The 55,623-nt window shown below is 72.3% G+C and carries 53 protein-coding genes and 4 pseudogenes (2 of these 57 cut by a window edge); 23 read left to right on the top strand and 34 right to left on the bottom strand.

Annotation, left to right across the window (positions count from 1 at the left end; all coding sequences use genetic code 11):
* On the bottom strand, positions 1–1,431 hold the 5' portion of the coding sequence (locus ACZ4Z5_RS08460) for a SpoIIE family protein phosphatase (RefSeq protein ID WP_468258764.1). The gene continues 1,269 nt to the left of window position 1, outside the view; only the first 1,431 of its 2,700 coding nucleotides appear in the window; it begins with the start codon at positions 1,429–1,431; the stop codon falls past the left edge of the window.
* Between the two features lie 277 nt (positions 1,432–1,708).
* Positions 1,709–3,094: a M6 family metalloprotease domain-containing protein gene (locus ACZ4Z5_RS08455; RefSeq protein WP_468258498.1), complete on the bottom strand. Its 1,386-nt coding sequence runs from the start codon at positions 3,092–3,094 to the stop codon at positions 1,709–1,711.
* A 219-nt stretch (positions 3,095–3,313) separates the two neighbouring features.
* Here ACZ4Z5_RS08455 and ACZ4Z5_RS08450 point away from each other — a divergent pair, with 219 nt between their 5' ends.
* A complete protein-coding gene (locus ACZ4Z5_RS08450) occupies positions 3,314–4,027 on the top strand; it encodes a TetR/AcrR family transcriptional regulator (protein WP_468258495.1) in 714 nt (237 codons plus the stop codon).
* Between the two features lie 226 nt (positions 4,028–4,253).
* Here the strand turns inward: ACZ4Z5_RS08450 and ACZ4Z5_RS08445 are convergent, their stop codons facing one another.
* Positions 4,254–5,093, bottom strand: a complete 840-nt coding sequence (locus tag ACZ4Z5_RS08445) for an SDR family oxidoreductase (RefSeq protein ID WP_468258492.1) — start codon at positions 5,091–5,093, stop codon at positions 4,254–4,256.
* A 94-nt stretch (positions 5,094–5,187) separates the two neighbouring features.
* Between ACZ4Z5_RS08445 and ACZ4Z5_RS08440 the strand changes: the two genes are divergently transcribed.
* A complete protein-coding gene (locus ACZ4Z5_RS08440) occupies positions 5,188–5,658 on the top strand; it encodes a MarR family winged helix-turn-helix transcriptional regulator (protein ID WP_468258490.1) in 471 nt (156 codons plus the stop codon).
* 172 nt (positions 5,659–5,830) lie between these two features.
* Here ACZ4Z5_RS08440 and ACZ4Z5_RS08435 read toward each other — a convergent pair.
* Both ACZ4Z5_RS08435 and ACZ4Z5_RS08430 read right to left on the bottom strand, forming a co-directional pair.
* Positions 5,831–7,096: pseudogene (locus ACZ4Z5_RS08435) on the bottom strand (ATP-binding cassette domain-containing protein); the annotation flags it as partial.
* Positions 7,097–7,149: 53 nt separating this feature from the next.
* Positions 7,150–8,517 (bottom strand): FAD-binding oxidoreductase, encoded by a 1,368-nt coding sequence (locus ACZ4Z5_RS08430; RefSeq protein WP_468258487.1) that lies wholly within the window; start codon positions 8,515–8,517, stop codon positions 7,150–7,152.
* Between the two features lie 157 nt (positions 8,518–8,674).
* Here ACZ4Z5_RS08430 and ACZ4Z5_RS08425 point away from each other — a divergent pair, with 157 nt between their 5' ends.
* Positions 8,675–9,358 (top strand): winged helix-turn-helix transcriptional regulator, encoded by a 684-nt coding sequence (locus tag ACZ4Z5_RS08425; RefSeq protein ID WP_468258484.1) that lies wholly within the window; start codon positions 8,675–8,677, stop codon positions 9,356–9,358.
* A gap of 55 nt (positions 9,359–9,413) precedes the next feature.
* Here the strand turns inward: ACZ4Z5_RS08425 and ACZ4Z5_RS08420 are convergent, their stop codons facing one another.
* The 4 genes from ACZ4Z5_RS08420 to ACZ4Z5_RS08405 form a co-directional block, all read right to left on the bottom strand.
* Positions 9,414–10,046, bottom strand: a complete 633-nt coding sequence (locus tag ACZ4Z5_RS08420; RefSeq protein WP_468258482.1) for a hypothetical protein — start codon at positions 10,044–10,046, stop codon at positions 9,414–9,416.
* Positions 10,047–10,247: 201 nt separating this feature from the next.
* The gene (locus ACZ4Z5_RS08415) at positions 10,248–10,664 is read right to left on the bottom strand and encodes a hypothetical protein (protein WP_468258479.1); all 417 of its coding nucleotides are present in this window, start codon (positions 10,662–10,664) and stop codon (positions 10,248–10,250) included.
* Positions 10,665–10,886: 222 nt separating this feature from the next.
* Entirely contained in the window at positions 10,887–11,891 is a 1,005-nt protein-coding gene (locus ACZ4Z5_RS08410) for an MASE1 domain-containing protein (protein ID WP_468258476.1), read from the bottom strand.
* A gap of 61 nt (positions 11,892–11,952) precedes the next feature.
* Complete coding sequence (locus tag ACZ4Z5_RS08405) at positions 11,953–12,786, bottom strand: PP2C family protein-serine/threonine phosphatase (RefSeq protein WP_468258473.1); 834 nt, start codon at positions 12,784–12,786, stop codon at positions 11,953–11,955.
* A gap of 200 nt (positions 12,787–12,986) precedes the next feature.
* On the opposite strand from ACZ4Z5_RS08405, the gene ACZ4Z5_RS08400 reads away from it, so the two are divergent.
* The gene (locus ACZ4Z5_RS08400; RefSeq protein WP_468258470.1) at positions 12,987–13,277 is read left to right on the top strand and encodes a hypothetical protein; all 291 of its coding nucleotides are present in this window, start codon (positions 12,987–12,989) and stop codon (positions 13,275–13,277) included.
* Between the two features lie 180 nt (positions 13,278–13,457).
* Positions 13,458–13,619 (top strand): annotated as a pseudogene (locus ACZ4Z5_RS08395) (diaminopimelate decarboxylase); the annotation flags it as partial.
* A gap of 184 nt (positions 13,620–13,803) precedes the next feature.
* Here the strand turns inward: ACZ4Z5_RS08395 and ACZ4Z5_RS08390 are convergent.
* The 5 genes from ACZ4Z5_RS08390 to ACZ4Z5_RS08370 all read right to left on the bottom strand — a co-directional run bounded on the left by ACZ4Z5_RS08390 (position 13,804) and on the right by ACZ4Z5_RS08370 (position 17,784).
* The gene (locus ACZ4Z5_RS08390; RefSeq protein WP_468258467.1) at positions 13,804–13,941 is read right to left on the bottom strand and encodes a hypothetical protein; all 138 of its coding nucleotides are present in this window, start codon (positions 13,939–13,941) and stop codon (positions 13,804–13,806) included.
* A gap of 219 nt (positions 13,942–14,160) precedes the next feature.
* A complete protein-coding gene (locus ACZ4Z5_RS08385; protein ID WP_468258464.1) occupies positions 14,161–14,625 on the bottom strand; it encodes a cyclic nucleotide-binding domain-containing protein in 465 nt (154 codons plus the stop codon).
* Positions 14,626–14,888: 263 nt separating this feature from the next.
* Positions 14,889–15,746 carry a TIGR03943 family putative permease subunit gene (locus ACZ4Z5_RS08380; RefSeq protein WP_468258461.1) on the bottom strand — a complete coding sequence of 286 codons (858 nt, stop codon included), beginning with the start codon at positions 15,744–15,746 and terminating at the stop codon, positions 14,889–14,891.
* On the bottom strand, positions 15,743–16,765 hold the full coding sequence (locus ACZ4Z5_RS08375) for a permease (RefSeq protein ID WP_468258762.1): 1,023 nt from the start codon (positions 16,763–16,765) through the stop codon (positions 15,743–15,745). Before ACZ4Z5_RS08375 ends, ACZ4Z5_RS08380 begins: the two co-directional genes overlap by 4 nt.
* A 284-nt stretch (positions 16,766–17,049) precedes the next feature.
* Entirely contained in the window at positions 17,050–17,784 is a 735-nt protein-coding gene (locus tag ACZ4Z5_RS08370) for a Clp protease N-terminal domain-containing protein (protein WP_468258457.1), read from the bottom strand.
* Positions 17,785–17,941: 157 nt separating this feature from the next.
* Here ACZ4Z5_RS08370 and ACZ4Z5_RS08365 point away from each other — a divergent pair, with 157 nt between their 5' ends.
* On the top strand, positions 17,942–18,457 hold the full coding sequence (locus ACZ4Z5_RS08365) for a hypothetical protein (protein WP_468258455.1): 516 nt from the start codon (positions 17,942–17,944) through the stop codon (positions 18,455–18,457).
* A gap of 25 nt (positions 18,458–18,482) precedes the next feature.
* Here the strand turns inward: ACZ4Z5_RS08365 and tgmB are convergent, their stop codons facing one another.
* The 4 genes from tgmB to uriH all read right to left on the bottom strand — a co-directional run bounded on the left by tgmB (position 18,483) and on the right by uriH (position 21,217).
* The gene (tgmB, locus tag ACZ4Z5_RS08360; protein WP_468258452.1) at positions 18,483–19,415 is read right to left on the bottom strand and encodes an ATP-grasp ribosomal peptide maturase; all 933 of its coding nucleotides are present in this window, start codon (positions 19,413–19,415) and stop codon (positions 18,483–18,485) included.
* A gap of 18 nt (positions 19,416–19,433) precedes the next feature.
* A complete protein-coding gene (gene tgmA, locus ACZ4Z5_RS08355; protein ID WP_468258450.1) occupies positions 19,434–19,625 on the bottom strand; it encodes a putative ATP-grasp-modified RiPP in 192 nt (63 codons plus the stop codon).
* A gap of 422 nt (positions 19,626–20,047) precedes the next feature.
* Positions 20,048–20,221: a hypothetical protein gene (locus ACZ4Z5_RS08350; RefSeq protein ID WP_468258448.1), complete on the bottom strand. Its 174-nt coding sequence runs from the start codon at positions 20,219–20,221 to the stop codon at positions 20,048–20,050.
* Positions 20,222–20,272: 51 nt separating this feature from the next.
* Positions 20,273–21,217 (bottom strand): uridine-preferring nucleoside hydrolase UriH, encoded by a 945-nt coding sequence (uriH, locus tag ACZ4Z5_RS08345; RefSeq protein WP_468258445.1) that lies wholly within the window; start codon positions 21,215–21,217, stop codon positions 20,273–20,275.
* 422 nt (positions 21,218–21,639) lie between these two features.
* On the opposite strand from uriH, the gene ACZ4Z5_RS08340 reads away from it, so the two are divergent.
* Together ACZ4Z5_RS08340 and ligA are read left to right on the top strand one after the other, a co-directional pair.
* Positions 21,640–23,286, top strand: coding sequence for a phospholipase D-like domain-containing protein (locus tag ACZ4Z5_RS08340; RefSeq protein ID WP_468258442.1), 1,647 nt, complete (start codon positions 21,640–21,642; stop codon positions 23,284–23,286).
* Between the two features lie 279 nt (positions 23,287–23,565).
* Entirely contained in the window at positions 23,566–25,671 is a 2,106-nt protein-coding gene (gene ligA / locus ACZ4Z5_RS08335; protein WP_468258439.1) for an NAD-dependent DNA ligase LigA, read from the top strand.
* Positions 25,672–25,741: 70 nt separating this feature from the next.
* Here the strand turns inward: ligA and ACZ4Z5_RS08330 are convergent, their stop codons facing one another.
* Positions 25,742–27,277: a CoA transferase gene (locus ACZ4Z5_RS08330; RefSeq protein WP_468258436.1), complete on the bottom strand. Its 1,536-nt coding sequence runs from the start codon at positions 27,275–27,277 to the stop codon at positions 25,742–25,744.
* 44 nt (positions 27,278–27,321) lie between these two features.
* Positions 27,322–27,609, bottom strand: a complete 288-nt coding sequence (locus ACZ4Z5_RS08325; protein WP_468258433.1) for a hypothetical protein — start codon at positions 27,607–27,609, stop codon at positions 27,322–27,324.
* 304 nt (positions 27,610–27,913) lie between these two features.
* Here ACZ4Z5_RS08325 and ACZ4Z5_RS08320 point away from each other — a divergent pair, with 304 nt between their 5' ends.
* Complete coding sequence (locus tag ACZ4Z5_RS08320; RefSeq protein WP_468258759.1) at positions 27,914–28,684, top strand: alpha/beta hydrolase; 771 nt, start codon at positions 27,914–27,916, stop codon at positions 28,682–28,684.
* A gap of 438 nt (positions 28,685–29,122) precedes the next feature.
* Positions 29,123–30,172, top strand: coding sequence for an NAD-dependent epimerase/dehydratase family protein (locus ACZ4Z5_RS08315; RefSeq protein WP_468258430.1), 1,050 nt, complete (start codon positions 29,123–29,125; stop codon positions 30,170–30,172).
* Here the strand turns inward: ACZ4Z5_RS08315 and ACZ4Z5_RS08310 are convergent.
* A complete protein-coding gene (locus ACZ4Z5_RS08310; RefSeq protein ID WP_468258427.1) occupies positions 30,123–31,259 on the bottom strand; it encodes a sensor histidine kinase in 1,137 nt (378 codons plus the stop codon). The genes ACZ4Z5_RS08315 and ACZ4Z5_RS08310 overlap by 50 nt on opposite strands.
* 2 nt (positions 31,260–31,261) lie before the next feature.
* Complete coding sequence (locus ACZ4Z5_RS08305) at positions 31,262–31,972, bottom strand: response regulator transcription factor (protein WP_468258424.1); 711 nt, start codon at positions 31,970–31,972, stop codon at positions 31,262–31,264.
* Positions 31,973–32,064: 92 nt separating this feature from the next.
* On the opposite strand from ACZ4Z5_RS08305, the gene ACZ4Z5_RS08300 reads away from it, so the two are divergent.
* From ACZ4Z5_RS08300 to ACZ4Z5_RS08285, 4 genes are all read left to right on the top strand, one after another.
* Complete coding sequence (locus ACZ4Z5_RS08300; RefSeq protein WP_468258421.1) at positions 32,065–32,772, top strand: glycosyltransferase family 2 protein; 708 nt, start codon at positions 32,065–32,067, stop codon at positions 32,770–32,772.
* Positions 32,773–33,097: 325 nt separating this feature from the next.
* Complete coding sequence (locus tag ACZ4Z5_RS08295) at positions 33,098–33,721, top strand: TIGR04282 family arsenosugar biosynthesis glycosyltransferase (RefSeq protein ID WP_468258418.1); 624 nt, start codon at positions 33,098–33,100, stop codon at positions 33,719–33,721.
* Positions 33,718–34,431, top strand: a complete 714-nt coding sequence (locus ACZ4Z5_RS08290) for a class I SAM-dependent methyltransferase (protein ID WP_468258415.1) — start codon at positions 33,718–33,720, stop codon at positions 34,429–34,431. Before ACZ4Z5_RS08295 ends, ACZ4Z5_RS08290 begins: the two co-directional genes overlap by 4 nt.
* A gap of 189 nt (positions 34,432–34,620) precedes the next feature.
* Positions 34,621–34,791 carry a hypothetical protein gene (locus tag ACZ4Z5_RS08285; protein ID WP_468258412.1) on the top strand — a complete coding sequence of 57 codons (171 nt, stop codon included), beginning with the start codon at positions 34,621–34,623 and terminating at the stop codon, positions 34,789–34,791.
* Between the two features lie 30 nt (positions 34,792–34,821).
* Here ACZ4Z5_RS08285 and ACZ4Z5_RS08280 read toward each other — a convergent pair whose 3' ends face one another.
* Entirely contained in the window at positions 34,822–35,253 is a 432-nt protein-coding gene (locus ACZ4Z5_RS08280; RefSeq protein ID WP_468258409.1) for a hypothetical protein, read from the bottom strand.
* On the bottom strand, positions 35,253–36,419 hold the full coding sequence (locus ACZ4Z5_RS08275; protein ID WP_468258406.1) for a molybdopterin-dependent oxidoreductase: 1,167 nt from the start codon (positions 36,417–36,419) through the stop codon (positions 35,253–35,255). The genes ACZ4Z5_RS08280 and ACZ4Z5_RS08275 overlap by 1 nt, the downstream gene beginning before the upstream one ends.
* A gap of 115 nt (positions 36,420–36,534) precedes the next feature.
* Here ACZ4Z5_RS08275 and ACZ4Z5_RS08270 point away from each other — a divergent pair, with 115 nt between their 5' ends.
* Genes ACZ4Z5_RS08270 through ACZ4Z5_RS08260 form a run of 3 tightly spaced genes read left to right on the top strand, consistent with a single transcriptional unit; the run spans position 36,535 to position 40,407 of the window.
* Positions 36,535–37,968, top strand: coding sequence for a glycosyltransferase 87 family protein (locus tag ACZ4Z5_RS08270; RefSeq protein WP_468258404.1), 1,434 nt, complete (start codon positions 36,535–36,537; stop codon positions 37,966–37,968).
* 58 nt (positions 37,969–38,026) lie between these two features.
* Positions 38,027–39,703, top strand: a complete 1,677-nt coding sequence (locus ACZ4Z5_RS08265) for a serine/threonine-protein kinase (protein ID WP_468258401.1) — start codon at positions 38,027–38,029, stop codon at positions 39,701–39,703.
* A complete protein-coding gene (locus ACZ4Z5_RS08260; RefSeq protein ID WP_468258399.1) occupies positions 39,700–40,407 on the top strand; it encodes a hypothetical protein in 708 nt (235 codons plus the stop codon). Before ACZ4Z5_RS08265 ends, ACZ4Z5_RS08260 begins: the two co-directional genes overlap by 4 nt.
* Before the next feature lie 408 nt (positions 40,408–40,815).
* Here ACZ4Z5_RS08260 and ACZ4Z5_RS08255 read toward each other — a convergent pair whose 3' ends face one another.
* From ACZ4Z5_RS08255 to ACZ4Z5_RS08235, 5 genes are all read right to left on the bottom strand, one after another.
* Complete coding sequence (locus ACZ4Z5_RS08255; protein WP_468258396.1) at positions 40,816–41,547, bottom strand: DUF7873 family protein; 732 nt, start codon at positions 41,545–41,547, stop codon at positions 40,816–40,818.
* A 79-nt stretch (positions 41,548–41,626) separates the two neighbouring features.
* Positions 41,627–42,025 carry a hypothetical protein gene (locus tag ACZ4Z5_RS08250; protein ID WP_468258394.1) on the bottom strand — a complete coding sequence of 133 codons (399 nt, stop codon included), beginning with the start codon at positions 42,023–42,025 and terminating at the stop codon, positions 41,627–41,629.
* A 160-nt stretch (positions 42,026–42,185) separates the two neighbouring features.
* Positions 42,186–42,668, bottom strand: coding sequence for an ATP-binding protein (locus ACZ4Z5_RS08245; protein WP_468258392.1), 483 nt, complete (start codon positions 42,666–42,668; stop codon positions 42,186–42,188).
* 171 nt (positions 42,669–42,839) lie between these two features.
* The gene (locus ACZ4Z5_RS08240; RefSeq protein WP_468258390.1) at positions 42,840–43,763 is read right to left on the bottom strand and encodes a MurR/RpiR family transcriptional regulator; all 924 of its coding nucleotides are present in this window, start codon (positions 43,761–43,763) and stop codon (positions 42,840–42,842) included.
* Between the two features lie 126 nt (positions 43,764–43,889).
* Positions 43,890–46,673, bottom strand: coding sequence for a SpoIIE family protein phosphatase (locus ACZ4Z5_RS08235; protein WP_468258387.1), 2,784 nt, complete (start codon positions 46,671–46,673; stop codon positions 43,890–43,892).
* A gap of 185 nt (positions 46,674–46,858) precedes the next feature.
* Here ACZ4Z5_RS08235 and ACZ4Z5_RS08230 point away from each other — a divergent pair, with 185 nt between their 5' ends.
* On the top strand, positions 46,859–47,224 hold the full coding sequence (locus tag ACZ4Z5_RS08230) for a hypothetical protein (RefSeq protein ID WP_468258385.1): 366 nt from the start codon (positions 46,859–46,861) through the stop codon (positions 47,222–47,224).
* Between the two features lie 62 nt (positions 47,225–47,286).
* A complete protein-coding gene (locus ACZ4Z5_RS08225) occupies positions 47,287–47,481 on the top strand; it encodes a hypothetical protein (protein ID WP_468258382.1) in 195 nt (64 codons plus the stop codon).
* Positions 47,482–47,569: 88 nt separating this feature from the next.
* Here the strand turns inward: ACZ4Z5_RS08225 and ACZ4Z5_RS08220 are convergent, their stop codons facing one another.
* Complete coding sequence (locus ACZ4Z5_RS08220) at positions 47,570–47,962, bottom strand: VOC family protein (protein WP_468258380.1); 393 nt, start codon at positions 47,960–47,962, stop codon at positions 47,570–47,572.
* Positions 47,963–48,441: 479 nt separating this feature from the next.
* Here ACZ4Z5_RS08220 and ACZ4Z5_RS08215 point away from each other — a divergent pair, with 479 nt between their 5' ends.
* Positions 48,442–50,076 (top strand): PP2C family protein-serine/threonine phosphatase, encoded by a 1,635-nt coding sequence (locus tag ACZ4Z5_RS08215; protein ID WP_468258378.1) that lies wholly within the window; start codon positions 48,442–48,444, stop codon positions 50,074–50,076.
* Positions 50,077–50,178: 102 nt separating this feature from the next.
* Positions 50,179–50,922, top strand: coding sequence for a 4'-phosphopantetheinyl transferase family protein (locus tag ACZ4Z5_RS08210; protein ID WP_468258375.1), 744 nt, complete (start codon positions 50,179–50,181; stop codon positions 50,920–50,922).
* A 91-nt stretch (positions 50,923–51,013) separates the two neighbouring features.
* Here the strand turns inward: ACZ4Z5_RS08210 and ACZ4Z5_RS08205 are convergent.
* A pseudogene (locus ACZ4Z5_RS08205) lies at positions 51,014–51,283 on the bottom strand (TetR-like C-terminal domain-containing protein); the annotation flags it as partial.
* A 323-nt stretch (positions 51,284–51,606) separates the two neighbouring features.
* On the bottom strand, positions 51,607–52,128 hold the full coding sequence (locus ACZ4Z5_RS08200) for a hypothetical protein (protein ID WP_468258373.1): 522 nt from the start codon (positions 52,126–52,128) through the stop codon (positions 51,607–51,609).
* 140 nt (positions 52,129–52,268) lie between these two features.
* Between ACZ4Z5_RS08200 and ACZ4Z5_RS08195 the strand changes: the two genes are divergently transcribed.
* A complete protein-coding gene (locus tag ACZ4Z5_RS08195) occupies positions 52,269–52,637 on the top strand; it encodes a hypothetical protein (protein WP_468258774.1) in 369 nt (122 codons plus the stop codon).
* 180 nt (positions 52,638–52,817) lie between these two features.
* On the opposite strand, the pseudogene ACZ4Z5_RS08190 reads toward ACZ4Z5_RS08195, so the two are convergent.
* Positions 52,818–53,033: pseudogene (locus ACZ4Z5_RS08190) on the bottom strand (transposase); the annotation flags it as partial.
* A 125-nt stretch (positions 53,034–53,158) separates the two neighbouring features.
* Positions 53,159–55,312, bottom strand: coding sequence for an amylo-alpha-1,6-glucosidase (locus ACZ4Z5_RS08185; protein ID WP_468258370.1), 2,154 nt, complete (start codon positions 55,310–55,312; stop codon positions 53,159–53,161).
* Positions 55,313–55,455: 143 nt separating this feature from the next.
* On the opposite strand from ACZ4Z5_RS08185, the gene ACZ4Z5_RS08180 reads away from it, so the two are divergent.
* Positions 55,456–55,623: the 5' end (the start) of a LacI family DNA-binding transcriptional regulator gene (locus tag ACZ4Z5_RS08180; RefSeq protein ID WP_468258756.1), read on the top strand. The gene runs 897 nt beyond the window's last position; the window shows 168 of its 1,065 coding nt (coding positions 1–168); the start codon lies at positions 55,456–55,458; the stop codon falls past the right edge of the window.

Below are 55,623 nucleotides of genomic sequence, written 5' to 3'. Positions count from 1 at the left end.
CCAGAAGTTGGCCACGCCCAGGACGACGCCGCGCGCCTGGAGCGGCACCGTGATCAGCGAGTGGATGCCGTACTCGACGATCTCCTGGGCCCGCTCCGGGTCCTGGGCGTGCCAGCCCGGCGCATCGGACAGATCGGCCACCACCACCGCCCGGCCGCTGCCGAGCCCACGGGCCATCGGTGTGGACGGCAGGAACTGGATCAGCCGGTCCCGCGGATAGAGCGGATGGTCGTCGCGGATGCCGCTGACCGCGGTCCGGCGCATCCCGGAGCTGCCGCCGTTGGGCTCCTCCCCGTTCAGGACGGGGTCGGCGAGGTCCACGGTGACGAAGTCGGCGAACCCCGGGACCGCGACCTCGGCCAGTTCCTGCGCGGTGCGCCGTACGTCGAGGGTGGTGCCGATGCCCACACCGGCGTCGTACAGCAGCTTGAGGCGTTTGCGGGCCACCTCCGCCCGTCCGGTCAGCGCCTGGAGCTCCGTGGAGTCGCGGATGGTCGCCACGGCGCCCTTGGGGCCGCCGTCCGTGTCGGTGGGCCGCTGGTTGACCACGAGCAGCCGGTCGCCGGCCAGGTGCACCTCGTCGCTGGCCGTGCGGCCGGAGGACAGCAGGTCGGCCGTGCCCGGGTCGAGTCCGGGCAGGTCCGCGATGAGCTGCCCCTCCGCGCCCGCCTTGAGGTTCAGCAGCCGTCTGGCCTCGTCGTTCGCCAGCATGAGCCGACCGTCTCCACTGACGATGACCACGCCCTCGCGGACGGCGTGCAGGACCGCGTCGTGATGCTCGTACATGCTGGTCATCTCGGCGGGATCGAGCCCGTGCGTCTGCCGCTTCAGCCGTCTGGTCGTCAGCGCGGTGCCGGCGGTGGCGAGGGCGAGGGCGGCCGCGCCGGTGCCCAGGATGACCGGCAGCTGCTGGTTCACGGGGCTGGTGGCGCTCTTGACGGTGAGGCCCGCCGAGACCAGGGCGACGACCTGGCCCTTGCGGTCGTTGACCGGCACCACCGCCTGGACCTCGTCACCGAGAGGTCCCTTGACGCTCTCGGTGAGGACCTTGCCCTGGAGCGAGGGCTCGATGGTGCCCACGAACCGCTTCCCGATCCGTTCCGGCAGCGGATGGGTGTACCGGATGCCGTTGGTGTCCATCACCACGATGAAGTCCATCCCGGCGGCCTTCCGTGCCTCCTCGGTCAGGGGCTGGAGGACACGGGAGGGATCCGGGAGTTTCAGCGTGGCCAGCAGGCCGGGGGAGTGGGCGAACGTTTCGGCGACCGACACCGAGCGGGCACGGGCCGCACGGTCGACGTCGTGCCGCGTCTGCAGCACCAGCGCCAGGATCGCTCCGAAGACGAGCAGAATGATGACCGCCACCTGGAGGACGAAGACCTGCCCGGCGACGCTCCTGGGGCGCCTTTCGATCAGTGGCCGAACCGACACGCCCCGCAATCGGTCGAAGCGCCTGATCACGCTGTCCTTTCTAGCACCAGGGGGACTATTGCGGCCATAAGCGATGCGCCGGACATCCGAGTCTTCCGCCCTCGGTCCCGTCCGGGCCGGACTTTGGTCCCCGCCCGCTCCGGACCTTGGGCCTCGTTCTCTCCGGACCTCCGGCCTGGCAGTCGGGGCTCGGCACCGGGCCGTGGCACCCCGTCCCGGCCCGGTTCCGTCCCCTTTTCCCGGCCTGCTTCCTTCATTCCCACCTGGTTCCGCTCTGTCACTCCATACGGACGTGTATCGCCATCTCGTCGTCACCCGGGCTGCCCTCCACCTCGAGGGTGACGCCGGTCCAGGCGCCGTTCGGCAGGTTGAGCGCGGGCGTCGTCGTCTCGCCGATGATCTTGTTGCCGAGGGAGGGGTAGAGATCGTTGGAGTCTCCCCGGTTCCCGCGGCCGAAGATGCCGGCGAGATCGCGGCGGCCGTCGGCCTGGAGCAGTTCGATCGCGAGGCGCTTCTCGATGTTCACATCGGGTATCGCCTCGTCGACGACGTACACGGCCACGCCTTCGTCGGGCAGGAACGCGTCCTGTCCGCGCCGGCGACGGTACTCGGCGAGGATGTACTGCGTCTCCGACATGGTGTCCGGGTTCTGGATGAAGGCCATGTTCCCGCCTTCCGCGGCCGGGCGCAGGACGAAGTCCTTCGTCGTCTCCGTGATGCTCTCCGGGCTCGCCCAGCCGTGGAACATGCGCAGCATGCCGTTGGGGAACACCGGCCGCAGGCCCGAGTTGCCCCAGGAGCCCGACGCCATCAGGCAGTAGTTGCCGAGGCCGTTCGACTGCGTCGCCTCCAGCGGGCCGGTGTCGTAGTAGTCGGCCCAGCGCGCCGCCAGATGGCCCCATTCGTGTGCGCACACACCCATGGCGCAGTCCTCCGGGACCGTGAGGAAGGTGTGGACCTCCAGGCCGGGCGCGACCTCGACGCCTCCGGGGACGCCCCATTTGACGCTCCAGATGTCCTCGCGGCTCAGGGTCTGCTCGGCTCCGCTCCCGGCGTGCACGATGAACAGCGCTGTGACGATCTTCTCGTCGAGGACGTCGAAGGGCCTGAAGTCGACTCCCTCGGCCAGTGCGATCCTCACGGCGTCGCGGGCCATTCCCTGGGAATTGCGGGGGAATCCCTCCTCGTTCATCCCGGAGTTCCCGTCGGCGTAGAAGGAGAGGGGCTGGGGGAGCCGGAACCAGCCGTGGACCTCGCCCTGGATGTCGATGCCGGAGTCCGCGGCCGCGGCGAATCCGCTCACCAGGCGGTAGAAATCCCGCATGCTCCCGGTCGGCAGGGAATCCAGGCTGAACAGCAGCTGCTGGAAGTGCCCGACGCGACGATTCGGGTCGTGCGGGTGATCGGGGAAATCGACGAGCAGGACGAGGGTGCGGACGGCGCCTTTCAGCCGCCGGGTCGGCCGTGTGATCAGCTGGCGGCCGGAGGCCGGTCCGAGCTCCATTTCCCCGTCGTCGAGGCCGATCAGCTTCTCGCCCCGCCGGAGCGAACGCCAGCCCTGGTAGAAGGCCTCGAAACCGGTGCCCTTGGGCAGTCGGCGCGAGTCGAGCAGTTCGAGATACCGGGTGTAGAGCTGAGCCAGCGCATCGGGCGACAGGGGCACCGGGCAGGCTTGCGCAGAGGCGGTTGCGTTGATTCTGGGGCGCATAGTCGTAAGCCGCATGGCGACCACTCACTTGCTGGGACGGATGGGTTGCGCTTGCTGAAGCGGATACGTTGAGGACGTAAATGTACGTCGTCCGTTTATGCTGTACACATTCAGGCTCCGCCCGATTTCCGGCTCCGTCAAGGAGAGGCGATCACCGAGAGGCGGCGATGTTCCATGGACGAGACCGATCCGCCGGCCGGGCGGCGCACCGGAGGAGATCCGCCCTCCGCCAGGGGCCGCCTGACGCGTGAGCGGGTTCTCGGTACCGCTTTCCGGATCGTGGACGAGGAAGGTCTGGAAGGCCTGAGCATGCGCCGCGTCGCCGACGAGCTGGGCGTCGAGACCATGGCCCTCTACCGGTACACACCGAGTAAGGACGACCTTCTCGACGGGCTCGTCGAGACGCTCTTCCTGGAGCTGGAGCGCGAGCTGACGGGCGTCCCCGGGACCGTCCGGACATGGCGGCAGGAGCTGACCGGCATCGCGCTGGCGATGTACCGGGTGGCCCTCACCCATCCCCATGTCATGCCGCTGGTGGCCGTCCGGCCCTTCACCGTCCCGCTGACCCGGCGGCCGCCGGCGGTGCTGCGCGTCCATGAGCGGGTGCTGGACGTCCTGTACGACGCGGGGCTGGCGGACGACGCCGCGGTGCGGCTGTACCGGGCGTTCATCTCCTGGGTGCTCGGCTACGTCCTCATCGAGCTGCGCGAAGTCGTGGACAGTCCGGACGAGACGGAGCCCGCGTTCCGGCTCGGCCTGCACCGCCTGTCCGTCAAGGAGTTCCCCCGGCTGCGGGCGCTGGGCGCGGGCCTCGCGCTCCGGGGCGGTGAGGAGCAGCTGGCCGCGGGCGTCGACGTGCTCGTCGGCCGCTTCGCGCCCGGGGACTGATCATCGAGCCTCGCGCGCGGGCGGGTGTGGACGGCTCCCTGCGCACGAGCGGGCGTGGTGGGCGGGGCACTCCGGACGCGAGCGGTCTGCCACTGAGCGATGCGGGGCCCGCGGCACCGGCGGGGCGGAGGCAGGGCGGGGAGGGGATCCGGCACCGGCCGGCCGCGCCCCGCCCCGGCCCTTCGCCCATGAACCGACCGCCGCTCCGTCCGGGCAGCTCGGCGGTTCAGCCCACCCAGCCGCCGGTGAGACCGAGCACCGCCGAACCGTCCAGGTCGGCGAGCTTGGTGCCGGTGAAGCCGCGGGCCCAGTCGGAGGTCTGGAGGCGGAACCCGGGCCGGTCCGCGGTGAGCGCCTCCATGACGGTCTCGGCGACTTCGGCCGGGGTCTGCGCGCCGCTGAGGAACTGCGCGATGGTGCGGTCGACGTAGGCCTGCAGCGCATCGGCGTACGGGCCCGCGGTGGCCACTTCGCGCTCCAGGTCGAGGCCGAGATTGTTGACGAACTCCGTGGCGACGGCGCCGGGTTCGATGACGGAGACGGTCACGCCGACCTTTGCCGCGACCGGGGCCAGGCTCTCCATGTAGCCCTCGACGGCGAACTTGGCGGCGCAGTAGGCCTCGTTGAAGGGCTGTCCGATGATCCCGCCGACGCTGGTGACGGTGATCAGCCGTCCGCCGGACGCGCGCAGGTGGGGCAGGGCGGCCTTCGAGACATGGAGGACGCCGAAGAAGTTGACCTCCATGACCTTGCGCACGTCCGCCACCGATTCGTTCTCGAGTGTGCCGACGTGTCCGGCTCCCGCGTTGTTGACGACGGCGTCCAGACGCCCGTGATCGGCGATCACGCCCTCCACGGCGGCGGCGACGGAGGCCTCGTCCGTGACGTCGAGCTGCCGGATGTCGAGCTCGACGCCTGCCTCGGCGGCGGCCTTGCGGAGCGCGTCGGCCCGGCTGGTGTCGCGCAGGGTCGCCACGGTCCGCCAGCCGGCCCGGGCCGCGGCGACGGCGGCGGCCAGGCCGATGCCCGACGAGGTGCCCGTGATCAGTACGACCTTGGAAGTCATGGGGGTGGCCTTTCTCGTGACACCGAGAATTTCAGTGCGTGTACACACACCTTAAGCGTTATGTGTGCGTACACGCAAACGGTAGGCTCGGGGCATGGTGAAGAAGAAGCTCACACAGGCCGAGATGTCGGTGGCCGACCATGCCTTCTACGGCCTGGTCTGGGCGGGCACGGTCCTCACCGAACGCGTCGACCGTGCCCTGATCAAGGCGCACGACCTGCCCGTGTCGTGGTTCGAGGTCATGCTGTGGCTCGCCTCCAGTCCGGACCCGGTCCCGGCGTCCGTGCTCGGCAACAGCACGATGCTCAGCCGCAGCCAGGTGTCCCGCGTCGTCGACGCGCTCCAGGGCCGCGGGCTGGTCACCCGCACCCCGTCCCCGCGGGATGCGCGCTCCGTCGAGGTCGCCCTCACGCCCGAGGGCCGAGAACTCTTCGCCGCGGCCGACGACACCCGCCGCGCCTGTCTGGGCCCCGTCTTCACCGACATCCTCGACCCGGACGACCTCGCCGCCCTCAGCACCGTGTGGCGGAAGCTCAAGGCCCACAAGGAGGCGCTGGACGCTTAGGGGTGTCCGGTGGGTCAGGGCCGGGCCCGGCCCGACTGGCGCCGCGGCTTGCGGCGTTGTCGTCGGTCGCCGATGCTCCGTACGGACTCCCTCCTTCTTCGACTCCTTCGACGGGACCGGCAGGAGGCCGACGTCCTGGCGGGCTTCTTCGACGGCAGTGGCGGGACACCGCCTATGCCGCCGCAGCGGCGGCCGGTTCAGGGGCGCGCAGAACGAGCCGGTCACCCTGCCAGCGGGCGCACAGCCGGCGGTCGTGGCTGACCACGACCACGGCACCCGGGAACGAGGCGAGTGCCTCCTCCAGTTCCTCGGCCAGTGCGGGGGAGAGGTGGTTGGTCGGCTCGTCCAGCAGCAGTACGTCGGCCGGCTCGGTGACCAGCCGGGCCAGCGCCAGCCGCTGCCGCTGCCCTGCCGACAGGGCGCCGACCGCGGTGGTGAGCCGTTCGGGGGCGAACAGCCCGAGCGACTGCAGCCGTTCGGTGTGCTCCTCGGGCGCGCCGGGGCGGCCCTCGGCAAAGGCCCCGAGGAGCGTGCGACGGGGCGGTCCCGCATCGGTCCGCTGGGCCAGCAGTCCGGTCCGGCCGCGCCGCACGACGTGCCCGCGGCCGAGGGTGACGGTGCCGGCGAGGACTCCGAGCAGGGTGCTTTTGCCGGCCCCGTTCGGGCCTGTGACCAGGAGCCGGCCGCCGGCCGGCACGGCCAGATCCACGGGCGCCAGCCGCCCCGCCACCAGCACACCGTCCGCCGCGAGAACCGGCCGGTCCGCACCGTGCGGTCCGGTGGCGGCCGGTGCGCCGACGGTGGTGCGCGGCACGGCGGTGAACCGCAGTGGCGCGGCCGGCGCGGGCACCGGCCGGGCCAGCAGCCGTCCCAGCCGCTCCTCGGCGTTGCGCACCCTGCTCGCCAGGGACTGCTGCACCCGGCCGGCCGCACGGTCGTAGGCCATCTTGTTGCCGTCCTTCATGGCCCGGCCGGGGGCCACCCGACGGGCGGTGACCGCGGCGGACTCCCGCAGCCGGTCCACCTCCGCGCACCACGCGGCGTGGGCCTGGGCGCGGCGCTGCCGTTCGGCGGCGCGCCCGGCGAGGTAGCCGGCATAGCCGTTGCCGTAGCGGACCGTGCGGTGCAGGTCGCCGTCGACCTCCAGCAGGGAGGTGGCGACGCGTTCGAGGAACTCCCGGTCGTGGGGGACGGCGACGGTGATGCCGCGACGGGCGCGGAGGTGCTCCTCCAGCCAGGTCAGGGCCGCGTGGTCGAGGTGGTTCGTGGGCTCGTCGACCAGCGGCACCTCGGGGGCGGAGGCCAGCAGGGCGGCCAGCCGGAGCCGGACCTGTTCGCCGCCGGAGAGGCCGCCGACGGTGCGGTCGCGGGGCAGTCCGAGCAGTCCCAGGCCGTGGGACGGCCGGCGACCGGCATGCTGCGCCCGCACAGAACCCCTGCCGACGCGAGCCGGAAGCGAGCGCAGCCGTCCATGCTCAGTGCCGTCCATGCTCAGCCGGGGCGGATGTTCCTGTTGTGATGGAAGGCGTTGTCGGGGTCGTACTTGGCCTTGACCTCGGCCAGTCGCCGGTAGATGCGATCGCCGTATGCCTCTCGAACGCGGCTGGTGTCGTCGGCATCGAGGAAGTTGACATAGACGCTGTCGACGCGGTGCGGCTGGAGGGCGTGGAGGAACCGTCGGGCCCACGCGGTCTCGGCTTCCGCGTGCTCGCCGGACTCGTCAGGGGACCACACGGCGTCGATGACGATGTTGTGGGTCACGTCGCGACCGGCGTAGGCGGTGGCGTCGTGGGGAACCCGGGCGACGGCGCCGCCCATGTGGAACATCGCCGAGTACGACCGGGGCGAGCCGGCCCTGTAGGCGTGATCGGCGATGACGGCGACGGCGTCGTCGGAGAGGCCGGCGAGGTTGGTGGCCTTCCAGTAGTAGTGCCACCCGTGAAGGACGGTGTCGTCGGTGGCGCGCTGGAAGGCGGCGTACGGAGTGGGGGCGAGCAGGTCCACGAGCGGCGTCCCGAACTGCCGGAGAGCCCGCACCGCCCGCTCGCCGTCGTCGACGGCGCCGGCGTAACAGCAGATGACGGCGACGGCCGGCCGCCAGTGCAGATTCTCGGGGATGACCGGCAGTGGGGGGACGGTGCCGAGCCTGACGACGGTGCCGAGTCCGTCAGGTGCTTCGGCGGCGAAGTCCTGGTAGAAGCGCAGCACGTCGGTGGTGTCGTCGGCCGTCCAGAAGACGGGTCCGGCCATGACGGTCGGGCCGACGGGGTGCAGTGCGAACCGGAAGGCGGTGACGACGCCGAAGTTGCCACCGCCGCCTCGCAGCGCCCAGAAGAGATCGGGGTGGTCGTCGGCGGACGCCCGGACGATGCTGCCGTCGGCGGTGACCACCTCGGCGGCCAGCAGATTGTCGACGGTGAGCCCATGTGCGCGCATGAGGAAGCCGATGCCGCCGCCGAGAGTCAGCCCGGCGACGCCGGTGTGGCTCACGATGCCGCCGGTGGTGGCCAGACCGTGAGCCTGCGTCTCGTGGTCGACGTCGCCCCACAGGGCGCCTCCCTGCACCCCGGCGGTGCGGCCGACAGGGTCTGTCCACACGGCCCGCATCGCCGAGAGGTCGATGACGATCCCGTCGTCGCACACCGCGGTGCCGGCCACGTTGTGGCCGCCGCCCCGAACGGCGATCTCCAGATCGTGGTCACGGGCGAAGCGCACGGCTGCGGCCGCGTCGGCGGTCCCGCTGCAACGGGCGATCACTCGGGGGCGCCGGTCGACGGCGCCGTTCCACACCGCCCGGGCGGTGTCGTAGTCGACGTGGTCAGCGGTGATCAGCTCGCCCCGGAACCCGTCGATCTCCATGGCGATCGCCTCCTCGCTCGGGTGTAGCGGCCCACGTGCTCGGTGATCTCGTCGTCACCTCCTCGTGTCCCGACATCCATCGCATCACCGGGGGCCGCGGCCGGGAAGTCAAGAATCTGGACTTCAGGGCCGGAGGCAGGGGTGGGACACTGGCGTCGTGCGCAGCTACGGCCAGTACTGCCCCATCGCCCGCGGCGCAGAGATCTTCGCCGAGCGCTGGACGCCGCTGATCATCCGCAACCTGCACCTGGGCTGCGGAAGCTTCAGCGAGATCCTGGAGGGCGCCCCCGGGCTCTCACGCACCCTGCTCTCGCAGCGGCTCAAGCAGCTCGAACGGCTCGGCATCGTCAGGTCGGCACCCAAGCCCGACGGGCGCGGAAGCCGCTACGAGCTCACTCTGGCGGGTCACGAGCTGTTCAAGGTCTGCGTGTCGCTCGGCGAGTGGGGTGCGGCCTGGCTCGAGATCGCCCCCGAGCACCTCGATCCCTTTGTGGCGCTGTGGTCGATGTGCAACATGCTCCGCCGGGACCGGCTCCCGGATCGGCGCGTCGTCGTCCGCTTCGACTTCACCGGCCGCCGGCGCCCCGAGCGGTACTGGCTGCTGATCGAACACGGGGAGACCGAGATCTGCAAGACGTACCCCGGCCTCGACGAGGACCTCTACATCACGGCGGAAGCCGAAGCCTTCGTCAAATGGCACGCCGGCCGGCAGACCTGGGCCGAAGCCACCCGCGACCGCCGCATCCAACTCCACGGCCCCTCCTGGCTCGTACGGGCGTTCCCCACCTGGAACGCCGGCAGCGCCTTCGCCCACATCAAACCGGTCTCCCGAAGCGTCTGAAGGTTGTCGGCGAGCACGGTGGAAGCCGTCGGTGGTCCCCGCGAAACCGACGCCGTCAACACCCGCCGCCAGAAACGTGTCGTGCCGTTCGCACCAGCCCCCGGAACGGACGGAACCACAGGCCGGCACCGCGGGGTTCGTCCTCGAACGCGGTGAGTACGAACAGCTGCCGGCCGTCCTCGCCCACGTGGAAGTACTCGGCCACGGGTGCCGGGGACGACGGGGTGGCATGGGGTCGTTCGGACAACTCGTCGGCAAGCGACCGGGCCACCGCGGCGTCCTCGGTGTCGTACCACGCGGCGGTGAAGCCGCGGGCCGTTCCGTCTCGCCGTACGGCGGAGCGGTAAGGCGCGTAACGGCCGGGCGGATCGGCCGAGTAGAGCGCCTGGATGGTGCGGCCGAGGGTCTGCTGGTTGCGCGGGTCGGCGGCGAAGGACCGGTGTGCGCCCGAACTCGTCCACTGGGCGAAGTTGAGGATGGTCCGTCCGTCGGAGCCTTCCAGGCAGTGCCGCGCGAGGTAAGCGGCCGGCAGCCGGGTCTCCTCCCAGGCATCCATGACGCCGGCCATCACCTTCCGCTGTGGTTCGGGCCCCTCCGTGTGCCACAGCGAGGCCAGGACGAGACCCGCTTCCGGGCGGGCAGGGCTGGGCAGTGCGACCGGCGACAGGCCGGGATCAATGGTGGTCATGACGCCAGCCTCCGACCTCAACTGCGGTTGAGGTCAAGCTCCATGGCTGCATCGGATCAGCGATCCGGTGATCTGAGGGAACCGGCGTGGGCGGAGCCGGAGCACCGGCTCCGAGTCCTGCGACCGGCGCCGGGACAGCGCTTGTCGGTGACGCTCCCCGATACGGCCGCAGGCGGCAACCAGGTCCACGGCAGCCGTCCTTCAGCCGGTCCCGGACACGTCGTGCGGGACGCCGGTGGGCGTCGCCGCGCGGAAGGTGGCGAGCAGGGCCCGGGCCTGCGGGCTGTCCGCGTCGAAGAACTGCGTGGCCGGCGCGGGCGACACTGCTGTTCCGTGCATGCGGACCTCGTGACAGCTGAAGCAGAAGGCCGCCTCCCACACCGGCTGGTGGAGGGACTCCTCGTACGCCCGGATGCTCCAGCCCGGCGCGAAGCCGCAGCGGTGCTGCCGGCCGACGGGCAGGTCTTCGATCAGTGCCAGGACGTCGGAGGCTTCGTCGTCGGCCCAGTGGGCGACCGTCCTGCCGGGGTACGGGGCGCCCCGCTTGGCCGGGAGGGCGGAAATCCGCACGACCTCGATCAGTACGGTGGCGGCGACGGCCTCGGCGGGGAGTTGCATGGAACACAGTGTGCCTTCCGTCGCGACCGGCACGGCACGGGCGGTGCGCCCCGTGAACACCGCGACGGGAGGCCCGGCCGGCGGCGTCGAGCACGTCGGGCTGCGCACGATGGAAGGCCTACGACGGCCACGGCACGCCCTCGACGGTTTTGCCTGGTGGACCAGGACTTCCCGCACATGTGAGCCCGGCGTGGGCCCGTCCCCGCTGCGAACCTCGGATGCCTAGGCGTCCGGCTGGCCGTCCGGGTTCGGCGGTGGCCACTGGCGCGGCGTGCCCGGTGAGAGATGGTCCACGACCTCGGCCAGCTCCTCGCAGGCGCGTTCGATCTTCTGGCGGATGCCGATCTGCTCGCTGATGATCGCGGAGAGCAGCAGACTCGTGAGCGCCGCCGACCCGTTGAGGGCCTGCAGATTGACCATGACGGCGACGACGTCGTGGCCTGCGAACGGCCCGAGCTGGTCGGTCGCCGCCGTGATCGCCGTGACGGACACGATCAGCGTGCACGGCGCGGCGCCCGGCAGCTGGAAGCGCAGGGCAGCCCAGACGAGCACCGGGAAGACGAGGAACAGCAGGGCGAGCTCGCTGCGGGTCGCCGTCAGGGATGCGGCGACACAGGAGACCAGCAGGGCGGCCGCCTCGGCCCACCGGTACCCGGGGACGTCCTTCGGCAGGCGGAACCTGTACCCGGCCAGCAGCAGGGGCGCCACGACCAGGACGCCCATCGCGTCGCCCACCCACCACGCCGACCAGACCGGCCAGAAGCCGTTCGACGGCAGCGTGCCCGTGACCAGCTGCACGCCGGCTCCCACAGTGGCGCTGATCAGCATTCCGGCGAGGGCACCGAGGAACACCAGCGCCAGCCCGTCCCGCAGCCGGTCCAGCTCGGTACGGAAGCCCACCCGGCGCAGCATCAGATACGCGCACACGGGAGCGAGCGTGTTGCCCGCCACGATCGCGACGGCCGTCGTCTGCAGGGGACTGAGCGTGAGGACGACGAACACGGTCCCGAGGGCGATCCCGGGCCAGATCCGCAGCCCCATCCAGAAGAGGCAGCAGAGCGCGATCCCCGTGGGCGGCCACAAGGGACTCACGATCGCGTCCCCGACGACGAGCTGTTCGAGCAGGCCGATCCGCGCACCGGCGTAGTAGGCGACGGCGACCGCGAGTATCTGGAGGACGGCTACGGAAAGCCGTCGGAATCGGGCGGTAGGGGCCACATCAGCCATCACACAACGACTCCCACCGCACGGCACGGCGTGACACGCGTGCCGGCGCCCGCGCCCTGCCTCACGAGGGGCCGCCCGGCGCCGCCTCGTGCCGCAGCACCAGGACCGCGGCGTCATCGGTGTGCCCGGTGTACTCGGCCACCCGCAGCACCTGGTCGGCCAGTTCGCCGGGATCGGACCCGGCCCCTGCGGAGACCAGGCGCGCCACCTGGGACAGGCCCGCCTCGACGGGGTACGACGGCCCCTCGACCACCCCGTCCGTGAGCAGCACGCAGGCACCCGCCTCGCTCAGCCGCCGCCTGGTCACCGGGTACACCTCCCCGGCCTGTATGCCGAGGGGCGGACCGCCGTCGTCGTCGGAGACGCTGACATGCCCGTCCAAGGTGGCCCAGACGGCCGGTATGTGCCCGGCGCGGGCGCTCTCCAGCTCCCAGGTGAACGGATCGAAGCGCAGATAGCTGCAGGTGGCGAACAGCCCGCAGTCCACCGACAGCAGGAGGTCGTTGGCCCGGCTCAGGACCTCGCCGGGATCCTTGGCGGTGGTCGCCACCGCGCGCAGGCCGATGCGCACCTGCCCCATGAACGCGGCGGCCTCGACGTCGTGGCCCTGCACGTCGCCGATGGAGAACCCCAGGGACCCGTCGGGCAGCAGGAAGCCGTCGAACCAGTCGCCGCCGATGTCGAGGCCGTGGCGCGCGGGTGTGTACCGGGCCGCGGTGTGCAGCCCGGGGAGGTCGGGCAGCCTCCGCGGGAGCATGTCGCGCTGCAACGCCTCCGCCAGCTCCACCCGGGCCCTCTGCAGCTCGGCCCCGTGCCGTGCCTGCGCGGTGAGACGCCGGAGAGTGGCCAACAGCTCGTCGGCGCTCTCCGACCGCGGGGGACGACGCCACGTCATGGGCCGCTCCGAGGTGCCGCCTGCCGATGTCTCGCTGTGAGGGAATCACCCACACCCCTGCACACGATACGTCCGCCCCATGATCCGTGCTTGCCGACGCCGGGGGGCCTCCCGGGCGGGCCGCTCCGGCGGCGTACGCCGCCGGGCCCGGCGGCGGCGCGTCGGCTTAGGCTGGGGTACCGACGACGTGGAGGTGCGGCATGGCGCGCAACCACCACTTCCACCTCGACCACGGCAGCCATTCGATCACCGTGCACGTCGGCCCGGGCCGGACGGGCGGGATCGAGCTCCTGGTCGACGGCAAAGTGGTCGCGTACCGGCGCGAGCACGGCAAGGGCACCACCGTGCTGGCCGGTGAGCTGCCGGAGGACCCGGCCCGCTCCTTCGTCGTCCGGGTCCACCAGTCCCATCTCGTGCGCTCCAAGCCCGGGTGCACCCTGGAGCTGGACGGCGTGGAGCACCCCATGCCGGAGCGGTACGAGAACTTCTGAGGCACCTCCGCCGCACTCCCTCCGCCCCTCGGCGAACCTCCGCGCCACCGGTGACCGTCAGGGTTCCGTCAACGCCCGTGCCCCGGCCGTCAGCAACCCGTCAGTACCCGTCACGGCCCCGCCCCTTCGGGAATAGCGTCATCGTCATGCCCCGGCACGCCTCCCCGCGCCGGGGCGCTCGACCTGGTGGCCGGTCCGGTGGCGGGCGCGTACCAGCTGTCGTTGGCCTCGGGCCACAACCTCGTCGGCCGCCCGCCGGTGGTCGCCGTCCGCGACGGAAACGCGCGGCTGCTGGTGCGCCGGGAATCGCTCGACGACATCCTCGGCCACGACGTCGGGCTGTGGCCGTACGGGCACCGTACGGCCACCTCCGGGCGGGCGAGGGACCGCCCGGAGGTACCCGGGCGCTCTTCCCGGCCGCTCGGCCGTGGCCCCGCGCCCGTGCCGGAAAGAGGGGCTCACCGTTGTCCCCGGCCGGCCGCGGGGGCACCGGAGCACAGCCACGCCGGTGCCCATGCGGTCCCGTTCACCGGGGCGGCCCGTGCCTACGCTGCTCGGCATGGACCTCGACGACGATCTCCAGCAGATGGACCGGGACGGCCTGGTCGTCGAGGTGCGGCGGTTGCGGGCCGGTATCCGGGTGTACCGGGACAGCTCGGGGCACGACCTGTGCCGGCACCATCCACGCCTGTGGGGACTCCTCCCCGAACGGGTCGATCCGGACGTGGCCGTACCCCCCTGGTCCCGGTTCCTCCGCGGCTGCGTGGCCTACCGGGAATCGCTCGACCGCGAGCTCCGGAACGCTCCCGTCGACGACCGGGAGTACCGCAGGGGGTCTCCGGCGGGCTTCCGGACGGGCCCGGCTCGTAGCGCTCATGCGGAGTCAGAACGAGTTTCCACTCCCGTACGGTGCATAGAGGTCCAGCAGGCGGATGCGTGCCACGTGCAGCCGGTGGGCCAGGACCCGGCCCACCCAGTGGCCCACCGACGAGCCGAACGCCGTGTCGGAATCCATCATCATGCGGACCGTCTCCGCGTCGAACTCATGGGTGCGCACCGGTGTCATCGCGTCGGCGCCCAGCTGCCACACATAGGGCGGGAACAGCCAGGACCAGCCGACGAGTTCACCGGAGCCCAGACTCTCGATCACGGCCGGGCGCCGGCCGGGAACGCGTATGTGCAGGTCGACGGTGCCGGAGCGGATGATCCAGAAGCGGTCCGCGCGGTGTCCCTCCTCGAAGATCCTCGCTCCCTCGGGGAAGTTGACCTCGCGCGCGAGGGCCATCAGCCGGGCACGGTGCTCCGCAGGCAGCACGGCTGCCATACGGGTGGGGGAAGGGCTGCTCATCGCGGGGCCTCCGTTTCACGTGCTCCTACTGGCCATGGTCGGCCGCCGGGCCGCGCGGCGCACGGCAGGGGGCGGAAGGCCGTCGGGCCCCTGGGAGCCTGACGCGACACGCGTGGCGACCTGGTCGGAAGGAGGCGTTCGTGGCCCGCGTTCCCGGTCGTTGGACGCCGTACGGGAACGTGGTCGTCGGACGCTGTACGGGAGGGTGCAGTACGGGAGGGTTGGTGACCCGTGGCCCCGGGAGGGCGGTGACCCGTAGCCCCTCAGCTCAGTACCGGCGCACGGTCCGCATAGGGGGCGGGGGGCTGCGGAATGCGCTCGATGGACGTCACATCGAGCGCGAGAGCCGCGGAGCGGGTGCCGAGCGTGCCGCGGCGGTGCCACGTACCGGACACCTGTACCCAGGTGTCGGCCGGCGGTGCCTCCACACCGTGCATCGCGACGGTGAGGGACTGCGAGTCGGCGGCGCAGCAGGACATCACCAGACGTGTGAGGTGCCAGCCGCCGTCTTCGCCCGGGGTGACGAACCCGGCCATGACGACGGTGCGCCCCTTGAGGCTCTGCCTGTCGTCCTGGCGGGCCCGGGCGATGAACTCGGTCAGGGAAAGGGGGACGGGGTTACCGGGCGGCAGCGGCTCGAAGCGGCTGTACTCCCCGATGTTCTTGGCATTGTCCCGCGCAGCCGTGTACGAGCCGAGTGCGGGGGGAGCGAAGAACAGCGTCGCCAGGGCGGGCAGCGCCAGCAGCCAGCCGATGCGCGGGGTACGCGAATGGTCGTGCCCGTGGTCCTCGTGTGCGTGCGCGTCCTCGTGGTCCCCGTGCGTGTGCGTGTCCCCGTGGTTCCCGTGGGCGTGCTCGTTCGCATGGTCGGGCTCGTCCACGAACCCCGTCCCAGGCTCCGCGCCGCGCCGCGAGGCCCGGTGCTCTGCGCGGCCGAGGCCCGGCAGCACGTCGCGTACCACGCCCACCAGCCCGGCGGCGAGCAGCACGGCTCCCGACAGCACGAGGAGCGGCTGGAGGCTCTCCTTCACGTACCGCAGATAGAGGTCACCGAAGAGCGAGATGCGCAGGACACCCGCACCGGCGAGCAGCAGGAGCACGGTCTGACCGAGGCGCTTCACAGCAGGCACCATCCCGTCGCGACGCAGCACAGCACGGCGACGACCGCCGTCGTGGTGGAGAATCGCACGGCGAAGGCCCGGCCGAACGTCCCCGCCTGAAGGGCGATCAGCTTCAGGTCGACCATCGGGCCCACCACCATGAACGCGAGTCTGGCGGTCGGCGAGAAGCCGGTCAGCGAGGCGGCGACGAAGGCGTCGGCCTCCGAGCACACGGCGAGCACGATGGCCAGGACCGCCAGGAAGAGCACGGACAGCCAGGGCGACCCGGAGAACGTCTCCAGCACCGAGCGCGGCACCGCGACGTTGAAGGTGGCCGCGGCCATCGCGCCCAGTACCAGGAATCCCCCGGCGTGGAGGAAGTCGTGCTGGAAGCCGAGCCGGAACTCCTCCCACTTGCTGTGCCCTTCCCGGTGCCCGGTGTGCCGGGCAGGCATGCGCAGCCAGTCCGCGCGGCCGAACCTGAGCCACAGCCAGCCCATGACGGCCGAGGTGGCCAGGGAGGCGACGAGGCGTGCGGCGACCATCTCGGGGCTGCCGGGGAAGGCGACCGCGGTGGAGACCAGCACCACGGGATTGACGGCGGGCGCGGAGAGCAGGAACGCGAATGCGGCGGCCGGCGTGACCCCGCGCCGGATCAGGCTTCCGGCGACCGGTACCGAGGCGCATTCGCACCCGGGCAGCACGACCCCGGCGGCACTGGCCACCGGGACCGCGAGGGCGGGCTTCCGCGGCAGGAGGCGGTTGAACACATGCGAGGGGACGAAGGCGTTGACCGCCCCCGAGATCAGCGTGCCGAGGATCAGGAACGGCAGTGCCTGGACGGTGATCGCCACACAGATCGTCTGCCAGGCCCGGAATCCCGGGTGGCCGAGCCATTCGTCGGCGTCCATCGCGCCGGCGAGCCCGGCGAGGAGGACGACGGCACACGCCCCGGCGAAGAGCAGGGGAGTCGGAAGGGACCGGCCGTGGGTGCGGTCGGCCGCGGGATATGGAGCGGTGTCACCCGGCGGAGCCGTCATCAGGTCGTCCGAGTTGGTCACGTCCGCTCCGTCACATCTGCTCCGGTGGGGGCTGCCCCGGTTGTCGGTGAGCAGGCATCACGATATCCGGGACATCCGCCGAACCCGGACAGCCCCTGCCTCGGACATGCGAACGGCCGTGTTCCCCATAGGTGGCCGGGCCGCGTTCCCCCATGGCGGCCGAGTACGGCCCGCCACGGGCGGGCCATCGCGTCCGGCCCGCCATGGGCGGACCACCGGGCGGCCGTCCGATGCCGGGCGGCCGCCCGGGACCGGGCGTGCGATCAGTCCTGCTGAACGGTGAGCGCGGCGAGCGCCTCGGCGATGTCGGTCTCCGCGCGCGCCTTGTCGACGCCGAGCGCGGTCAGCACGCCCGCGGCATCCTCGAACTCCAGCAGCGCGAGGAGGATGTGCTCGGTCCCGACGTGGTTGTGCCCCATGCGGAGGGCCTCGCGGAACGTCAGCTCCAGGACCTTCCGGGCGCCCGCGTCGTACGGGACGAGCTCGGGCACGGTGTCCGCGGCCGGCGGCAGGGCCTCGGCGGCGGCCCGGCGGACCCGGCCCAGCGGTACGCCCTGGGCGACGATCGCCTTGGCGCCGAGACCGTCCGCGTCGCCCACGAGCCCGAGGACCAGGTGCTCGGGGCGGATCTCGGCGTTTCCGGCGGCCCGGGCCTCGTTATGGGCGGACATCGCCACGTTCCTCGCCCGCGGGGTGAAGCGTCCGAATCCCTGGCTCGGGTCCAGGTCCGACGGCGCGCCCGGGTCCTTCGGCACGAAGCGCTTCTGGGCGGCCTGACGGGTCACCCCCATGCTCTTGCCGATGTCGCTCCAGGAGGCGCCGGACCGCCGGGCCTGGTCCACGAAGTGGCCGATCAGATGGTCCGCGAGTTCACCCAGGTGCTCTGCGGCGAGGACCGCGTCGGACAGCTGGTCGAGGGCGTCGGGGTGCACTTCCTTGATGGCTTCGATCAGTTCGTCGAGCCGTACCTGAGGGATCATGCGCACGGGTTCCGTCATGAGGCAACCTTAGGTTGACACCATGAGGCCGTCAACCCGAGGTTGACACTTCCTCGCCCCCTCCCTGGCCGGTGATCGCGACCAAAGGGAGCATTCAGTGGGAAATGCGGGCAGACGAGTGTAAGAGGGGAGGGGGGAACTCCCGGAGAGGCTCGCCATGCACTACGAAGCTCTGCGGATCTATCTGAACGACCACCTGGCCGGCGCGACCGCGGGTGTCGAACTCGCCCGTCGGCTGGCCCGGCGGCACCGGGCGTCACCGCACGCCGGTGAGCTGCGGCGGCTGGCGGAGGACATCGCGCAGGACCGCCGTGCGCTGATCGGGATCATGGGGGCGCTGGAGGTCGCCCCGCACCGTTACAAGATCCTCGCCGGCCGGATGGCGGAGTACGCCGGCAGGCTCAAGCCCAATGGGCGCTTCCACCGCCGCTCCGGTCTCGGCAATCTCATCGAGCTGGAGACGCTGAGGATCGGCGTCCAGGGAAAGTACCTGCTGTGGCGGGCACTGCTGCCGGTGGCCGCCGACATCGTGGAGGTCGACACCGCGCGGCTGGAGAAACTCATGGACCGGGCCACCGATCAGATGGCCGTCGTCGACGCGCTGCACGGCATCGCCGCCACGGGCATCCTCACGCACCGGCCGCCGCCGGGCGGCTGGCCCGGGCGCGAATGAGCGGCGCGTCGTCGTGGCCGGCGCGTCACCATACGGTCGGCCCCGCCAGCCACCGTGCGACGGCCTCCGCGATCGGCTGGCTGGTCTCCAGCTGGATGAAGCCGAACTGGCCGCCCTGGTTGCATTCCAGGAACCACCACGTGCCGTCCTCGTCCTCCGCGAAGTCGAACGCGCCGTAGGCGATGCCCGCCGCGGCGGTGTAGGCGTGCACGGCCCGGGCGATACGGTCCTGCACGTCGATCGCTTCCCAGGTGTGCCCGGTGTCGCCGAACCGTCCGTCGACCTGGCCCGGGGCGGATGTCTTCCTGGCGGCGAACAGTCTCCGGCCCACGCACGTCAGCCGGATGTCCGCACGCTTCTCGACGTACCGCTGGAGCATGGTCGGGCCGCTGGCGACGGATGAGAAGTCGGCGTCCGGCGCGACGCGGGTCGTCGGTATCGCCATCGGCGGATCGCCCGCCGGTGAGCCCGACACCGTCTTCACCACGATGTCCTTGTACTGCGCGGCGAACTGGCGCGCGATGCGGGGGAACGTCGTGATCAGCGTGGGCGGCACGGCGAATCCGCTGTGGTGCGCCACCCGGAGCTGCCACGGCTTGAAGCGGGCCTGGGCCGCGGCCGTCGGGTGGTTCATCCAGCGCGCCGCCGTGCCGTACAGCATGCCGTAGAGGGCCTGAGTGGTCTCCGCGGTGAGCCAGGGGGACGGATCGGCCGCCTGGGCGGCCGGCTCGCCCGGCCTGCGCACCCAGACGGAGCGCAGTCCGTTGGTGCTCACCAGGCGCCCGTTCGCCGACAGGTAGCCGTGGAAGTCCCCACGGACGTACTCGGCCGACAAGGACGCCTCGCCGGGGAGTTCGGCGGGGTCGAACCGCACGAGCGGTACGCCGCGCTCGTGCAGTTCGGCCACCACCAGGTCCGCCGTCACGTCCTCGGGGCAGGTCAGGATCAGCACAGTCATGGGCGTGTGCCGGGCGGATCAGTCGTCGAAGTGCGTCTTGGAGCCGGCCGTGGACGTGGTGGCTCCGTAGGCCAGGAGGATGGCCGGATCGCTGATGGCGGGACTTCCGTCGGGAAGAATGTTTATTTGCAGCATGGAGTCGTATGTATAGGGCGTGGAAACCGGTGAATCCGCCGCCGGCCGAGCGTAGTTCAACGCGAACGGTCGCATGTCGCTCCCTCAACTAACCAGTCTCACGGGGGTTGTTTACGCCCCATGGGTAACAGTACGTGTTTGCGGTGTAATGGTTTCAGGACTCTCCGTCACTAGAGGACGGCCCTGCCGCGGGGAAGGTTGACCAGGCAACGCACAGGAATGGCTCCGTCGCCCTGTGGAATGCCATGCGATCCGAAGATTCCGACATGGGCGACAAAGCATCCCAGCGTGAGCCTGTTGCGGCATGCTGTCATGTGCTCTGACGGCGGAATGATAAATTCCGCTCCATGGTGGCGGTGTGGCGAATTTCGCACTGAACTGGTGGGCCCAATGGGGGTGTTGGGGGGAAATCGCCGAGGTGGGGCGGAGGGGGGTAAGGGGTGCGAACCGGGAGCGGTCCGCACCGCGAGGCGGAGGCAAGGGTGCCGCCGGGGGTGTCAGCCGGCGGTTCGGGGGTCGGGCTTCCCGGTCGTCACCGGCACCGGACCGGCCTGGGCGAACGGGCCGGCCTCCTCTCGGGCGCTGCGTGCACCGGGGGAGAAGTCGCCGACGTCGTGGACCGGTTCGACGAGCGGCCCGAGGCGTCGCGCGGTGCTCGGTTCTCTGTCCATATGTCGATTCTGGCAGCGACGGCCCCGCCCCGCCGCTCCTCAATTCGGCCGCTACGGAGAGGGGGTGCCGATCCGTGCGAGGGCGTCCACGACGAGGCTCCAGAAGCGTTCGTGGTCGAGCCCGACGGCGACCCGGGTGTGGCAGCCGGGCGGTGCGGGGGCCCGTAGGTCCGTCACTGTCATGCCGCGGGTGAGGCTTCCGGTGAGTTCGATGTCCACGGGGGCCGGGCGCACTGTCATGACGTCCGGGTCGATCACATATGCGACGGCGCACGGGTCGTGCACCGGCGGGTGGGGGAAGCCCAGTTCGTGGTACGCCGCGCCGAAGAAGTCGAGCAACTCCAGGACGAACGTGGCGGGTCCGGTGCCGAGCGCGCCGATCCTGTCGAGCACGGCGGGCGTGGCCAGTGCCTGGTGGGTGAGGTCGAGCCCGACCATGGTGAGCGGCCAGTCCTCGTTGAAGACGATGTGCGCGGCCTCGGGGTCGACGAGGATGTTGAACTCGGCGACCGGCGTCCGGTTGCCCGTGTGGAATCCGCCGCCCATCAGGACGACTTCGCGCACCCGGGAGGCGATCCGGGGCTCCTTCCGCACGGCGAGCGCGATGTTCGTGAGCCCGGCGGTCGGCACGATGGTGATCTCACCCGGCTCGTGCCCCATCACCGTGTCGATGATGAGGTCCACGGCGTGACGGCCGTCCAGTCGCAGCGTCGGTTCGGGCAGCACCGGTCCGTCGAGCCCCGTCTCCCCGTGGATGTCCGGCGCCGTCATCGGCGTCCGCACGAGCGGGCGCGGGCAGCCCGCGGCGAAGGGCACCCCGGTGATTCCCGCGACCCTCGCCACGGACAGCGCGTTGCGCGTCACCTTCTCCAGGGTCTGGTTGCCGACGACGGTGGTGACGGCGACCAGTTCGATGTCGGGGCTGCCGTGCGCCAGAAGCATCGCGATCGCGTCGTCGTGTCCCGGATCGCAGTCGAGAACGATCTTCCTGGCCACCGCGGAACCCTTCTGCTCGCCGCCGATCCCCGGTCGGGTCCCGTACGGGCCCGCCTCATACCGAACGATGTGCCGCCCACCGGGACACGCCTCGGCCGTGTCCGTGCATGTGCCGACCGGGGGCTGTCGACCGGGGCGCCTGGCGGACGTCCTTCGGCCCGCTCGCGCCCGGCGTGGGTGATTTCCGGCCAAGCCCGCGAACCTGCTGGGAACGGCTCCTGTTCGCCCCCGAGACCGGAGTGGGGCGGGGGAGTGGTCCTGCGTGGCGTCCGCAGTGCGCTGTGCGAGGTCAGGGCAGATGGCTGATCAACAACCCCCGCTGGACGGAGCATAAGTGACCAGCCGGTAGCTTCGAGCGACTCGTGAGTGAGCGGTCCCCTCGACGACCGTCGCTCTCCCCACCGTGACCTCGAAGGACGAACGTGTCCCGCCACCGGCTCCGCCGTTCCGGGCGACTGCTCTCCAGCACGACCGCCCTCACCGCACTTCTCACCGCGCTCTGCGCCGCACCGGCGCAGGCGACCGGTCCCGCCGCCGGCAACACCCGGGCGAGCAGCCCGACTCCGCATCTCGACGCCGTCGAGCAGAGCCTCCGCGAGGTCTCTCCCGGACTGGAAGGGCAGATCTGGGAGCGCAGCAGCGGCAACAGCCTCGACGCCACCGCCGACGACCAGGCCGGCTGGCTGCTGCAGACCCCCGGCTGCTGGGGCGACGCGAACTGCACCGACCGGTCCGGCACGCGGAAGCTGCTCGCCAGGATCACGGAGAACATCGCGCAGGCGCGCCGCACCGTCGACATATCAACCCTCGCGCCCCTGCCGAACGGCGCGTTCAACGACGCCGTCGTCGCAGGACTCAAGGCATCCGTCGCCGCGGGCAACAAGCCGAAGGTCCGCATCCTCGTCGGAGCCGCCCCGCTCTACCACCTCAACGTCGTCCCCCGGACCTACCGCAACGATCTGCTCGTCCGGCTCGGCGACGCCGCCGACGACGTCACCCTCAACGTCGCCTCCATGACGACGTCGAAGGCCGGGCTCTCCTGGAACCACTCCAAGCTGCTCGTCGTCGACGGCGAGACCGCCGTCACCGGCGGCATCAACAGCTGGAAGGACGACTACATCGACACCGCCCACCCGGTGGCGGACGTCGACCTCGCCCTCAGCGGCCCCGCCGCCCGCTCCGCGGGCAGCTACCTCGACACCCTGTGGACCTGGACCTGCGAGAACGCGCGCAGCCTCAGCAAGGTGTGGCTGGCCACGACCGACGGCGCGCCCTGCATGGCCACCATGGAGAAGGACAACAACCCCGCCCAGGTGCCCTCCCGGGGCGACGTGCCGGTCATCGCCGTGGGCGGACTCGGCATCGGCATCAAGAACTCCGACCCGGCGTCTGCGTTCCGTCCGCAGCTGCCGACCGCCCCCGACACCAAGTGCACGGTCGGCCTCCACGACCGGACCAACGCGGACCGCGACTTCGACACCGTCAACCCCGAGCAGACCGCGCTGCGCACCCTGATCGCCGGCGCCCGCGACCACGTCGAGATCTCCCAGCAGGACCTCAACGCGACCTGCCCGCCGCTGCCCCGCTACGACATCCGCCTCTACGACGTCCTCGCCGCCAAGATCGCGGCCGGGGTCAAGGTCCGCATCGTCGTCAGCGACCCCGCCAACCGCGGTGCGGTCGGCAGCGGCGGCTACTCCCAGATCAAGTCCCTGTCGGAGATCAGCGACACCCTCCGCAACCGCCTCGCTCTCGTCACCGGTGACCAGCAGGGCGCTCGCCGCGCTGTGTGCGCCAACCTCCAGCTGGCATCGTTCCGTGCGGCACCGACCGCCACGTGGGCCGACGGCAAGCCCTTCGCGCAGCACCACAAGCTCGTCTCCGTCGACGACTCCGCGTTCTACATCGGCTCCAAGAACCTCTACCCGTCCTGGCTCCAGGACTTCGGCTACGTCGTCGAGAGCCCGGCCGCCGCGAAGCAGCTGAAGGAGAAGCTGCTCGACCCGCAGTGGACGTACTCGCAGCAGGCCGCCACGTACGACCACAGCACCGGTCTCTGCCCGGCCTGATCCCCGGGCCGGCTCCGCACACCGTGGGCCCGTGCGCGCTCAGCCGCGCACGGGCCCACACGGCTTTCCGCTCCCGGCGGCGGGCCCGGTCGCCGCCGCGTGGTCGCCCTCCGCCCGGTGCCCGGCCTGGCTGCCCGCCGGCGGTCGCCCGGCGGCGGGGGCCGGGCCCCTCGGCCGGGCAGCCCCCGGCCGGTGACGCCCGCGGTCATTCGACCCCGACGGCTGCCCGGCCGCCACGGCCGGAGCTCGATTGTCAGTGCCACCAGGCACGATGTCGGCATGACACAGACTCCGGTTCTTGTTGACGACGCCGCGTACGCTCAGGCGGTCGAGGATGCGACGAAGGCGGCCGCCGCCTATTACGCCCGCGGCGACAGCGCGCTCGACGACGACGCGTACGACCGGCTGGTACGGGCGATCGCCGCCTGGGAGGCGGACCACCCGGACCGCGTCCTGCCGGATTCACCGAGCGGGAAGGTCGCCGGCGGGGCCGTGGTCGGGGACGTCCCGCACACCGTTCCGATGCTTTCGCTGGACAACGTCTTCTCCGCCGAGCAGTTCACCGGCTGGGCGGCGTCCCTCGAGCGGCGCATCGGGCGGCCGGCCGGCGCGTGGAGCGTGGAACCGAAGCTGGACGGGCTGGCGATAGCCGCCCGGTACCGCGACGGACAGCTCGTCCAGCTCGTCACCCGGGGCGACGGGGCGGCCGGGGAGGACGTCTCGCACGCCATCGGCACGATCGTCGGCCTGCCCGGCCGGCTCGCGGAGCCGGTGACCGTGGAGGTGCGCGGCGAGGTGCTGATGACCACCGCCCAGTTCGAGACCGCGAACACCGTGCGGGTCGAGCACGGCGGGGAGCCGTTCGCGAACCCGCGCAACGCGGCGGCCGGCACGCTGCGGGCCAAGGACCGCGCCTACACGGTCGAGATGACCTTCTTCGCCTACGGACTGCTCCCGCTCCCGGCCACCGGCCCGGAACTCGCCGACGAGCTGGCGACCCGGCCGCACAGCCGGCTGATCGAGCGCGCCGCCGGCCTCGGCGTGAACACCGCCGCCACGACCCAGGTGCCGGGACGTACGGCGGCCACCGTCGAGGAAGTCCTGGCCCTCGTGGGGGAGATAGGCGCCCTGCGTGCCGAACTGCCCTTCGGGATCGACGGCATCGTCATCAAGGCGGACCTGGCGGCCGACCAGAAGGACGCGGGCTCCGGCTCCCGGGCTCCCCGGTGGGCGATCGCCTACAAGCTGCCCGCCGTCGAGAAGATCACCCGGCTGCTCGCCGTGGAATGGGCGGTTGGCCGCACCGGGATCATCGCCCCCCGCGCCGTCCTGGAACCGGTGGAGATCGACGGGACCACCGTCACCTACGCCACCCTCCACAACCCCGCCGACATCACCCGCCGCGACCTGCGCATCGGCGACCAGGTGACGGTCTACAAGGCGGGCGACATCATCCCGCGCATCGAGGCGCCCGTCGCCCATCTGAGGACCGGGTCCGAGCAGCCGGTGCCGTTCCCCGAGGCGTGCCCGCAGTGCGGGTCCGGGATCGACACCAGCGAGCAGCGCTGGCGCTGCGAGCGCGGCCGCAACTGCCACCTCGTCGCCTCCGTCTCCTACGCGGCAGGCCGCGACCAGCTCGACATCGAGGGCCTGGGCGCCACCCGCGTCGTACAGCTCGTCGACGCCGGACTGGTCGCCGACGTGGCCGACCTGTTCACCCTCACCCGTGACCAGCTCCTCACCCTGGACCGGATGGGTCCGGCCAGTGCGGACAACCTCATTGCCGCGATGGAACAGGCGAGGACCCGCCCGCTGAACCGGGTGCTGTGCGCGCTCGGCATACGCGGCACGGGCCGGTCCATGTCCCGCCGTATCGCCCGTCACTTCGCGACCATGGACGCGATCCGACAGGCCGACGCGGATGCCGTCCAGCAGGTGGAGGGCATCGGCGTGGAGAAGGCCCCGGTGATCGTCGCGGAACTGGCCGAGCTCGCGCCCGTCATCGACAAACTGGTCGCAGCCGGCGTGAACATGACCGAGCCCGGCGCCACTCCTGCCAACGCCAACGCCAACGCCAACGCCACCGACACTGCCGACACGGACGGACCGGTGGAGCCGGCCGGGCCGCTCGCCGGGATGAGCGTGGTCGTCACCGGCGCCATGACCGGCCCGCTGGAGCGGCTCTCCCGGAACCAGATGAACGAGCTGATCGAGCGCGCCGGCGGCAAGGCGTCCTCCAGCGTCTCCAAGCGGACCAGCCTGGTCGTCGCCGGGGAGGCGGCGGGATCGAAGCGTGCCAAGGCCGAGCAGCTCGGTGTCGCCATCACCACCCCCGACGAGTTCGCCGCCATGGTCGCCGCGTTCGTCCCGTCGGACGACGCCTGACGGACGACGCCTGACGGACGAGGCCCGGCGCGGCAGCGGGCGGACGTACGGTCTCCGTCCCGCCTCCGGCTCAGGTCCAGCGCGGTGAGTCCGTTCCCCAGCGCGGCGAAGGCCGGTTCCAGTCGCCCGGACCGCCGTCGTAGTGGACCGGGGGAAGGGCGTGGCGGAGAGGGCCGTAGGACGAGGGGGTCTCGGCCAGCCAGGCGTCCGGGTCGTACGGCCGGCCGCCGTCGTGGTCGGTGTCGTCCATGGCCCCGGGGCGGATGCCGTGCATCAGCCAGGCCGCGGTGCCCGCCAGGGAGAGCCGCAGATGCCGCCCTCCGCCCGTCGACCGGATGTCGCCGAGGGCGCGCAGCACCGCGGCCGCGAGCAGATAACCCGTGCCGTGGTCCAGGGCCTGCGCGGGCAGCACGCCCGGGCTGCCGTCCTCCGCGGCCTCGATCGAGGCGATGCCGGTCGCGGCCTGGACGAGACTGTCGAAGCCACGGCGTCCGGCCCACGGCCCCGACCAGCCCCAGGCCGCGAGCTGGGCGACGACCAGGCCCGGACGGCGGGCGAGGAGCGCGTCGGGAGCCAGGCCGTGCCGGTCGAGCGAACCGGGGCGGTAGCCGGTCACGACCACGTCGGCCGTACGGAGGAGATCCTCGAAGATCCTCCTGTCCTCCGAAGCGGACAGGTCGAGCAGGGTGGAACGCTTGCCCATACCCGTGTCGGTGTGGGTGTCCGGATCCTCGGGCAGCTGCGGGGAGTCGACCCGCAGCACATCGGCCCCGAGCAGCGCGAGCGTACGGGTCGCCACGGGGCCGGCGATGACCCTGGTCAAATCGAGGACCCGCACACCGGAGGCGGGGAGGGCACCCGGCGGCAGTGCCCGTGCGGCGCCCTCCCCGGCCCGGACGATCTCCACGAGCGGGTGATCCGCCCCGGTCAGGACGGGGCCGGGCCGTGTGGCGGTCTTCCGGGCCCGAACCGGATCGGCTTCACGGCCTGGCACTGAGCCCGGCACCGGGCGGCCGGCCATGTCGTCCACGCCGCGCACCGGACGGCGGCAGTCCGGATCCGGCGCCTGGCCGGTGTCCCTGCCGGGCGCCGGGGCGACGGCGACGGCAAGGCCGCCCGCCGAATAGACCGTCTCCTGGATCTCCAGGGCGGGACGTGCCGCCAGCTCCTGCGCCAGCAGCCGTGCCGCCGCCGTGTCGTCGCCCGAATCGGGGATGCCGAGGGAGCGGAGCAGACGGGCACGGTGGTGCGGGTAGTTGGCGTGTGTGCGTACCCAGCCGTCGGACGCCCGCCAGAAACCGGACAGCGGTGCGAACGACGTGGGGGTACGGCCATCGATCCGCAGACGGCGTTCGCTCACGAACGCGGTCGCGACCGCGGCCTCCCGCACCCGCACCTCCGGCACGGGGATTCCGTTGCGCAGCGCGAGCAGTTCGGCCGCGGCGAGCGAGCAGACACCCACGGTCGCCCGCGCCAGCTCGCGTACGGGAAGACGGGCCGGCAGCACCCCGCCCGCACGTTCGTAGGTCACTCCACCGGTCAGTTCGGCCCGCCCACCGAGGGCGGACCAGGCATACGCGGTCGCCGCGTCGTCTCTCCAGGTCATCCGCACAGTGTGCGCCGAACGGGATCTTGATGCCGTTCCCTGGGTCACACGAGGGAGCGCTCCGGCATGGGCGTCTCCACCCCGTCGAGGACCAGGGTGCACCGGGGCGCGAGCGGGACCATGCGCGGCTCGTGCACCAGCACGCGGAAGGAGCGCGCGGGCTCCTCGGGCAGTTCCCCGGCCAGAACCGTCGTCCCCGTGCCGTGATCGCGTCTCAGAGCGACGACCTTGCCGTTGACCAGCATCTCGATCTCGCCGGTCCGGCCGGGGCCGACGTTCACGGTGATCGAGTGGTCACCGCGGTCCAGGTGGAAGTGATGGCTGCGTCCCATGGCGGACCTCGCAGGTCGGTCGTTCCGTCCAGCGTAGATCGGCACCGGCCGTCCCGGTATCCCGCGGCTACGGAAGCCTCCGGCGGAGGCTGAACGCCCCACGTGTCCCACGTCGTATCTCCTGTGGGCCGGGGCGGTCCGAGGAAGCACCCCGGGGCCTTCGCCGAGTCGTTCGGCCTGCGGAGTGCTACGGCGGGGGAAGGGCGGGAACTCGACGGGCCGGCAGCCGGCAGACGACTGCCGATCCGACGGGCCGCGGGAACGAACTACCCTCGGCGACGAAGAGGAGGAATCCGTGACGGTGATGGTGACAGCAGAGCGAGCGGCCCGGGGGACAGCACCTCTCGTGGCGCACCGGAGTCCGGCCCGCCCAGCCGCGGCGGTGCTCCTGCTGCACGGGGGACGTCCCGAAGGGGCAGGACCGCCTCCCCGCATCAACCTCCCCGCGCTGCGCATGGTGCCGTTCGCCCGGGCGGTCGCCCGTGCCACGACCGGGGACCGCGTCCTCGTCGGCTCGGTCCGCTACCGCTGCCGGGGCTGGAACGGCAGCCGTGCCGACGCCGCGCAGGACGCCGTCGGGGCGCTCGACGCCATCGCCCGGATCGCCGACGACATCCCGGTGGTCCTCGTCGGCCACTCGATGGGCGGCCGCGCCGCGTTGCGCGCCGCCGGCCATGAATCGGTACGCGGAGTCGTCGCCCTCGCCCCGTGGTGCCCCGACGGCGAACCGGTCGGCCAACTGGCGGGCCGGCGCCTCGTGCTGGTCCACGGCGACCGCGACGAGGTCACCGACCCGAGGGACACCTGGGCGTTCGCCCATCGCGCGAACGACGCGGGCGCGGAGGTGTGCGAGGTGCCCGTCGCGGGCGGCGACCACGCCATGCTGCGGCGGGCGCGCCACTGGCACGGCCTCGCGGCCGGCGCCACGGTCTGGATGCTGGGCCTCGCGCCGCTTCCGGCGGCGGTGGCCCAGTCGTACGCGCACTGCACCAGGCGCGCCCGTACCAGCGTCGCTCCCCAGCCGGCTCCTGGCCGGTACGACGGGACGTACGACGCACCCTGGCGGGCCCTCTGACGGCCCGTCGGGAGGCGCCGTCCCGTCGGTTCCGGTCCTGAGTGTCGACATGTGTCCGTGCGGCGGCGGCTGCCCGTGTGGCGGCGGGTGCGCACGTCGCATCCAGGGTCGGCGGGCCCCGCCGCCACGCCTGGGCCCGGCACCCGGCCGCCACCGCAGCCAGGCACACAGGCATGTGGCCTACCGCGCGGGTGTCATGCCGCACCTCGCCCCGCATGACACGTGCCGTGGAGCGCACCCACAGCCCGCCGGGAGCCCGGCCCCGGCGCGTAGGCCTCGCCGTGCGCCGCCCGGCCCCTACGACACCGATCCACCGGGCCTCCCGGCCCGGGCTCCGCCGGGAACCCAGGCCGTAGCCCCCGCGCAGGCCGTGACGAATTCCTTACGTCCCCGCGCGCGCCGCGCCCGACGGTGCCTGCGCGCCGTACCGTCGGCGGTATGCGCGTACTCGTCACCGGAGGCGCGGGCTTCATCGGCTCGCACGTGGTCGCGGCACTGACCGCACAGGGACATGAACCGGTCGTCCTCGACGCCCTGTTGCCACAGGCCCACCGACAGCCCCCACGGCTGCCCGACGCCGATTGGTTCCAGGGCGACGTGCGCGACCGGGAGGTGACCGCCGACGCGCTCCGAGGGGTGCAGGCGGTCTGCCACCAGGCTGCGATGGTCGGCCTCGGACGGGACTTCGCCGACGCTCCCGACTATGTGGCCTGCAACGACCTGGGCACCGCCGTGCTGCTCGCCGCCATGGCCGAGGCCGGGGTGCGGAATCTGGTGCTCGCCGGGTCCATGGTCGTCTACGGGGAGGGCCGTTACGACTGTCCTGCGCACGGACGGGTGCGGCCGGGGCCGCGGACGGTCGCCGACCTCGACGCCGGACGCTTCGAGCCGGCCTGCCCGAGATGCGGCGCCGGTCTGGTCCCCGGACTCGTCGACGAGGACGCGCCCACCGATCCGCGGAACGTGTACGCGACGACCAAACTCGCGCAGGAACACCTCGCAGCTGCCTGGGCCCGCTCCACCGGCGGCCGCGCCGTCTCGCTGCGCTACCACAACGTGTACGGACCCGGCATGCCCCGCGACACCCCCTACGCGGGGGTCGCCTCCTTCTTCCGTTCCGCGCTGGCCCGCGGTGAGGCACCCACGGTGTTCGAGGACGGGCGGCAGCGGCGCGACTTCGTGCACGTACGGGACGTCGCCGCGGCCAACGCCGTCGCCACGGACGCCGTCCGGAGCGGTGAGCCGGGCTCCTTCACCGCCTACAACACCGGCAGCGGGGAACCGCACACCGTGGGCGAGATGGCGCTCGCCCTGGCCGACGCCCACGACGGTCCCCGGCCCGTCGTCACCGGTGCCTACCGGCTCGGCGACGTACGCCACATCACCGCGGACTCCGGGAGGCTGCGGGCCGAACTGGGCTGGAAGCCGGCCGTCGGCTTCAGCGAAGGGATGCGGGAGTTCGCTCGGGCGGGACTGCGGGGAGAGTGACCTCGAAACGGCAGCCGCCCGCCACGTTCCGCACCTCGGCCCGTCCCTCGTGCGCCTCCACGATCCCGCGCACGATCGCCAGCCCGAGCCCCGCGCCCGCGGGCGGCGTCCGGGCCTCGTTGCCGCGCCAGCCCGCCTCGAACACGCGCGGCAGGTCCTGTTCCGGAATCCCGCCACAGCCGTCCGTCACCGACAGCACCACGGCGTCGTCCCGCCGTTCGGCGGCCACCGCGACCGTCCCGTCGGCCGGCGTGTGACGGATCGCGTTGACGAGGAGGTTCACCAGGACCCGGGTCATCTCCTTGCCGTCGACGTCCACCGGCACCGGCTCGACCTTCCCGCCGACGAGACGCACACCGTGCTCGCGGGCCAGCGGGTCCGCCCCCGACAGGGCGTCGCCCAGCAGGTCGTACACCGACATCCGCGCGGGGGCGAGGGCCAGGGTGCCCGCGTGGATCCGGGACAGTTCGAAGAGATCGCCCACCATCGAGTTCAGCCGTTCGACCTCGGTGCGGATCTGCTTGAAGTAGCGCCCCGGGTCGTCGGCCACCCCGTCCTCGAGCGCCTCCGACATGGCGCGCAGCCCGGCCAGCGGGGTCCGCAGATCGTGCGAGATCCAGGCGACCAGCTCCCGCCGCGACTTCTCCAGGGCCTGCTCGCGCTCTCGCGAAGAGGTCAGTTTCGCGCTGGTGGCCTCCAGTTCACGGCTCAGCGCGGCGAGTTCGGCTGTCGCCGGAACGTCCGGCGCGGCGAAGCCACCGCCGTCCCCGAACGTACGGGCGGCCAGGGTCAGTTTCCTGCTGCTCAGCACGATCCAACGGCCCAGCAGCAGGGCCGTCGCCACGGACACCACGGCGGCCATCGCCACCACCGTCGTCACGACGGTCAGATCGTGCGGTGACAGGAACATCGCCCTCGCCACCGAGAGCGTCCCCGCCAGCATCGCCGTCACCGCCACCACCGGTACGGCCATCAGCGAGACGGTGAGCGAGCGGCGCCGCAGCAGGCGCAGGGCGAGCGCACCCGGAACCCCCGCACACACGGCGCCCGCGAAGGCGTACAGCGCGATCAGCAACAAGTCCTGCATGGTTATTCCTCGTCTGACACCGGGTCGAAGCGGTAGCCGGCCCCCCAGACGGTCTGGATGAGCCGCGGCCGGGCGGGATCGTCCTCCACCTTGGCGCGCAGGCGCCGCACGTGCACGGTCACCGTCGACAGGTCGCCGAACTCCCACCCCCACACGTCCCTCATCAGCCGTTCCCGCCCGCACACCTGACCCGGATGCCGGAGCAGATAGGCCAGCAGGTCGAACTCGCGGAGCGTGAGGGCGAGTTCGAGACCGTTCTTGGTCACGCGCCGCGCCTCCGGATCCAGCACCAGGCCCGCGGCGACCAGCGGTCCCGGCCGTGGACCCGGTGCCGTGCCCCGTCCGCGGCGCAGCACGGACTCGACGCGCAGGACCAGTTCCCGGGGGCTGAACGGCTTCGTCACGTAGTCGTCGGCCCCCAGTTCCAGGCCGAGGATACGGTCCTCCTCCTCACCTCGCGCCGTCAGCATCACCACCGGCACCGGCGCCGTCCCGCGCAGCGCCCGACAGACCTCCAGCCCGTCCATCCCGGGGAGCATCAGATCGAGCACCACCAGGTCCGGCCACCGAGCGGCGGCACTGCTCAGTGCGGCAGGCCCGTCCGCGGCACGGTCCACCGTGAACCCCGCGCGCTCCAGGTACCCGGTGACGACCTCGGACACGGTGGGGTCGTCGTCCACGACGAGAACACGGGCCGGTGATTCGCTGCTCATGGCCCCAGCCTCGCACTCCGGGCCGCCGGGCGGGCCACGGGCTCCACCGTCGCGCGCGGACGTCCGCGTTTCGTAAGGCTTCGACGCCCGGAATGCCGCGTCTCGGTTCGTACGGTGAAGGCGTGACCAACTCGACTCCTGCGACGGTCGACGTCGTCCTCCCCTGCCTCGACGAGGCCCTCGCCCTGCCCTGGGTCCTGGAACGCATCCCCGCGGGCTGGCGGGCGATCGTCGTCGACAACGGCTCCCGTGACGGCTCCGCCGAGCTCGCGCGGGCACTCGGCGCGACCGTCGTCCACGAACCCCGCCGCGGCTTCGGCGCCGCTTGCCACACCGGCTTGCTGGCCGCACACGCCGACATCGTCTGCTTCTGCGACTGCGATGCCTCACTCGACCCCGGACTGCTGCCGGAGTTCGCCGACCGCATCGCCGACGGCGGTGCCGACCTGGTCCTCGGCCGACGGCGCCCGCAGGGCCGTGGTTCCTGGCCGGTACACGCACGCGCCGGGAACGTCGCGGTGTCCCGGCTCCTGCGCCGCCGGACCGGACTCACCCTCCACGACCTCGGACCCATGCGGGCCGCACGCCGAACCGGACTGCTGTCCCTCGGCCTCACCGACCGCCGTAGCGGGTACCCCCTGCAGATGGTCGTCCGCGCGGCCGACGCGGGGTGGCGCGTCCACGAGATCGACGTCCCCTACCTGCCACGCGCAGGCCGCTCCAAGGTCACCGGGACCTGGCGGGGGACCTGGCACGCAGTTCAGGACATGCGCAAGGTCCTGGCGGAGGCGGCGCGATGAGGGCGACCGGTACGCGGGGGCAGGGGCTGCGGAACCGGGCGACACGAACGGGCGGTCCGTCCTCGGACATCGGACAGGCCGACGCCGGCGGGCCCCTGGCAGGTCGTCGGCGCGGCCCACGCCTCGGCCGCGAACCCGTCACGGCTTACGAACCCGTCGTGTTTCCCGATGTCGTGCCGGTTTCCGGTCCCGTCCCGGCGCCCAGCCCCCCGGCGACTCCCGGACCACCCCAGGTCCCGCACGCACAACCGGTCCGGACCGAAGCCGGGGTGGCGGGCCGGACCCCCGTCGGTGCGCGGCCCGTGGTTCCCGGGGAGGCCGTGCTGTGACCACACTCCTCGTGATCGCCAAGGAACCCGTGCCAGGCCGGGTGAAGACCCGGCTGACACCGCCGTACACCCCGTCGGAGGCGGCGCAGCTCGCAGCGGCCGCACTGGCCGACACGCTCGACGCCGTCGCCGCGGCCCCCGCGACGCGCCGCGTCCTCGTCCTCGACGGGAAACCGTGGCGTCCGCTGCCGGTCGGTGTCGAGGTGATCCCGCAATGCGCGGGAGGCCTCGACGAGAGGCTGGCGGCGGCCTTCGCGCTGTGCAGCGGACCCGCCCTGCTCATCGGCATGGACACGCCTCAGGTCGACCCCGCGCAACTCGCCGCCGGGCTCGACTTCGCCGCCGCCGACGCCTGGTTCGGCCCAGCCGCCGACGGCGGTTTCTGGGCCCTGGGCCTGGCCGCCCCGGACCCCGGCCTCATCCGCGGCGTCCCCATGTCCACCTCCACCACCGGTGACGTCCAGCGCCGGCGCCTCGTCGCCGCCGGCCTCCGGGTCCGCGATCTGCCGCGGCTCCGCGACGTCGACACCGCCGCCGACGCCCACGCGGTGGCCGCCGAGGCCCCGCACACCCGGTTCGCCGCGGTGCTCCGGGCCCTGGACCGGGGCGCCACGCCATGAGCGCCGACCCGGTGACCGCACCAGGGGCGTCGGCGCTCCCCGCGCCGCGCGGCGCGACGCCGGCGTGGGACGACGACCCGTACGCCGAGGCCCTCCGTACCCGTCGCGGACCACTGTTCCTCAGACGCACGGACGGATGGCTGCTGCCCCTGGACGTCGAGCGCTGGTGCGCGCCGCCCGACGCGGCGGACCTCGATGTCCTGGACCACTGCGAGGGAGCCGTGCTGGACATCGGCTGCGGGCCCGGACGGCTCGTCGCCGCACTGTCGCGGCGCGGCCGGACGGTGCTCGGCATCGACGTGAGCCCGGCGGCGGTCCGTCACACCCGGTCGCTCGGCGGTACGGCGCTGTGCCGCGACGTCTTCTCCGCGCTGCCGGGTGAGGGCCGTTGGGACACCGTGCTGCTCATGGACGGCAACATCGGCATCGGCGGCGACCCGCTCGCCCTGCTGCGGCGCGTCCGCCGGCTCGTCCGCCCACAGGGCCTGCTGCTCGCCGAGACGGCCCCGCTCGACGTGGACGAGACCGTCGACGTGCGAATCGACAACGGCCGCGCCGCCCCCTCGGGGACCTTCCGCTGGACACGTATCGGCACTCCCGCGCTGCTGCGACAGGCCCCCGACGCCGGCTGGGCCCCCGTCCGGCAGTGGACGCGGTCCGGACGTCCCTTCGTCGCCCTGCGGGCCGGACCGCCGACGACGGAGCGGTGAGCGGTACGGGAGAGGGCCCTGTCAGAGGTACCCCGTGGATTCCGGCTGTGCCCCAACCCATGGACGAAGACCTTGAACGACTGCTCGACCACCTGCCGCCGGGCAGCCGGACGCGACCGTCCCGGGGACCGCATCCTGCGCTCTGGACGAGCGAGGAACCGGTCGGGGAGGCGGACGGGACACGGAAACGTGTACGTCTCCGTCACCGCTCCGCCGACGGACCTCCGGCAGGCCCGTATCCTCGCCGCCGAACACTTCATGCTCCGCCCGGACGTCCTCTACGAGGCCCCGGACCCGGACTGGTCGACGTACCCCGAAGAGCTCATGCCGCGGCGCGAGCGGCGGTTCCGGTGTGACTGACGCTTCCGCAGCCACCAGGCGATCTCGGCGTCACACGGCACCCGGCCCGGAGGCGGACCGCGGCCGGCTGCCGCGCCGGCGCCGCCCCGCGTGCCGGACCAGCAGCACCACCACTGTGATCAGTGCGACGGTTCCGACGCTCAGCAGCCAGTTCCGTGGATAGTCCAGGGGCAGTGCCGAGGGGTTCGGCGGCGGGCCGGGGCGCAGCAGCAGCGGCAGGACGAGGATCGTCAGGCAGCCGCACACGATCAGGGCTCCCCGGAGCAGACCGGCGGAGCGCAGGCCCACCAGCAGCAGCCCCCATGCCAGGACCACGGGCGCCAGCACCAGGTCGTGCAGGACCACCGCGCCAGCCAGCCACACCCCCGCACCCGCCGGATCGCGCACGTCCAGCAGCAGCACCGCGCCGACCACCATCAGCGCGCCCCCGGTCACCCCGAGGGTCCACCTCAGCGCGCGCATCACAGCACCTCCAGCCGGGTGACCCATTTGGTCTGGAGCACACCGGGGCGGTTGGGCGCGATGATCCTCGCCGGAAAGCCGTGGTCGGGCGACAGCACCTCGCCGTTGAGACGGAGCGCGAGCAGCGTGAGGGGGTCGTGGGCGTACTCCCGGCCCATCTCCATCACCCGGTACGCGCCCTTGCGCTCCAGGGAGACGACCCGCAGGCCCGCGCCGGCCGGAGCCCCGGCAAGTTCCAGGAGGTCGGAGATGCGCACACCGCTCCAGTGCGCGGACACGCTCCAGCCCTCGACGCAGGCGATCGGGAGCACCACCTCGTGCTGGGGCAGCGCCCGCAGGTCCGCCAGGGTCAGTTCCCGTGGGCGTGGACCGGCCACGGTCAGCCGCCAGTCACGCAGCACTTCGGCCGTCACCCCGGCCCGCGCAGCCGTACGGTTCACCGGCAGCCCCTGGGGCCCGTGGTCCGGATGCCTCGGGGCGAGGACGTCGAACCACTTCAGCGGGGTGAACGCCTGGCCCACCGTCGTCAGCGTCACCGCGCCGACCGCCGCCGCGACCCCCGCGAGCAGCGACCGCCGGTCCGGACCGTCCTCCGGCGGGAGCGCCAGGGTGCCCGGTGAGCGGCGGCTCCAATGGTCCCTGATCTCCGGTGCCTTCACCCCGACATGGAGCAGCACCGCCCCGGCCAGCACCCATGCCACCGCGAAGTGCACCGGCACGAACGAGAACGGCCAGGGATACCACTCCACGATGTTCAGGAGGCCGGTGAACAGCTGGAAGACCCCGGCTGCGACCAGTACCGCCACCGACAGGCGTTCCAGCGCGTGCCGCACCGACCGCACCGGCGGCCACACGAACAACCGCGGGTACACGGCCCACAACTTGGCGAGCAGCAGAGGGATCGCGGCGATCCCGCTCGCCACGTGCAGCCCCTGGGTGAGCCGGTAGCCCCAGACCGGACGGCTCGGCAGCGCGTCCGCCGCCCAGGACGGCGGATGCTGCAGATAGTGGCTGATCAGCCCGGTCACGAAGCACACCGCGATCGCCACCCCCAGCCACCGGCCGATCGCCGTCGCGGTGCGGGCGTCGTGCAGCCTGCCGGTGAACGTCGGCGGCCGCAACCGGCCGGCGGGAATCGAGGGACGTACGGATCCAAGGCGTTTCACACCTTCCATGAGAACGCCGCCGGGGCGCCTCCGGGGCCGTCCGACACCTTACGAATCGCTGACGCCCCGTGCCGGCGCACGCGTTTCGTCATGCGGCCCTGCCAGGCTCGACCCCGTGAACCGTCCTCGTACCGCGCCCGCCGTCCTGCTCGTGGCCGCCCTGGCCGCCGTCCTCTGTGCGATCGTCCGTCAGGACACGTTCAACAGCGATCCGGCGGGCCTGTCGTGGTGGTACGCGGCGGCCTGGCTGCTGTTCGCCGCCGCGGTGTGGTCCCTGCGGAGGGTTCCCGCGCGACGCGCCGCCGCCCTCGTCCTCGCCGGCGGGATCGCCGTCGCCGCGACCGGCCTGGTGGCACCGCCACGCACCAGCACGGATGCGTACCGGTACGCCTGGGACGGGCGTGTCCAGGCCGCCGGTATCCCGCCCTACGACCACGTGCCGGCCGACCCCGCACTCGCCGAGCTGCGCGACCCGTGGCTGTTTCCCACCGGGGCGGCCTGCGCGGGACCCGACCGGGCGCGCATCCCGGCCGGCCACGGCGATGTCCACTGCACCCGCCTCAACAGGCCCCAGGTCCACACCATCTACCCGCCCGTCGCCGAGGGATGGTTCCTCCTCGTCCACTCCCTCTCACCGGACGGGACCAGGCACAAGCCCCTCCAAGTCGGCGGCGCGCTGCTCGCGGTCGCCACCACGGCCGCCCTGCTGCTCGTCCTGCGCCGCCGCGGGGACGTCCGGTGGGCCGCCTACTGGGCCTGGTGTCCCGCCGTGCCGGTCGAGGGGGTGAACAACGCGCACGTCGACGGGCTCGGGGTCCTGCTCGCCGTGACCGGACTCGGCCTCGTCGTACGGCACCGGGCGGCCGGCGGGGCCGTCCTGGGGGCGGCGACCGCCGCCAAGCTCCTGCCGGCCGTCGTGCTTCCCGGCGCCCTGTCGGGGGTGCTCGCCCCCGGCACCCCGCCCCGGAGGGCGCTGCGCACCACCGCGGCCGTCCTCGGCTCCGCCGCCCTCGTCGTCGCCCTCGCCTATCTGCCGTACCTCCTCGTCTCGGACGCCTCCGTCCTGGGCTATCTGAGCGGGTACGCCGAAGAGGAGGGCTATCGCGACGCCTCCGCCCGCAACCGTTACGCCCTGCTGCGGCTGGTGCTTCCCGACCAGTGGGCGCTGCCCGCCGTCCTCGCGGGCACCGCCGTCGCCGTCTGGCACACCCTGCGCCGGGGCGACCCGCAGCGGCCCTGGAGCGGCGCCCTGACCGTCACCGGCACGGCGTTCCTCCTCACCACGCCCGGGTACTCCTGGTACGCCCTGCTCCTGGTCGCCCTGGTGGCGCTCGACGGCCGCTGGGAGTGGCTGTTCGTGGCGGTCGCGGGGGCCGCGGACTACGTCACCGACCGCGCCGTGCCGGACGCCTTCGACATCACCGCGACGGCCTACGGAGCGTCGGCCCTCGCCGTGCTCGTCGGATGGGTGCTGCGCCGACGGGCCGCCGCGTCCGCGCCTCCCGGAACGGTTTACCCCACCCCGCTTCACAGCGGGAACCATCCGTGAAGAGAATGTGTCACTGCTGAGGACGAACACATCCGGACACTCGTCCTGGGGAGGCGGCATGAGCGCGTGGTCGGTTCCCGGCTACACGGAGACACGAGAACTGGGTGCCGGCGGCTGCGGCCGCGTGGTGCTCGCCATCCATGACGCGACGGGCGTTCCGGTGGCGGTGAAGTACCTCAGCGACGCGCTGCGCGCGGACACCCGGTTCGTCCGGGAGTTCCGCGCCGAGGCACGGCTGCTCGGCGGCCTGGACACCCCGCACGTCGTGAGGCTGTACGAGTACGTGGAGGCCCCCGAAGGGGCTGCGATCGTCATGGAGCTGGTGGACGGTATCGCGCTGCGTGCCGTTCTCGCACAGAACGGCACCATAGGGCCCGAGGCGGCCCTCACCGTCCTCAAGGGATCGCTTCTCGGACTGGCCGATGCGCACCGGGTGGGAGTGGTGCACCGGGACTACAAACCGGAGAACGTCCTGGTGGCCGCCGACGGTTCGTCGAAGCTCGTGGACTTCGGTATCGCCGTGGACCGCGGCGACACGGGCTCGGTCGCCGGCACCCCCGCCTACATGGCCCCGGAGCAATGGGGAGGCGAACCCGCCACCCCCGCGGCGGACGTCTACGCCGCGACCGCCACCTTCTTCGAATGCCTCACCGGACGAAAGCCCTACCAGGGGCAGAACTTCGCCGAACTGGCCGTCCAGCACGTCACCGCACCGGTCCCCGTCGAGGAGGCGCCCGAGTCGGTGCGGTCCCTCATCCGGCGGGGAATGGCGAAGGCCCCCGAGGACCGGCCGGAGAACGCCACCGCGTTCGTCGCCGAACTGGAGCAGGTCGCAGTCGCCCACTACGGCCCCGACTGGGAGGAGCGGGGGCGCGGACGGCTGGCCACCCTCGCCGCCCTGCTGCCGCTGCTGTTCCCCTCCGCCGCCGGCCCGGTGGCGGGCGCCGTCGACGTGGCGACGACGGCCCTCGCCGATCCGTCCGGGTGGCTGTCCGGCTGGCGGCAGAGCCGAGCCGGTCTGCTGACGGCGGGCGCGGCGCTTGTCCTGGCGCTCGCCCTCACCTACAGCGCCGAAGCCACCAACGGCAAGCCGCAGTTCACCAGCCCCCAGGCGCTGGCCACCACCAGTGCCTCGCCCGAGGGCACGCCCGCCGACGACCCCGCACCCGGCCCGTCCGGATCCGGCACACCGTCGGCCGGGCCCACGGCCACCCCGTCCGGCAGCCCGAGCCCGACCGCGAGCCCCTCCGGTTCGCACCATCCGACGCCGACCCCGACCCCGTCGGGGACCGGATGGACGCCGACGCCTTCGGCGACCGTTCCGTCCCCGACGGTGACGGTGTCCGTGCCGCCGTCCGAGCCGGAACCGACGGCCACCACCGCCTCGCCCACGCCGCCCGCGCCCGCGGTCAAGGTCAGGTCCGTCACCGTCAGTTCCTTCCGGCAGACCGGTGTGACGACCGGGAGCGCCACCCTCGACATCGTGACCGACGGCACCGGCCCGGTCGTGGTGACCGTCGTCTGGTCGACCTCCGACACCAAGGGCGGCACGGGCACCCGGGACGGTGCGGTCCAGACGTTCCGGCGCAGCGGCGCCACCCGGTACACGCTGACGGCGGACCACGCCTTCCTCGGCCAGGGCTGCTACTGGGGCGTCAGTGCGACCAGCGACCCCGCTCCGGCCAACGGCGGTTCCCGGCAACAGCTCCTGACCCGGCGGTGCACGATCACATGAACGAACCCGACCCGCGGACGGCCCGCCTCACGGGCGGGGGCGTCCCGACGCCGAAGTCACCGCCCGCTCCCGCCCCCTCCGACGACGACGAGTACAGCGCGACCGTCCTCGCCAGTCACTGGGTCCAGGCCCCGTCGACCGGCACGACCCAGGAGTTCGAACCGCCGGCCGACGGCCCGGCAGCCGACCGGGTGGACGGCACCGTCCTCCGCTTCGGCCCGGGTGTGACCGCGGCTACGGCCGCGGCGCTGGGCGCGGCCACCCCGGCGGCGCCGCGCTCCGAGGCCTCGGGACGGCACCGGCCCCGCCCCGCACGGGGGATGCGGCGGTTCGCCGTGCCCGCGGTGGTGCTCGCGGCCGTTCTCGCCTTCCTCGCCTGGCAGCGGTTCGGCCCCACCGTCGCCGTGCGGGACGTGTCTGTGCGTACCGAACAGGCCGGGCCCGGCTGCGACGGCACCGCCGACGTGGTGGGCCTCGTCAACACCGACGGCCGGCCCGGACGGCTCACGTACCAGTGGGTGCGCAGCGACGGCACGACCTCGGGCGAACTCACGGAGACGGTGCCCCGCGGCCGTAAGCAGGCCCGGCTGCACCTGCTGTGGACGTTCCACGGCCGCGGCACGTACGACGCCCGGGCGGAACTGCGCATCATGTCGCCGACCCGGCACACGGCCGAGGTGGGCTTCACCTACACCTGCGACTGAGCGCCTCTCGCGGCAGAACGGAAGCGGGCCCGAGGGTTTGGCCATCCCCCGGGCCCTGTGATGCCACCGGACTGCACACGCCGTGACAGGTCGGCATGGGTCAGTGTGATGTCGTCGTGTTCTTCCTTTGAACTACCGCCCCACGGAGCGGAGCGGGCTGGAGTCGAACCAGCATCCGACGACGGAGCCCATGCCCGGTCGTTCCGGCGATCGGCGGCGAATGCTGAGGCTGGAGCAATAATCTGAGATTGAACGCGTGCCGCCGGCGGACAGCCGGGGACCGAATGCGAGGGGAGATTGTCAGTCTCTCCCACCGCAAGCCGCGTGATCACGACGAGCTTCAGTTTCAGCTTTGCGCTCCTCGCGCACCCCGCCCGCCCTTCGAGGGCGAACGGGGAGTTCAAGAGGCTACCCGAACAGGTAGCCGAAGACGGCGTCGCCGACGCGCTGGTCGGACACCTCGATGCCGTTGGCCTCCTCGCGGGCGAACTTCACCGCCTGCTGGAGCTTTTCGAGCCGGTCCAGCAGCTCGTTGACCCGGCGGGCGGGAAGCGCACCCGAGAACTTCACGGTCGTCCAGTAACCGACGGGGATGTCCTCGTAGTACACCTCGACCTGCGCCGGGTGCTTCTCCGTCGCCTCCGCCTTCACATGGTTGCGCGGGACCTTCTTGGTGCGCATGGTCCGCACGGGCTCGGTCTTCCACGAGTCCGTGGAGGGGTCCAGCGTCCACGACTCGGCGGCGTCCAGCGTCGGCAGCCTGCGCACGAACGCGCTGAGGTCCGACAGCTGCTTCTCCAGGAACAGCAGGTACGACACGGGCACCGCGCGCAGGACCGTGCGGCCCTCGACCTCGATGTCGGCGCGTGCCTCGCAGTTGGCCCAGTCCTTGGTGGCGGTGACGTCGAACAGCCGGGTGAGGGTCGAGGCCGTGCCGCGGAGGACGTCCTCCGCCTTGACCTGGACCCGTGTCGACTCGGGCGGCAGCTGCTCGCCCTCCTCGTCCTTCGGCTGGTACGTGCGGGAGATGCCGGCGAGCAGGGCCGGCTTGTCCAGGCCGCGCTGAGCCGCCGTCAGGTCCTGTTGCGTCTTGGACTTGACGCCCTTCTCCACTGCGATGATCTGATTGAGTTTCGCCACGGGAGGGACGATACCGGAGCGATCTCCCGGTCTCGAATGCTTATTCGCCGCCGTCCCCGAGCGGCTCGTCGCGGAGGTGTCAGACCCGCACCCGGCGGCGCACCCCACCGCCCTGGAGCAGGGCCTCGCTGACGACCCGTACGCTGCGGGCGATACGGTTCAGCTGGTCCAACTCCACGGCGTACAGCCGGATGGTGTTCTCGATGACCCCGTCCGGCACGCCCAGGGAGGGGAGTTCCGCGCGGGACGTCTGCAACGCCACCCGCACGGCGCGTATCTCGTGCTGGACGTGCAGCTGTGCGTGGCGCGCCAGGATCACGTGGTGCCGGGTGAGCGTGGAGTAGCTGGAGTACCGGGCGGGCAGCAGCTCTCGCAGCCAGCGGGCGGCCGAGCGCTCCCAGTCGTGGCTGCCGGGCGTCTTGACCTGACAGGGCCAGTCGGAGCCGATCATCGGGGAGTATGTCTGGGGCATCTGCATCGCTTCCGGACGTGGTGGGGACGGACGGGTCCCGAGAGGGTTTCTGGCGGCCCCGGACTAGGGGAGGACCGGGGCCGCCACGGGAGTCCGCGTGCGGCGGGACGCCCGTTTGAACACCCTGCGCCGACGAGAGAAGGGATCGTCGGCACCGGGCGTCCGATCAAGTGGCCCGCAAGGGCTCGATGAGGTACACCGCCCGTACCTCGGTGGTGTCGCAGGTGAACGTGGAGTGCAGGGACTCCGCGAGGCTGCGCACGATGCCCAGGCCCCGGCCGCACTCGCCGTCGGGGCGGTGGGGTCGCGGTGCCCGGGACGGGCCGCCGTGGTCGACGACCCGGATGTCCAGCACCAGATCGTCGAGGGCGAGGCCCAGGGTCATCTCGGCACGCCCGTGGACGGCCGCGTTGGCCGCCAGCTCCCCGACGATCAGGGCGCAGAGGTACCGGTCGTCCTCGGGCAGACGCCAGGCGTCGAAGCAGGCGGCCGCGTGGTGCCGCACCGCCGGTACGTGGCACACCTCCGCCGGTGCGGCCACCACCGACATCCGGCGCCGGACGGCTGCGGACCGGCCACGGCCGGGCCGCTGAAGGCCCGGACGGTTCCGGGCCGCGCCGCATGCGGCGGGAGGAGGCGTGGTGTGCATCGCCGGCTTCCTGTGGATGGGGGCTGTGGCCTGGTCGAACGGGAGTGCCCCGTGTCGCCGCCGTAAGTATTTATATATACCGCCAAGTAAGCAAGAGCATGAAAAAATTCATGTGTCCTTGGCGTGAAAGTGTCCCCGCCCGCGGCCGCCCGGCCGAGGGCCTCCCGGGCCTCAGTCGTCGAGGAAGAAGTGATGCTGGTCGGCCACGTGCTCGTATCCCTCGAGCCGGGCCTGTGTGCGCTCGGGATCCGCGTCCGTCATGGCCTGCAGCAGTGCCGCGGCCAGTACGCCCGGAGCGGCGTAGGAGTCGAAGACGAGCCGTGAACCGGTCGCCGCGGTGAACGCCGCGTCGGCCTCGTCCACCAGGGGTCCGAGCGTCACGTCTGTGATCAGAGCCACACGCAGCCCGATGCTCCGGGCTGTCCGCATCGCCGCCAATGTCTCGTTCGCGTGCCGCGGCATCGCGAATGCCAGTACCCATGAGCCGCCCGCTTCCCGGGACTGCAGCAGCGCGTCGAAGGCGACGCTGCCGCCGCGGGTCACCAGCCGCACATCGGGATGGATGCGCCGCGCCGCGTAGGCGAAGTACTCGGCCAGCGACACCGAGATGCGCAGTCCCAGCACCGTGAGCGGTACCGAGCGGGCCAGCGAACGACCCACCTCCAGCACCTTGTTCGGGTCCGCCAGCACCCGGCGCAGGCTCTCCAGGTTCTCGATCTCGGCGTCGACCGCGGCCTGCAGCTCGTTCCGCCGGATCTCCTCCGGGGTGTCCGGGGTACCGGCTACCGCACTGAGCGCGATCGGCTGCAGCGCCTCCCGCAGCGCGGGATACCCGCTGAAACCGACCGCCGCCGCGAATCGCGTCACCGACGGCTGGCTCACCCCCACCCGCTCCGCCAGATCCGTGATCGACAGGAACGCGGCCTCGGTGACGTGGTCGATCAGATACTGGGCGATACGACGCTGTGCGGGGGACAGCCGGTGCCCGTCGAACAGCTGCATGATCCGCGCCGTCGGGGCGGCCTCGGCCTCCGGGGCCGGTCCACCCGGGGTGATCGCGGACGCCTGTGCGCGCTCCTGCTGCCCTGATGACACCGCCGAGTCCTTCCTGCTTGTCCCACTTGTGTTCAACATAGCTCACGCACCGTGGCCATCGGCGGGGAGCGGAACAGGGCCGCTCCCCGGCCGTTCCCGCCGCTCCGCCGCCCTGTGCCTCCTCGTTCACCAGGCCAGTTCGTCGAACAGGACCGTCGGCTCCCTTTCCGCACCCGCGCCCAGCAGCTGCTCCGCCCAGATCACCTTTCCGCGCGCCGCGTACCTCGTGCCCCACCGCTCGGCGAACTGCGAGACCAGGAACAGTCCCCGGCCGCCTTCGTCCGTGGTGGCCGCGCGGCGCAGCCGCGGGGAGGTGTTGCTCCCGTCGGACACTTCGCAGACCAGGGTGCGGCCGAGCATCACCCGGACCCGCACTGGCGGGGCACCGTACCGGATGGCGTTGGTGAGGAGTTCACTGAGGATCAGCTCAGTGGCGAAAGCGCATTCCTCCAGCCCCCAGGAGCTCAGCCGACGGCTCACCTCGGCACGCACCCGGGACACCGCGATCACGTCGAAGGGTACGTCCCAGCCGGCCACCCTGGACGGGTCCAGCAAGCGCGTACGAGCCACCACCAGCGCGACGTCGTCACTGGGGTGGCCCGGCAGCATCGTCTCCATCAGGGCCCGGCAGGTCTCCTCGGGCGTCATGTCCGGATCCGCCACGGTCGCACGCAGCAGCTCCAGGCCCTCGTCGATGTCCCGTCGGCGGTCCTCGACCAGGCCGTCGGTGAACAGCACCAGACGGCTCCCCTCGGCGAGGTCCAGCTCGCTCGATTCGAAGGGGTGGCCGCCGACTCCGAGCGGCGGCGAGAGCGGCAGGTCCGGGTAGGCGACACGGCCCAGCGGATCGACCACCGCGGGGGCGACGTGCCCCGCCCGGGCCAGCGTGCACCGGCCGCTCACCGAGTCGTAGATCGCGTACAGACACGTCGCGCCGGTCACCAGCGCCCCCTCACCGCTCGCATCGGTCTGGCTGTCGAGACGCATCACCATCTCGTCGAGATGGCCGAGCAGTTCGTCCGGCGGCAGATCGAGGGAGGAGAAGTTGAGCACGGCCGTCCGCAGCCGGCCCATCGTCACGGCGGCGTGCAGCCCGTGCCCGACCACGTCGCCGACGACGAGTGCCACCCGGAAGCCCGGCAGCGGGATGACGTCGAACCAGTCACCGCCCACACCGGACTGCGCCGGCAGGTACCGCCAGGAGGCGTCGAGGGCGTCCTGGTCCGGAAGGTCCTGGGGGAGGAGGTTCCGCTGGAGCGTCACCGCCATCGTGTGCTCACGGGAGTACCGGCGTGCGTTGTCGATAGCGACGGCGGCACGCGCCACCAGCTCCTCGGCGACCGACACGTCCTCCTCCTCGAACTGCGGGGTGCCGGCCGCCCGCCAGAAGTTGACCATGCCCATGACCACGCCACGGGCCCGCAGCGGCACGGTGATCAACGAGTGGATGCCGTACTCCAGGCCCGCGCGGGCCCCCGCCGGGTCCTGCGCACGCCATCCCTCGGCGGCCGCCAGGTCCGGCTCCAGCACGGCGTGCCCGCTCCCGAGCGCCACGGCCATCGGCGTGTCCGGCTCGACGAACCGGATCAGGTCCCCCACGGGCTGCAACGGGGGGGCCTCGTGCGATCCGCTCAGCGCCGTCCGCCGCATCTCGGTCACCGCCCCGGTCGGTTCCTCGCCCCGCAGCACGGCGTCCAGGAGCTCCACGGTGACGAAGTCCGCCATCCGGGGGACCGCGATCTCCGCCAGTTCCTCGGCCGTCCGCCGTACGTCCAGCGTGGTGCCGATCCGCACCCCCGCCTCGTACAGCAGCGTCAGCCGCTTCCTGGCCACCTCCGCCCGCCCGCTCAGGGCACGCAGTTCGGTGGTGTCACGGAGGCTGGCGACCATGCCCGGCGCACCTCCGTACGGGGCGGTCAGCCGGGTGTTGACCGCCAGCAGCCGGTCGCCGCTGAGGAACACCTCGTCGGAGACGACCTCGCCCGACACCAGAAGCCGGGTCATGGCGGGCCCCAGACCCAGCTCCGAGACGTGCAGCTGATCGGCGTCCGGCGGCAGATCGAGGAGTCGGCGGGCCTCGTCGTTGGCAAGCAGCAACCGGCCGTCGCCCCCGATGATCAGCACACCCTCGCGCACCGCGTGCAGCACCGCGTCATGGTGCTCGTACATCCGGGTCATCTCCGCCGGCCCCAGCCCGTGGGTCTGGCGTCGCAGCCGGCGGCTTACCAGCGCGGTGCCGGCGGTCGCCAGCGCAAGTGCCCCCGCGGCGGAACCGAGCACCACCGGAAGCTGGCGGTCCAGCACGGTGCCGATGTTCTCGAAATGGATGCCGGCGCTGACCATGCCGACGACCCGCCTGCTGGGGTCCGTCACCGGGACCACGGCCCGGACCGCACCCGTCGGCTCCCCCTCGAACGTCTCCGTGAACGCCTCGCCCGCAGCGGCCCGTCCGACCCCCTCGGCCTGCGTCCCGATCAGCGCCGGATCCGAATCGGTGTAGCGGATACCGTCCTTGCCGAGCACGGAGAGGAAGTCCACGCCGGAACCCCGCCGCGCCTTCTCCGCCGCGGGTTGCAGCAGCGCCGTCGGATGGCGGGACTGCAGGGCCAGCGCGGTACCGGGGGCGTGCGCGAACGCCTCCGCCGCGGCCAGCGAACGGTCCTCGGCGTTCTGCCGGCTGTCGTACCTGCCCTGCAGCACCAGCGCCACCGTCGCCGCGACGACCAGCACCAGGACCACGAGCACCTGCAGCAGGAACACCTGGGTGGCGAGCGTGCGCACACTCAGCGACGAGGAGAACCGCCGGCCCGCCGGACGCCGGGCGTCCGGGCGCCCGGGCTGATCGCGTGACCGTCGGCGGCCGGGCGGCGGAACCGCTCTCGGCCGGGACCGGCGGGAACGTCCGATCATGTCCCCAGTTCTAGCACTGCGCTTCCGGTCGCGGCGACCGCTGGCGGGCCGCCCGGCGCCGCCGCCGGGCGCGCGTCGTCACCCGGGTGGCCCGCCGGTATCCGCCGGGCGGGCGTATTTCCCGGGTGCCGGGGCGGGTACGGGTGCCCGCCGGGGACACCTCGGTTGTCCGGGAGGTGTGCCGCGTGCAGAACACATCCACACCCGCGGCCTTCGGCGCCGGGAGACGGGCGCTGCTCGTCGGCCTGCTGGTCCTCGCCGTGCTGTTCGGACCGGCGTGCGGGACCGGCGCCGCAGGCTGGGCCGCCGAGCACCGGGCCTCCTCGGCCACGGGCGAAGTCCCCGCTCCGCAGCCGGAAGGACAGCACGACGGCAGCGACACGGGACAGCCCCCTCGCTGCTTGCGGCGCCCGGCGAGCGGGACGGCCGGAGGCCCCGCCACGGCGGACGGGCCCCTGCCCCGGTACCGCGGGCCGGGCGACCGCACGACCCCACCGGAAGTGCCCGCGGCGGCCGTACGGGCCGTGCGCTGCGTGGTGCTGCGCTGCTGACGGACGGTTTCCGCTCCACACGTCCCCCATGCAACCCGCACCACTCAGTGAGGTGTTTCGCCATGCCCATCGACCCTCTCGCCGCCTGCCACGCCATGCTGCGCGCCGAGGTCGCGCGGACGAGTGCAGAGGTCACGCGGACGAACGCGGGGAGCGACCGGCCGCCGGTCGCCGCACGCTCCGACGAGACCGCCCGGTCCGACGCCGAGGCGTCGGACCGGAATCCGGAGGGCTCGCGGCATCAGCCGCGACGCTGAACCCCGAGACGCGGGGGCCGGGCGTCGTACGCGTCCGGCCCCCGCCGTCGGCGGAACACCGGGAGGCGCGCCCCCGCGCCCATGGGCCTCAGGAAGCAGCCGGGAACGTGTACGGCCGGGTGATGATCTCCATGCCGTGGCCCGAGGGATCCGGGAAGTAGACCCCGCGGCCGCCGTGGTCGTGGTTGATCTCGCCGGGCCGCTTCCCGTGCGGATCGGCGTAGTACGTCAGCCCCGCCCGCCGGATCCGCTCGAAGGCGGCGTCGAACTCCTCGTCGGAGACGAGGAAGGCGTAGTGCTGGATGGTGATCGACTCGGCCGGGATGGTGGCGAAGTCGAGGGTGACGCCGTTGGCCGTCTCCACGGCGATGAACGGGCCCCATTCGATTCCGACTTCGAGGCCGAGTATTCCGGCGAGGAACTCGGCGGACTCCCGGTTGTCACGGGAGTGGACGATGGTGTGATTCAGCTGGACAGACACAGTGGGATGCCTCCGTAAGGCAATCTCACCGGCACCTCCATGCCTCACCCGGACGGTGACCGACACGCGGTGCCGTGCTCAGGAGCCTAGGCGGCTGCCGCCGCGGAGCCAAGGTCTTTTCCCGGTGATGCCCGGGTCGGGGGGCGGGACACCGATGTATCGCGGCAGTGAGAGGGAGGCGTGCCGTCCGCTGAAGGGGCCGCTGTCCACTGAAGGGGGAGCAGGCCACTGAAGGGGAGGGCCGCGCGCACGCCATCCCGGTGGGGTGTGACGTCACGCGGCCGGCCAATTCCGCTTCCTGCCCGAGCCGGTTCGGGGACGGGGGCGCCGTGGTCCCCCGCTTCCCTGTCCTCCGGCACGCCGCACCGCCCCGGAACAGGTCGCCCCGCGCCGTCCGCACCGCGAATCCCCGCGGCACCCGGTGACCACGGATCGCGACAGGGTGATGCGCCACGGCACGTTGTGGACGAAGCTGAGGGGTGTGGCGCGACATCCGCAGGAGACTTCGCGGCCTCCCGTTCCTCGGTGAGCGCAGGCCCGCGGACGAGGACGCCCGCGGGCTGCCGGAGGCCGTGCGCGGCAGCCGGGTGGGCGTCGTGGTCCTGGACGAGTGCCTGCGCTACGTGACGGCCAACGAAGCCTACTGCCGGATCAGCGGGGAGGACCACGACCACCTGGCCGGCCGTCGGCCAGGCGTACAGGCGGCACGGCGACTGGACCTCGACCTGCCGGCCGAGGTCCTGGACGACGGACTCCCGCGCACCCGCGTCCTCGAAGGCCCCCGGCACGCCCGGCCGCTCCGCAAGGACGAGTTCCCGCCCGCCGGGCCCGTGCTGCTCGCCTGCCACCGCATCGAGCGTCGCAAGGGCCCGGCCCGTGTGATGTGCCTGCTCGTCGAGGCGCCCCAGCACGACCTCGCCGTCACCTCCATCGGCTCGACCCTCGACGAGAGCGTCACCTGCGCCGAGCTCGCCCACCACCTCACCCGCAACCTCGCCCGGACCGTCGCCGTGGACGTCCTGCCCACCGGCCCCTCCGGCGATCCGCTGCCTCGGCCGAAGCCCAACCGGCCGCTCCGCCTCCTCAGACGGGCCACCAGCGGCTACCGCAGCCCACTCGACGAGGCCGAGCGGGTCGCCGACTATGTCGAGCACGCCGTGGGCACGGCGCCCGCCCGCGCCTTCCACACCCGGCGGGCCGTCGCCGCGCCGGAGCCCGGCGCGGCGGGCGCGGCGCCCCTGCTCGCCGTACCGCTGGACACGGCCGACGACACCCTCGGTGTCGTGCTGCTCGCCCGCGGCACCGGGGAGCCCCCGTTCGGCGACCGCGAGCTGCTCGCCGTCCAGGACGCGGCACACCGCGCGGCCATCGGCATCGACCACGCCCGCCGCCACGAGGCGGCACTCGAGGCCACCTCCCGGCTCCAGCACGCCCTGCTCACCGAGCCGGGCAACCCGCACCCCAACCTGGAGCTGGCGACCCGCTACCTGCCCGCCGGGAGCGGCAATCTGGTCGGCGGCGACTGGTACGAGACGGTGCGGCTCCACTACGGACGCACCCTGCTGGTCATCGGGGACGTGATGGGCCACGGCCTGGAGGCGGCCGTCGACATGAACGCCTACCGGTCGATGCTCCGCTACGTCGCCGCCAACGAGCTGCCGCCGCACCGCGTGCTGCGCCAGCTCGACGCCGCCATCTCCGAGTCACCGACCCGTCGGCCCGCGACCTGTCTCCTCGCGCAGATCGACCCCGCCCGGCGGATCTGCAGCTTCGCCAGCGCCGGCCATCTGTCGCCCGTGGTGTTCGCCCCGGACGGCACCGCGACACCACTGCCCGTGCCCGCCGGTCCGCCGCTCGGCACCGGCGTGGGCGGGTACGAACCGGCCACCCACCCGCTGGAACCCGGCCGGACGCTGCTGATGTTCACGGACGGTCTCGTGGAGCGCCGCGGCGAGGACATCGACGTCTCCCTGGCCAGGGTGGCGTCGCTGCGCGTCCCCCGGGGAACCGGCGTCGACGACCTCCTCGAATCGGTGCTCACGCTGCTCGACGCGCGTCACGCCGAGGACGACGTCGCCGCGCTGGCCGTCCGGGTGCGCAGTCACCAGCCGTAGACTTCGACCCGTGAGGCGGACGTCATGCGCTGCGGACAGGGGAGTCGGCTACGAGAACCGTGGGACCGGCGACGGTGAGCGGCGGCAGCCGCGGCGGGCCTCGTGATCGAGGCGATACTGCCACCCGGTACGGCCGCCGCGGAGGCGTTCGGCGATCCCCCGCAGGCGTGGATCCACCCGTCGGAGGCCGAGGCGATCGGGAACGCCGGCGACAAGCGCCGACGGGAGTTCACCACCGCCCGCTGGTGCGCCCGCCGCGCGCTGGAGGAACTCGGGCATCCCGCGGTGGCCATCCCGGTCGGTGACTCCGGGGCGCCCCTGTGGCCGGCTCGTGTCGTGGGGAGCCTGACGCACTGCGATGGCTATCGTGCCGCAGTGGTGGCGGACAGCAGCCGGTTCCTCACCATCGGCGTCGACGCCGAGGTCCATGCGCCGCTCGATCCCGACGTCATGGACATGGTCGTGACGGAGCCCGAGCTCCGGCGGCAGCGGATGCTGCTGCGCCGGCAGCCGGGGGTCCACTGGGACTGCGTGCTGTTCAGCGCCAAGGAAGCGCTCTACAAGGCCTGGTTCCCGCTGGCCCGGAGCTGGCTCGGCTTCGAGGAGGCGGACGTCGAGCTGCACCCGGACGGCACGTTCAGGGCGCGGCCGTTCGTCCCGGCCGCGGGCGTGCCGCCGGAGGGCTTCGCGGGACGGTGGATCGTGTCCGGCGGTCTGTTGGTCACCGCGATCGTCGAGCCGTGCCGCCCGGCCGCCGGGCCGGGACCTCCGAACCGTACGGGCGGGGCGGGGCGTGTGGGCGGGACAGGGCGTACGGGTGGGGCCGGCCGGGCGCCGGGCGGCTGACCTCGTGCTCGTTCCGAGCGGTGTCGCGGTGGACGGCCTCGTAGCCGGGTTCCCGGGTTCGCCCGGCACGGCCGGAGGCGAACCGGTCCGGTCACCGGCCGGTCGGGCCGAGGACTGCTGTCACGAGCCGACGCGCGTAAGCGGTGTCGAGCCCGTGCGGGCGGAAGAGGATGCGGTACATCAGGGGCGCGACGACATGGTCGACGACCGTTTCGACGTCGGGTGCCTTCTCCCCGCGTTCGGTCGCACGGGTGAGGACGACGCCGATCTGTTCGGCGGCGTAGGCGGAGCACCGGCTGGCGTTGCCGCCGTCCGGGTCGCCGAGCAGGGCGTCGCGGACGTAGGCGCGGCCGGTACGGGACAAACTCCAGATCAGACCTTCGCGATGAGCGAGGCGGACCTCTTGCACTGGAGGACGCCGTTCGAGGAGCCCGACACCTCAGAACTCGATGGTCATGAGATTGATCGTCCGCCTCCTGGGTGGTCGGGTTGGCTGGAGTGGGCCGCCGATCGGTGGCCGTCGTTCACGTGACCATCCGGCTCAACCCGGGTGCGGTCCCACCGCGGCAGCTCGGATGCCTGGACTCAACCGAGACGAACACAAGCTGAACCGTCTCACTGATCTCCGGGCACCGCAGGTCATCGACTCGCGCTACCCGGACTTACCTGAGACAGGACAACCGGTCAGAGTCCTGCGGCGCGACGCCGACGGTGGTGGGCGATGGTGACGGCGGCAAGGAGTGGCCCCCAGGCGACCAGCGGCAGGTAGAGGATTCCGGCGATGGTGCTGCCGAGTGCGGTCATGTCCGGGTGGGGGAAGGCCCACCAGAAGGCAAACTGGGTGAGGATCAGCGTCAGCGCCCCGGCGCCGAGGCTCGCCGCCACGGTCACCGCACGCGGGTTCGGCCGGCGCCCGCCGACGAGGGGGACCCACCGCGGCAGCACCTCACCCCACGGCCGGACCAGCCCGAGCGTGAGCAGCGCGAGCAGCTCTCCGCCCACGGTGAGCCCGACCACGTAGACTGCACCCCAGCCGGTGAAACCCATCGCCTCGTACCCGGCCTCGGTGTACCCGGCGGTGAAACCGGCCGCCAGCAGCAGGCGCCAGATCCCGGACGGCAGGGTGACCAGCGCGGCGGCGTGGGCAGCACGGACGGCCCAACGGGGCGGGGACGGAAGGCTCGTGTCAAGTTGCGTGGTCGTCATGTGCACTATCGTCTCGGTGTGCCGTCGCCCCGGCATCGTCCCTGAGGACCGGCCTCGAAGCCGGACTCAGAAGGAGACCCGTACCTCCGTCTCCTCCGCGCGGGGGAGGGCTGTCGCCCCCTTCGGCCACAGGCGCATCGATGACGACTCCCCGCCGCCGGCTCGGCAAGCACTTCGCTGTGTACGTCCGGCTGTACGTGCCTGTGCACGTTCACGTTCACCTGTACGCCGACACGGGGCAGGGTGCCGGCTCTCAGGGCGCGCTCGCGTGCTCGCAGCATGGACTCGGCGAACGCCTGGACCTGCGGTCGAAGTGTGAGCGGGGTGGCGTCGATGCGGTGTCGGCGGCGTCCAGCGGCGAGCTGTTGCGCTTGGTCGGTGGGAAGGGCGAGGCCGCGCTGGGTGAAGAAGCCTTCGAGCGCGCGGGCGAGGGAGCCCATGGACCGGCCGGGGCGGCGGGCTCGGTCCAACAGGGCCTGGGGGTGGTTGGGCTGTTTGTCGTTCAGTAGTCTGCCCAGGGTGCTGATCATGGTGCAGGCGCGGCTCACGCAGTGCCGTTCGGCGAGATGACCGGCGCCACCCAGCCAGGGCACGGGCTCGGCGAGCCGTGCGGCCAGGTTCTCGGCGGCGATGACGGGTCGATCGGCAGGGCGGCATGCAGGCGCGGCCGGACGCCGGCCCCGGTCCCACAGCCGGCGCCAGGCCGTCACCCCGGAGCAGCCCACGGTCTCCGCGGGGACATCACTCCAGGCCACACCGGTCCGCAACACGTACAGGATGCCGGCGAGGGCGGCACGGTCAGGAACACGCAGCCGCCCCGGACAGCGGCGGCTCCGCTCGGGAACGGGTGGCAGCAGCGGAGCCACCCGCTCCCACACGCCGTCAGGAACAAGATCAGCAGGCACCCCTGGAACCTTGCCCATCAAGGTCATTGAAGGCAAGACCCGACGCTCGGACTCATTCTGAAACGATCAGTCAGTGCACCGGTGGCTTGATGAGCGGCTCTGCGGCAGGACTTGCGGTGGAGGGGCTACCCGCGGATCATGTTCGTCTCCTCGGTATCGCCTCTGACCACTGTCAGCCCGTTCGGTGCCACGACGCTTGCTGTGCCGTCAGCCGCGATGGTGACCTTCAGTGGGCCACCGGCGACCTGAAGTCCCGTCACGGTCAGTGGGCCGTACTCCTGGGCGAATGTGGGTGCAACCGTCACGGTGCCCACGGGCGCGTCCGCGTCGAGGCCCAGGGCGGACCGGAGCACCATGACCGATGCTGCCGCTGCCCATGCCTGTGGCCGGCAGGATGCGGGGTAGGGCGCGGGCTGTTCGCGCGCCGCGGTGCCGTGGCCCGCGAACAGTTCGGGCAGGCGGGCGTCGAAGCCGGCGGAGGCGGTGAGCAGGCCCGCTGCCAGCGGGGCCGCTGCCTCGGGGAATCCGGCTCGGACCAGGCCGTGTACGGCGATCGCCGTGTCGTGCGGCCAGATCGAACCGATATGGTAGCCGTACGGGTTGAAGCCCACAGACTCGCTGCTCAGCGTGCGCAGCCCGTGGCCCGAGTCGAGGTCCGGCGCGCTCAGCCGGGCCGCCAGCAGGGCACTCTCCTCGCGGTTCAGCAGACCCGTGCCGAGCAAGTGGCCGAAGCCCGAGGTCACCGAGTCCACCGGCCGGCCGTCACGGTCCAGGGCGACGGCCGGGTACGGGCCCCGCGCGTCGTGGACCCAGAACCGCTCCCGGAAGCGGCCGGCCAGCCGCTCGGCCCACTCCTCCCACTCGTCGGCCCCCCGGCGGCCGAACGCCCGCAGCAACGCCGCCCCGCCCAGCGCCGCCTCGTACGCGTACGCCTGCACCTCGCACAGCGCGATCGGCGGGGCAGCGAGGCGGCCGTCCCGGTGGCGGATGGAGTCGCCGGAGTCCTTCCAGCCCTGGTTGGCCAGGCCCCGGCCGGTCTGGTCGATGTACTTGAGGAAGCCGTCGTCGTCGGCGTCGCTGGATGCGCGCATCCAGGCGAGCGCGGACTCGGCGTGCGGCAGCAGCTGTTCGACCTCCTCAGGAGCCATGCCCCAGCGCCACGCGTCGTGCAGCAGGGTGACCCACAGGGGGGTGGCGTCCACCGTGCCGTAGTAGACCGGTGGCAGCGTGAGCGTGTCGGTGAACTCCTGGGTGGAGCGCCGCACTTCGTGCAGGATCTTGCCCGGCTGCTCCTCGGTCGCCGCATCGACGACGCCGCCTTGGCGGCGGGCGAGGGTGCGCAGGGTGCCGGCCGCCAGTTCCGTACCCAGCGGCAGCAGCATGCGGGCCGCCCAGATCGAGTCGCGGCCGAAGAGAGTCAGGAACCAGGGGGCGCCGGCCGCCAGGAACTGGTCGGCGCGCCCTCGGGTACCGTCGTCGGAGAGCGGGTCGGTCAGGCGCAGCCGGTCCAGGTCCGCGACCGACTGCTCCAGCCAGTGGTCGAACCGCCGGTCCGCACTGCACAGGACGGGAGTGCGCCAGGGCAGCTGGTCCGCGGGCCCGGCCGGGAACTGGTCGCCGTCGTCGTGAGTGGCCGTGCAGGCCAGGAGTGCGCTCCAGGACTGGCCGGGGGCGAGTTCGACGTCGTACGACAGTCGCCCGGTCGTCGCATCCAGCGCGTCGGGCGCCGGGGTGCTGAGCAGGCGTACCACGAGTCCGTCGCCGGCCCAGGCCAGTCCGCCCGCCACGGCCTGGGCGGGTACCTCGTCCGGGGCGTGGCCGGACTTCACCCGTTCCATTGGCGCGAGGTCGGTGGCCGCCTCGATGAAGAGCCGGAAGCGGACGTGCTGTGTGCCGGCGTTGCTGACCTCGAAGGTCTCCTCCAGCCGGCCGGAGGAGACCCTTCGGCGCCGGTGCAGGGTGACCGCCGGGTCCGCCGTCACCTCGCCGAGGCCCCGCAGGATCGCGCGGAAGTCTGCACGGTCGGCACCTTGCAGACCGCCCCCGACCGGTGCAAGCGCAATGCCCTCGACGGCTACGGCGAGGTGGGCCAGGCCCCTGCGGTCACCGTGGTAGAAGCCGTCTGCGCCGCTGCCGAGCTGTCCGTCGGCGTGCGAGATCACCAGGCTCGGCGCGCTCAGCGTGACGACGGCGTCGTGCAGGAACGGCTGTAGTCCCTCAGCTACGGGAGGGGTCGTGACCGAGTCGTTGGTGTCTGGGGTCTTGACAGTAGTGTCCACAAGAGCAGAACCTCTCAGGCGTTGGATCGTTCCAAGGACATTAACGACGACGCCACAGCGATGGCAATGCTCTTGTAACGTTCAAATGAGGCGCCGGAAGATCACGTTCCAGCATGCTCGCCCGACCGATCCGGGAGACCCGTATGCCCCGCTCCACCAGCATGAATTCCTCGGCCAACGGCGGCCCGGTGACCCTCGCCATGGTCGCCCGCCGGGCCGGCGTCTCCCCGCAGACCGTGTCCAACGCGATCAACTCGCCGGACCTGCTGCGTCCCGAGACCCTGGAGCGGGTCCGCCGCGCGATCGACGAG

Source organism: Streptomyces sp. NPDC030222, assembly GCF_055573115.1.
The sequence above is the reverse complement of the archived record's forward strand: the minus strand, read 5'-3'. Positions and strand labels throughout refer to the sequence as shown.

Bases quoted from the DNA above. Each gene is read 5' to 3' on its own strand.
- ACZ4Z5_RS08420 (WP_468258482.1), bottom strand. From the start codon at position 10,046: ATGACCACCATTGATCCCGGCCTGTCGCCGGTCGCACTGCCCAGCCCT.
- ACZ4Z5_RS08265 (WP_468258401.1), top strand. From the start codon at position 38,027: ATGAGCGCGTGGTCGGTTCCCGGCTACACGGAGACACGAGAACTGGGT.
- ACZ4Z5_RS08235 (WP_468258387.1), bottom strand. From the start codon at position 46,673: ATGATCGGACGTTCCCGCCGGTCCCGGCCGAGAGCGGTTCCGCCGCCC.
- ACZ4Z5_RS08440 (WP_468258490.1), top strand. From the start codon at position 5,188: ATGGTGAAGAAGAAGCTCACACAGGCCGAGATGTCGGTGGCCGACCAT.
- ACZ4Z5_RS08445 (WP_468258492.1), bottom strand. From the start codon at position 5,093: ATGACTTCCAAGGTCGTACTGATCACGGGCACCTCGTCGGGCATCGGC.
- ACZ4Z5_RS08245 (WP_468258392.1), bottom strand. From the start codon at position 42,668: ATGCACACCACGCCTCCTCCCGCCGCATGCGGCGCGGCCCGGAACCGT.
- ACZ4Z5_RS08225 (WP_468258382.1), top strand. From the start codon at position 47,287: ATGCCCATCGACCCTCTCGCCGCCTGCCACGCCATGCTGCGCGCCGAG.
- ACZ4Z5_RS08305 (WP_468258424.1), bottom strand. From the start codon at position 31,972: ATGAGCAGCGAATCACCGGCCCGTGTTCTCGTCGTGGACGACGACCCC.
- ACZ4Z5_RS08430 (WP_468258487.1), bottom strand. From the start codon at position 8,517: ATGGAGATCGACGGGTTCCGGGGCGAGCTGATCACCGCTGACCACGTC.
- ligA (WP_468258439.1), top strand. From the start codon at position 23,566: ATGACACAGACTCCGGTTCTTGTTGACGACGCCGCGTACGCTCAGGCG.
- ACZ4Z5_RS08350 (WP_468258448.1), bottom strand. From the start codon at position 20,221: ATGGACAGAGAACCGAGCACCGCGCGACGCCTCGGGCCGCTCGTCGAA.
- ACZ4Z5_RS08195 (WP_468258774.1), top strand. From the start codon at position 52,269: ATGACGACTCCCCGCCGCCGGCTCGGCAAGCACTTCGCTGTGTACGTC.
- ACZ4Z5_RS08400 (WP_468258470.1), top strand. From the start codon at position 12,987: ATGGCGCGCAACCACCACTTCCACCTCGACCACGGCAGCCATTCGATC.
- ACZ4Z5_RS08280 (WP_468258409.1), bottom strand. From the start codon at position 35,253: ATGCGCGCGCTGAGGTGGACCCTCGGGGTGACCGGGGGCGCGCTGATG.
- ACZ4Z5_RS08320 (WP_468258759.1), top strand. From the start codon at position 27,914: ATGGTGACAGCAGAGCGAGCGGCCCGGGGGACAGCACCTCTCGTGGCG.
- ACZ4Z5_RS08310 (WP_468258427.1), bottom strand. From the start codon at position 31,259: ATGCAGGACTTGTTGCTGATCGCGCTGTACGCCTTCGCGGGCGCCGTG.
- ACZ4Z5_RS08290 (WP_468258415.1), top strand. From the start codon at position 33,718: ATGAGCGCCGACCCGGTGACCGCACCAGGGGCGTCGGCGCTCCCCGCG.
- ACZ4Z5_RS08385 (WP_468258464.1), bottom strand. From the start codon at position 14,625: ATGAGCAGCCCTTCCCCCACCCGTATGGCAGCCGTGCTGCCTGCGGAG.
- ACZ4Z5_RS08200 (WP_468258373.1), bottom strand. From the start codon at position 52,128: ATGACGACCACGCAACTTGACACGAGCCTTCCGTCCCCGCCCCGTTGG.
- tgmB (WP_468258452.1), bottom strand. From the start codon at position 19,415: ATGACTGTGCTGATCCTGACCTGCCCCGAGGACGTGACGGCGGACCTG.
- ACZ4Z5_RS08260 (WP_468258399.1), top strand. From the start codon at position 39,700: ATGAACGAACCCGACCCGCGGACGGCCCGCCTCACGGGCGGGGGCGTC.
- ACZ4Z5_RS08330 (WP_468258436.1), bottom strand. From the start codon at position 27,277: ATGACCTGGAGAGACGACGCGGCGACCGCGTATGCCTGGTCCGCCCTC.
- ACZ4Z5_RS08415 (WP_468258479.1), bottom strand. From the start codon at position 10,664: ATGCAACTCCCCGCCGAGGCCGTCGCCGCCACCGTACTGATCGAGGTC.
- ACZ4Z5_RS08370 (WP_468258457.1), bottom strand. From the start codon at position 17,784: ATGACGGAACCCGTGCGCATGATCCCTCAGGTACGGCTCGACGAACTG.
- ACZ4Z5_RS08250 (WP_468258394.1), bottom strand. From the start codon at position 42,025: ATGCAGATGCCCCAGACATACTCCCCGATGATCGGCTCCGACTGGCCC.
- tgmA (WP_468258450.1), bottom strand. From the start codon at position 19,625: ATGCGACCGTTCGCGTTGAACTACGCTCGGCCGGCGGCGGATTCACCG.
- ACZ4Z5_RS08300 (WP_468258421.1), top strand. From the start codon at position 32,065: ATGCCGCGTCTCGGTTCGTACGGTGAAGGCGTGACCAACTCGACTCCT.
- ACZ4Z5_RS08325 (WP_468258433.1), bottom strand. From the start codon at position 27,609: ATGGGACGCAGCCATCACTTCCACCTGGACCGCGGTGACCACTCGATC.
- ACZ4Z5_RS08365 (WP_468258455.1), top strand. From the start codon at position 17,942: ATGCACTACGAAGCTCTGCGGATCTATCTGAACGACCACCTGGCCGGC.
- ACZ4Z5_RS08315 (WP_468258430.1), top strand. From the start codon at position 29,123: ATGCGCGTACTCGTCACCGGAGGCGCGGGCTTCATCGGCTCGCACGTG.
- ACZ4Z5_RS08375 (WP_468258762.1), bottom strand. From the start codon at position 16,765: ATGACGGCTCCGCCGGGTGACACCGCTCCATATCCCGCGGCCGACCGC.
- ACZ4Z5_RS08450 (WP_468258495.1), top strand. From the start codon at position 3,314: ATGGACGAGACCGATCCGCCGGCCGGGCGGCGCACCGGAGGAGATCCG.
- ACZ4Z5_RS08405 (WP_468258473.1), bottom strand. From the start codon at position 12,786: ATGACGTGGCGTCGTCCCCCGCGGTCGGAGAGCGCCGACGAGCTGTTG.
- ACZ4Z5_RS08410 (WP_468258476.1), bottom strand. From the start codon at position 11,891: ATGGCTGATGTGGCCCCTACCGCCCGATTCCGACGGCTTTCCGTAGCC.